The 57,134-nt window shown below is 41.5% G+C and carries 64 protein-coding genes and 1 pseudogene (3 of these 65 running past the window's edge); 33 read left to right on the plus strand and 32 right to left on the minus strand.

All coding sequences use genetic code 11. The features are described from left to right. On the minus strand, window positions 1–62 hold the beginning of the coding sequence (locus NPE20_RS03735) for a Dps family protein (RefSeq protein ID WP_256537259.1). Its footprint begins 415 nt before the window's first position; 62 of the gene's 477 nt are visible here — the first part of the coding sequence; it begins with the start codon at window positions 60–62; the stop codon falls past the left edge of the window. A gap of 671 nt (window positions 63–733) precedes the next feature. Here NPE20_RS03735 and NPE20_RS03740 point away from each other — a divergent pair. The 8 genes from NPE20_RS03740 to NPE20_RS03775 all read left to right on the plus strand — a co-directional run bounded on the left by NPE20_RS03740 (window position 734) and on the right by NPE20_RS03775 (window position 5,114). After that, window positions 734–910 carry a hypothetical protein gene (locus NPE20_RS03740; RefSeq protein WP_256537260.1) on the plus strand — a complete coding sequence of 59 codons (177 nt, stop codon included), beginning with the start codon at window positions 734–736 and terminating at the stop codon, window positions 908–910. A gap of 95 nt (window positions 911–1,005) precedes the next feature. Further along, window positions 1,006–1,287 (plus strand): hypothetical protein, encoded by a 282-nt coding sequence (locus NPE20_RS03745; RefSeq protein ID WP_256537261.1) that lies wholly within the window; start codon window positions 1,006–1,008, stop codon window positions 1,285–1,287. Next, window positions 1,287–1,880: a hypothetical protein gene (locus tag NPE20_RS03750; RefSeq protein WP_256537262.1), complete on the plus strand. Its 594-nt coding sequence runs from the start codon at window positions 1,287–1,289 to the stop codon at window positions 1,878–1,880. Before NPE20_RS03745 ends, NPE20_RS03750 begins: the two co-directional genes overlap by 1 nt. Then, a complete protein-coding gene (locus NPE20_RS03755) occupies window positions 1,864–2,322 on the plus strand; it encodes a PH domain-containing protein (RefSeq protein ID WP_256537263.1) in 459 nt (152 codons plus the stop codon). Before NPE20_RS03750 ends, NPE20_RS03755 begins: the two co-directional genes overlap by 17 nt. 54 nt (window positions 2,323–2,376) lie before the next feature. After that, window positions 2,377–2,607, plus strand: a complete 231-nt coding sequence (locus tag NPE20_RS03760) for a hypothetical protein (RefSeq protein ID WP_256537264.1) — start codon at window positions 2,377–2,379, stop codon at window positions 2,605–2,607. A 155-nt stretch (window positions 2,608–2,762) separates the two neighbouring features. Beyond that, window positions 2,763–3,917, plus strand: a complete 1,155-nt coding sequence (locus NPE20_RS03765) for a TlpA family protein disulfide reductase (RefSeq protein ID WP_256537265.1) — start codon at window positions 2,763–2,765, stop codon at window positions 3,915–3,917. 155 nt (window positions 3,918–4,072) lie between these two features. Then, on the plus strand, window positions 4,073–4,216 hold the full coding sequence (locus NPE20_RS03770; protein WP_256537266.1) for a hypothetical protein: 144 nt from the start codon (window positions 4,073–4,075) through the stop codon (window positions 4,214–4,216). Between the two features lie 100 nt (window positions 4,217–4,316). Further along, window positions 4,317–5,114: a DNA/RNA non-specific endonuclease gene (locus NPE20_RS03775; RefSeq protein WP_256537267.1), complete on the plus strand. Its 798-nt coding sequence runs from the start codon at window positions 4,317–4,319 to the stop codon at window positions 5,112–5,114. A gap of 42 nt (window positions 5,115–5,156) precedes the next feature. Here the strand turns inward: NPE20_RS03775 and NPE20_RS03780 are convergent, their stop codons facing one another. Then, window positions 5,157–5,369, minus strand: a complete 213-nt coding sequence (locus NPE20_RS03780) for a hypothetical protein (RefSeq protein WP_256537268.1) — start codon at window positions 5,367–5,369, stop codon at window positions 5,157–5,159. Between the two features lie 54 nt (window positions 5,370–5,423). Here NPE20_RS03780 and NPE20_RS03785 point away from each other — a divergent pair, with 54 nt between their 5' ends. From NPE20_RS03785 to NPE20_RS03795, 3 genes are read left to right on the plus strand one after another with little or no spacing between them, the layout of a single operon-like run. Continuing rightward, window positions 5,424–5,669 (plus strand): hypothetical protein, encoded by a 246-nt coding sequence (locus NPE20_RS03785; RefSeq protein ID WP_256537269.1) that lies wholly within the window; start codon window positions 5,424–5,426, stop codon window positions 5,667–5,669. A gap of 4 nt (window positions 5,670–5,673) precedes the next feature. Then, a complete protein-coding gene (locus NPE20_RS03790) occupies window positions 5,674–6,540 on the plus strand; it encodes an SOS response-associated peptidase family protein (protein WP_256537270.1) in 867 nt (288 codons plus the stop codon). 26 nt (window positions 6,541–6,566) lie between these two features. Further along, window positions 6,567–6,878 carry a nucleotidyltransferase family protein gene (locus tag NPE20_RS03795; protein WP_256537271.1) on the plus strand — a complete coding sequence of 104 codons (312 nt, stop codon included), beginning with the start codon at window positions 6,567–6,569 and terminating at the stop codon, window positions 6,876–6,878. A gap of 61 nt (window positions 6,879–6,939) precedes the next feature. On the opposite strand, the gene NPE20_RS03800 is transcribed toward NPE20_RS03795, so the two are convergent. Beyond that, the gene (locus NPE20_RS03800) at window positions 6,940–7,551 is read right to left on the minus strand and encodes an alpha-ketoglutarate-dependent dioxygenase AlkB family protein (RefSeq protein WP_256537272.1); all 612 of its coding nucleotides are present in this window, start codon (window positions 7,549–7,551) and stop codon (window positions 6,940–6,942) included. Window positions 7,552–7,636: 85 nt separating this feature from the next. Here NPE20_RS03800 and NPE20_RS03805 point away from each other — a divergent pair, with 85 nt between their 5' ends. Both NPE20_RS03805 and NPE20_RS03810 read left to right on the plus strand, forming a co-directional pair. Continuing rightward, window positions 7,637–8,020, plus strand: coding sequence for a hypothetical protein (locus tag NPE20_RS03805; RefSeq protein WP_256537273.1), 384 nt, complete (start codon window positions 7,637–7,639; stop codon window positions 8,018–8,020). Then, the gene (locus tag NPE20_RS03810) at window positions 8,013–8,333 is read left to right on the plus strand and encodes a hypothetical protein (protein WP_256537274.1); all 321 of its coding nucleotides are present in this window, start codon (window positions 8,013–8,015) and stop codon (window positions 8,331–8,333) included. The genes NPE20_RS03805 and NPE20_RS03810 overlap by 8 nt, the downstream gene beginning before the upstream one ends. Before the next feature lies 1 nt (window position 8,334). On the opposite strand, the gene NPE20_RS03815 is transcribed toward NPE20_RS03810, so the two are convergent. After that, window positions 8,335–11,412, minus strand: a complete 3,078-nt coding sequence (locus tag NPE20_RS03815; RefSeq protein ID WP_256537275.1) for a DNA polymerase III subunit alpha — start codon at window positions 11,410–11,412, stop codon at window positions 8,335–8,337. 8 nt (window positions 11,413–11,420) lie between these two features. Then, entirely contained in the window at window positions 11,421–12,575 is a 1,155-nt protein-coding gene (locus NPE20_RS03820; protein ID WP_256537276.1) for a DNA polymerase Y family protein, read from the minus strand. Between the two features lie 85 nt (window positions 12,576–12,660). Here NPE20_RS03820 and NPE20_RS03825 point away from each other — a divergent pair, with 85 nt between their 5' ends. The 4 genes from NPE20_RS03825 (at window position 12,661) to NPE20_RS03840 (ending at window position 14,874) form a co-directional block, all read left to right on the plus strand. Beyond that, window positions 12,661–12,993, plus strand: coding sequence for a hypothetical protein (locus tag NPE20_RS03825; protein ID WP_256537277.1), 333 nt, complete (start codon window positions 12,661–12,663; stop codon window positions 12,991–12,993). Then, on the plus strand, window positions 12,977–13,456 hold the full coding sequence (locus NPE20_RS03830) for a phospholipase D-like domain-containing protein (protein WP_256537278.1): 480 nt from the start codon (window positions 12,977–12,979) through the stop codon (window positions 13,454–13,456). The genes NPE20_RS03825 and NPE20_RS03830 overlap by 17 nt, the downstream gene beginning before the upstream one ends. 512 nt (window positions 13,457–13,968) lie before the next feature. After that, entirely contained in the window at window positions 13,969–14,331 is a 363-nt protein-coding gene (locus NPE20_RS03835) for a response regulator (protein WP_256537279.1), read from the plus strand. An 18-nt stretch (window positions 14,332–14,349) separates the two neighbouring features. Further along, window positions 14,350–14,874, plus strand: coding sequence for a DUF892 family protein (locus NPE20_RS03840; RefSeq protein WP_256537280.1), 525 nt, complete (start codon window positions 14,350–14,352; stop codon window positions 14,872–14,874). 40 nt (window positions 14,875–14,914) lie between these two features. On the opposite strand, the gene NPE20_RS03845 is transcribed toward NPE20_RS03840, so the two are convergent. The 6 genes from NPE20_RS03845 to NPE20_RS03870 form a co-directional block, all read right to left on the minus strand. Then, window positions 14,915–15,118 carry a hypothetical protein gene (locus NPE20_RS03845; protein ID WP_256537281.1) on the minus strand — a complete coding sequence of 68 codons (204 nt, stop codon included), beginning with the start codon at window positions 15,116–15,118 and terminating at the stop codon, window positions 14,915–14,917. Beyond that, the gene (locus NPE20_RS03850; RefSeq protein WP_256537282.1) at window positions 15,115–15,408 is read right to left on the minus strand and encodes a hypothetical protein; all 294 of its coding nucleotides are present in this window, start codon (window positions 15,406–15,408) and stop codon (window positions 15,115–15,117) included. Before NPE20_RS03850 ends, NPE20_RS03845 begins: the two co-directional genes overlap by 4 nt. Before the next feature lie 62 nt (window positions 15,409–15,470). Then, entirely contained in the window at window positions 15,471–15,908 is a 438-nt protein-coding gene (locus tag NPE20_RS03855; protein ID WP_256537283.1) for an Hsp20/alpha crystallin family protein, read from the minus strand. A gap of 379 nt (window positions 15,909–16,287) precedes the next feature. Then, the gene (locus tag NPE20_RS03860) at window positions 16,288–16,608 is read right to left on the minus strand and encodes a hypothetical protein (protein WP_256537284.1); all 321 of its coding nucleotides are present in this window, start codon (window positions 16,606–16,608) and stop codon (window positions 16,288–16,290) included. 403 nt (window positions 16,609–17,011) lie between these two features. Further along, entirely contained in the window at window positions 17,012–17,179 is a 168-nt protein-coding gene (locus NPE20_RS26925) for a DUF1810 family protein (protein WP_354003218.1), read from the minus strand. After that, window positions 17,139–17,432 (minus strand): DUF1810 family protein, encoded by a 294-nt coding sequence (locus tag NPE20_RS03870; protein ID WP_256537285.1) that lies wholly within the window; start codon window positions 17,430–17,432, stop codon window positions 17,139–17,141. The genes NPE20_RS26925 and NPE20_RS03870 overlap by 41 nt, the downstream gene beginning before the upstream one ends. A 145-nt stretch (window positions 17,433–17,577) precedes the next feature. Here NPE20_RS03870 and NPE20_RS03875 point away from each other — a divergent pair, with 145 nt between their 5' ends. From NPE20_RS03875 to NPE20_RS03895, 5 genes are all read left to right on the plus strand, one after another. Further along, entirely contained in the window at window positions 17,578–17,850 is a 273-nt protein-coding gene (locus tag NPE20_RS03875) for a hypothetical protein (RefSeq protein ID WP_256537286.1), read from the plus strand. Then, a complete protein-coding gene (ku, locus tag NPE20_RS03880; protein ID WP_256537287.1) occupies window positions 17,847–18,617 on the plus strand; it encodes a non-homologous end joining protein Ku in 771 nt (256 codons plus the stop codon). The genes NPE20_RS03875 and ku overlap by 4 nt, the downstream gene beginning before the upstream one ends. Window positions 18,618–18,630: 13 nt before the next feature. Next, entirely contained in the window at window positions 18,631–18,870 is a 240-nt protein-coding gene (locus NPE20_RS03885) for a hypothetical protein (protein ID WP_256537288.1), read from the plus strand. A 21-nt stretch (window positions 18,871–18,891) separates the two neighbouring features. Further along, entirely contained in the window at window positions 18,892–19,686 is a 795-nt protein-coding gene (gene xth / locus NPE20_RS03890) for an exodeoxyribonuclease III (protein WP_256537289.1), read from the plus strand. 61 nt (window positions 19,687–19,747) lie between these two features. After that, the gene (locus tag NPE20_RS03895) at window positions 19,748–20,521 is read left to right on the plus strand and encodes a DNA-formamidopyrimidine glycosylase family protein (protein WP_256537290.1); all 774 of its coding nucleotides are present in this window, start codon (window positions 19,748–19,750) and stop codon (window positions 20,519–20,521) included. Between the two features lie 107 nt (window positions 20,522–20,628). Here the strand turns inward: NPE20_RS03895 and ligD are convergent. Both ligD and NPE20_RS03910 read right to left on the minus strand, forming a co-directional pair. Continuing rightward, window positions 20,629–23,378: pseudogene (gene ligD / locus NPE20_RS03900) on the minus strand (DNA ligase D). A 3-nt stretch (window positions 23,379–23,381) separates the two neighbouring features. Further along, window positions 23,382–23,555: a DUF3606 domain-containing protein gene (locus tag NPE20_RS03910; protein ID WP_256537293.1), complete on the minus strand. Its 174-nt coding sequence runs from the start codon at window positions 23,553–23,555 to the stop codon at window positions 23,382–23,384. 259 nt (window positions 23,556–23,814) lie between these two features. On the opposite strand from NPE20_RS03910, the gene NPE20_RS03915 reads away from it, so the two are divergent. From NPE20_RS03915 to NPE20_RS03925, 3 genes are all read left to right on the plus strand, one after another. Beyond that, window positions 23,815–24,567 (plus strand): hypothetical protein, encoded by a 753-nt coding sequence (locus NPE20_RS03915; RefSeq protein ID WP_256537294.1) that lies wholly within the window; start codon window positions 23,815–23,817, stop codon window positions 24,565–24,567. 33 nt (window positions 24,568–24,600) lie between these two features. Beyond that, window positions 24,601–25,647: a hypothetical protein gene (locus tag NPE20_RS03920; RefSeq protein ID WP_256537295.1), complete on the plus strand. Its 1,047-nt coding sequence runs from the start codon at window positions 24,601–24,603 to the stop codon at window positions 25,645–25,647. A gap of 401 nt (window positions 25,648–26,048) precedes the next feature. Further along, window positions 26,049–27,194 (plus strand): leucine-rich repeat domain-containing protein, encoded by a 1,146-nt coding sequence (locus NPE20_RS03925; RefSeq protein ID WP_256537296.1) that lies wholly within the window; start codon window positions 26,049–26,051, stop codon window positions 27,192–27,194. 41 nt (window positions 27,195–27,235) lie between these two features. Here the strand turns inward: NPE20_RS03925 and NPE20_RS03930 are convergent, their stop codons facing one another. The 7 genes from NPE20_RS03930 to NPE20_RS03960 form a co-directional block, all read right to left on the minus strand. Then, window positions 27,236–28,009 (minus strand): hypothetical protein, encoded by a 774-nt coding sequence (locus tag NPE20_RS03930; protein WP_256537297.1) that lies wholly within the window; start codon window positions 28,007–28,009, stop codon window positions 27,236–27,238. A 1,031-nt stretch (window positions 28,010–29,040) separates the two neighbouring features. Beyond that, on the minus strand, window positions 29,041–29,667 hold the full coding sequence (locus tag NPE20_RS03935) for a hypothetical protein (protein WP_256537298.1): 627 nt from the start codon (window positions 29,665–29,667) through the stop codon (window positions 29,041–29,043). After that, window positions 29,660–29,833 (minus strand): hypothetical protein, encoded by a 174-nt coding sequence (locus tag NPE20_RS03940; protein ID WP_256537299.1) that lies wholly within the window; start codon window positions 29,831–29,833, stop codon window positions 29,660–29,662. The genes NPE20_RS03935 and NPE20_RS03940 overlap by 8 nt, the downstream gene beginning before the upstream one ends. Before the next feature lie 582 nt (window positions 29,834–30,415). Beyond that, a complete protein-coding gene (locus NPE20_RS03945; protein WP_256537300.1) occupies window positions 30,416–31,105 on the minus strand; it encodes a hypothetical protein in 690 nt (229 codons plus the stop codon). A 175-nt stretch (window positions 31,106–31,280) separates the two neighbouring features. Further along, on the minus strand, window positions 31,281–31,751 hold the full coding sequence (locus tag NPE20_RS03950; RefSeq protein ID WP_256537301.1) for a DoxX family protein: 471 nt from the start codon (window positions 31,749–31,751) through the stop codon (window positions 31,281–31,283). A gap of 114 nt (window positions 31,752–31,865) precedes the next feature. After that, a complete protein-coding gene (locus tag NPE20_RS03955; protein ID WP_256537302.1) occupies window positions 31,866–32,333 on the minus strand; it encodes a nucleoside triphosphate pyrophosphohydrolase family protein in 468 nt (155 codons plus the stop codon). A 79-nt stretch (window positions 32,334–32,412) separates the two neighbouring features. Further along, window positions 32,413–32,823 carry a toll/interleukin-1 receptor domain-containing protein gene (locus tag NPE20_RS03960; RefSeq protein WP_256537303.1) on the minus strand — a complete coding sequence of 137 codons (411 nt, stop codon included), beginning with the start codon at window positions 32,821–32,823 and terminating at the stop codon, window positions 32,413–32,415. Window positions 32,824–33,244: 421 nt separating this feature from the next. On the opposite strand from NPE20_RS03960, the gene NPE20_RS03965 reads away from it, so the two are divergent. From NPE20_RS03965 to NPE20_RS03980, 4 genes are all read left to right on the plus strand, one after another. After that, the gene (locus NPE20_RS03965) at window positions 33,245–34,828 is read left to right on the plus strand and encodes an FAD-dependent oxidoreductase (RefSeq protein ID WP_256537304.1); all 1,584 of its coding nucleotides are present in this window, start codon (window positions 33,245–33,247) and stop codon (window positions 34,826–34,828) included. 42 nt (window positions 34,829–34,870) lie between these two features. Beyond that, the gene (locus NPE20_RS03970) at window positions 34,871–36,037 is read left to right on the plus strand and encodes a pyridoxal phosphate-dependent aminotransferase (RefSeq protein WP_256537305.1); all 1,167 of its coding nucleotides are present in this window, start codon (window positions 34,871–34,873) and stop codon (window positions 36,035–36,037) included. A 95-nt stretch (window positions 36,038–36,132) separates the two neighbouring features. Further along, a complete protein-coding gene (locus NPE20_RS03975; RefSeq protein WP_256537306.1) occupies window positions 36,133–37,113 on the plus strand; it encodes a Hint domain-containing protein in 981 nt (326 codons plus the stop codon). Window positions 37,114–37,285: 172 nt separating this feature from the next. After that, window positions 37,286–38,488, plus strand: coding sequence for an MFS transporter (locus NPE20_RS03980; protein ID WP_256537307.1), 1,203 nt, complete (start codon window positions 37,286–37,288; stop codon window positions 38,486–38,488). On the opposite strand, the gene NPE20_RS03985 is transcribed toward NPE20_RS03980, so the two are convergent. The 9 genes from NPE20_RS03985 to NPE20_RS04025 all read right to left on the minus strand — a co-directional run bounded on the left by NPE20_RS03985 (window position 38,485) and on the right by NPE20_RS04025 (window position 53,548). Continuing rightward, window positions 38,485–39,333 carry an HvfC/BufC N-terminal domain-containing protein gene (locus NPE20_RS03985; protein WP_256537308.1) on the minus strand — a complete coding sequence of 283 codons (849 nt, stop codon included), beginning with the start codon at window positions 39,331–39,333 and terminating at the stop codon, window positions 38,485–38,487. The genes NPE20_RS03980 and NPE20_RS03985 overlap by 4 nt on opposite strands. Then, window positions 39,326–40,240, minus strand: coding sequence for an MNIO family bufferin maturase (gene bufB / locus NPE20_RS03990; protein WP_256537309.1), 915 nt, complete (start codon window positions 40,238–40,240; stop codon window positions 39,326–39,328). Before bufB ends, NPE20_RS03985 begins: the two co-directional genes overlap by 8 nt. Before the next feature lie 20 nt (window positions 40,241–40,260). Then, complete coding sequence (locus tag NPE20_RS03995) at window positions 40,261–42,354, minus strand: ferritin-like protein (RefSeq protein WP_256537310.1); 2,094 nt, start codon at window positions 42,352–42,354, stop codon at window positions 40,261–40,263. Window positions 42,355–42,382: 28 nt separating this feature from the next. Continuing rightward, a complete protein-coding gene (locus NPE20_RS04000) occupies window positions 42,383–43,963 on the minus strand; it encodes a Dyp-type peroxidase (RefSeq protein ID WP_256537311.1) in 1,581 nt (526 codons plus the stop codon). A 57-nt stretch (window positions 43,964–44,020) separates the two neighbouring features. Beyond that, a complete protein-coding gene (locus NPE20_RS04005) occupies window positions 44,021–44,689 on the minus strand; it encodes a hypothetical protein (RefSeq protein WP_256537312.1) in 669 nt (222 codons plus the stop codon). 169 nt (window positions 44,690–44,858) lie between these two features. After that, window positions 44,859–45,800, minus strand: a complete 942-nt coding sequence (locus tag NPE20_RS04010; RefSeq protein WP_256537313.1) for a PorP/SprF family type IX secretion system membrane protein — start codon at window positions 45,798–45,800, stop codon at window positions 44,859–44,861. 22 nt (window positions 45,801–45,822) lie between these two features. Continuing rightward, window positions 45,823–51,996: an MBG domain-containing protein gene (locus NPE20_RS04015; protein WP_256537314.1), complete on the minus strand. Its 6,174-nt coding sequence runs from the start codon at window positions 51,994–51,996 to the stop codon at window positions 45,823–45,825. Between the two features lie 47 nt (window positions 51,997–52,043). Continuing rightward, complete coding sequence (locus NPE20_RS04020; RefSeq protein ID WP_256537315.1) at window positions 52,044–52,964, minus strand: methionyl-tRNA formyltransferase; 921 nt, start codon at window positions 52,962–52,964, stop codon at window positions 52,044–52,046. Window positions 52,965–53,005: 41 nt separating this feature from the next. Continuing rightward, on the minus strand, window positions 53,006–53,548 hold the full coding sequence (locus NPE20_RS04025; protein ID WP_256537316.1) for a phage tail protein: 543 nt from the start codon (window positions 53,546–53,548) through the stop codon (window positions 53,006–53,008). Window positions 53,549–53,837: 289 nt separating this feature from the next. On the opposite strand from NPE20_RS04025, the gene NPE20_RS04030 reads away from it, so the two are divergent. Genes NPE20_RS04030 through NPE20_RS04045 form a run of 4 tightly spaced genes read left to right on the plus strand, consistent with a single transcriptional unit; the run spans window position 53,838 to window position 56,502 of the window. Next, entirely contained in the window at window positions 53,838–54,425 is a 588-nt protein-coding gene (locus NPE20_RS04030) for a hypothetical protein (RefSeq protein ID WP_256537317.1), read from the plus strand. A gap of 9 nt (window positions 54,426–54,434) precedes the next feature. Further along, window positions 54,435–55,100, plus strand: a complete 666-nt coding sequence (locus NPE20_RS04035; RefSeq protein WP_256537318.1) for a hypothetical protein — start codon at window positions 54,435–54,437, stop codon at window positions 55,098–55,100. After that, window positions 55,058–55,846, plus strand: coding sequence for a sensor histidine kinase (locus tag NPE20_RS04040; RefSeq protein WP_256537319.1), 789 nt, complete (start codon window positions 55,058–55,060; stop codon window positions 55,844–55,846). The genes NPE20_RS04035 and NPE20_RS04040 overlap by 43 nt, the downstream gene beginning before the upstream one ends. Window positions 55,847–55,848: 2 nt before the next feature. Continuing rightward, window positions 55,849–56,502: a response regulator transcription factor gene (locus NPE20_RS04045; RefSeq protein WP_256537320.1), complete on the plus strand. Its 654-nt coding sequence runs from the start codon at window positions 55,849–55,851 to the stop codon at window positions 56,500–56,502. An 8-nt stretch (window positions 56,503–56,510) separates the two neighbouring features. On the opposite strand, the gene NPE20_RS04050 is transcribed toward NPE20_RS04045, so the two are convergent. After that, window positions 56,511–56,831, minus strand: coding sequence for a hypothetical protein (locus NPE20_RS04050; RefSeq protein ID WP_256537321.1), 321 nt, complete (start codon window positions 56,829–56,831; stop codon window positions 56,511–56,513). Between the two features lie 136 nt (window positions 56,832–56,967). Next, window positions 56,968–57,134, minus strand: the 3' portion of a protein-coding gene (locus NPE20_RS04055) for a hypothetical protein (protein ID WP_256537322.1). Its footprint extends 7 nt past the window's final position; only the last 167 of its 174 coding nucleotides appear in the window; the start codon falls outside the window, past its right edge; it ends in the stop codon at window positions 56,968–56,970. Next, window positions 57,108–57,134, minus strand: partial view of a TolB family protein gene (locus NPE20_RS04060; protein ID WP_256537323.1) — the 3' end only. It continues 798 nt past the right edge of the window; 27 of the gene's 825 nt are visible here — the last part of the coding sequence; its start codon lies off the right edge, out of view; its stop codon occupies window positions 57,108–57,110. Before NPE20_RS04060 ends, NPE20_RS04055 begins: the two co-directional genes overlap by 34 nt.

Below are 57,134 nucleotides of genomic sequence, written 5' to 3' on the forward strand. Positions count from 1 at the left end.
ACATTTAAGATATGGGCGATCGCGGTTAGGTTTTCCGGGGTAATTCCGATTTTAGGTTCCATACGTATTAAATAATTTTTTTAAAATTGCTAGTGCCTCTTTTAGTACTATTTAAGATGAAATGCCCAGCACACAATAGTTTATATAAATCATGCCGATTTTTAATGTATTAATTATCAAGATAATACGATATCCAAGATAATTATACAGTAATGATATGTCGTTTTAAGCTTTTTAATTAGGGATATAACAATAATTATTAATGCTTAAAGCAAGAGACTTACAGCTTTAAAGAAACCTTTGATCGTCCAACGCCATTTAATGAATAGCATACTAATTTTTACATCTACCCGGGATGGTTAGCCTGATTGAAAATTATATCACATAAACGGTATTGAAGGTGAAATTAACAAGGGCCGTTCCTTTGCCCTTATCAGGTTCAGGCTATCGCTACGCTGCATGCCATCACCAGATCAGGCAACGCCGCAAGAACTATTCTCCCGCCTGCCCAATACTTCTGCCGAATCGGAATTACGCTGCGGTTCAATTTCCGATCATCGCTCTCATCCGGGTGAATGGTACTTGCATTCCCCAAGTTATTGGGATTTAAAATTTATATTTTTAGGGTTAGCGCCCTCTGATCAGGTTCATACATATCACGCTGCTTCATTACTTCACCAGATCCCGGGCGATGGGCAAGAGCTTTACTGCTGTATGTCTGCGCACATGCCCGATGAAACATCCGCTATGCTTCAGACTCATCCACACGCTCATCCGCCAGCAAGCACTTGACTTCCTGATCAAATTTCAGGTACGTAAACCCAATGTATTTACCCTATACTTTCCTCTACCCGACCGCAAAACGTTTTTTACCGAACGGACAAAAAGCGCAGCCAAGTTCGTGCCCTAAAGGTTTTTGGGCTGGTCAAAAGACTACAGCATAAACGGCCCGCTCCCCAAAGGGTCCCCTCCATTTATTCCGAGAATTACCGTAAAGGCAGGGAGGTGGAACTGGCAGATAAAACGAAGTTCAGCTTTTCCGGCACCGATGTGAACGGTATCCGCTCCAACCGCCTGGCGCTTGTTGCTTCTATCCTGATCGACGGTGGCTTATCTTATATGCTTTACCAGGGATTGAACGCCGCGTTCGGTGAAAAGCAAGATCCGAAAGAAGCAGAGTTCCAAAGCCCCGGCTATCACAGCGCGAAAGAAGACCTTGAAAACAAGCGACCCGTTTCCGATAACGCGCATATTCAGTTTCAAGGCAAAAGCCGCTCAGTCCGCTAATGCATCCGTTGTTAACCGAGCTTGGAGTTTCAGAAGAACTCCAAGCTTATTTTTATACCGAAGACCTTTGTTTTGAATACGCGAACGATAAGGAATACTTCGGTGAGGGTTTTCATCTTGTGCCTGTTACAGCGGATCTTTGGATGGCCGGTAATTATCCGGCAACTGAACTTATCATTACCGCAAGCGCTATGGAAGCCATTGCCTATCTCGCACTTAACCAGTGGCGGCACCCGGCTAACGCCGTTCTTTCTTTTATCGCTATCGGGAACCTGCCGCATGCGCGGCAGCTGGGCTGGATAAGCTCCTACTGTCAAAAAAGAAAAATAACGCTTGTATTCGGCAATGACCTGCTCGGCAGGCTTGCCGATATCGCGGTCGCCTCGGGTATCCGTGGCAAAGCGGTCCGCTTGTGCTGGCAGGACGGGATGGTAATGCTTTATTTAAATCATACCGCATATCGTTTCGCGCCGGAAAGGCTTAGCCTCAACGCTTTTGAAAAAGCAGCCGGATTCCGTACCGCTATTCGTACCCGTAAACCAACGCACCATCATTCATTTTTAGAACAACTTCAACATGACTCCAGACAATGACATACTGCTCCGGCCGGCGATGAGTTTCGCTATCCTGAAAATACTCCCGCTCGTTATCCTTTCGATCTCTTTCCTGATATTGGCCTGGGCCTTCTCTCCACTTTTCCTGTTCCCTTGTTTCGGGATCCTCGGCATCGCATGGTACCGGCTGCTTTTCATCCGTAGCTGCTCCTACCTGATCACTCCCGCGGAGATCAGGTCAAGCAGGGGTATCTTCTTCAAAAGGACAGACTTCCTCGAAATGTACCGCATAAAAGATTATGTGGTTACCCGCCCCTTGCCGCTGCAGATGCTGCGCCTGATGAATGTTACCCTAAAAAGTACGGATATTGAAAACCCGGTATTGCAACTGGTAGGCATCCCGCTGTCTGACATCATTGACACCATCCGCGAACATGTACAGGAAGCGCGGAAGAACAACCATATTTACGAAATAAATTGATTTTTTGTCTTGGAAAATACTAAACCAATTAGTATATTTAGGTATTGAAATACGATGAAAACGACATTCTTTTTTATAGCCACCTGCTTCATTTCTACCTTCGCCCTGTTCGGTGCGCTTGGCGCTAAAAACCCGTTCCCGCTGTTTGGTGTGGCGTTCGGCATATGGGCGCTGTTTCTTTGGGGCTGTAGCAGGCGTTCAAAAAAGGAAGCTTCCAGACGCTTTCATGAACGGATGTTCAGCGATTACCAACGCTCAAAAACCCGTAGTTCGGTTCGCCGGTAAAATAAAATTTACAAATTAAAGTTCTATTAACACTTACGGGCATCCTGCCCGCATTGTGATAAGGTTTCCTCTAAAAATAAACAGCATCTAATTTACATAGTTAATATAATCTGCAGATAAATTCGTGATTTGCAGATTATAACTATCTTCGATACATGACAAAGAAATTCATTTCGTTTTGTATTACTTGCTTGTTTATAAGCACTCAAACAATAGCTCAAATTAGCATATTAAAAAAAGCCGTTCAAAAGATCAACCAATATCAAAACATCAGTTATTCACAAATTGACCGTCAGAAAAGTCCTTTCAGCGGCGATTGGATAACTTTAAATGTTAAGACATCAGTAAGCAATGCAATCGGTAATACCAAATCGGAACTTTACTATATGCAAGAAGGCAGGGGTTATAATTACATATTTAATGGTTCAACAAGAATTGATTTGGATTTAAATAGGAAGACATATGAGCTAAAAGGAGAACCGGGGGATGAACCTTATAAAACACCGTTTTATTGGGCAAAATTTATACAAACGAAGTTAACTACATCGCCTGAAAAAATTAGACTTATGCCGGATACTATTATCAATCATGAATCATGTTTTCATGTAAAAATAGTGATGATTGATTCGGCTTCAAGTAGGGAAATACATGACTTATGCCTTAATAAGACTAGCTATTTACCTGTCTATGTTAAACAATATTTGCAAGGTAAGTTTGGTAAGGGGGATATGACCAGCGATAACATTGCATTAATGATTAATGAAAGCAGTTATACCAATTACAATCTTAATGCTAGACATTTTGAAAATATTATGGGGTTAAGCATACCGGCTGACTTTCAGCCTGAAAAAAAGGTTTCCATGATTACAGTAGGAAATAGGGCGCCCAATTGGGAGTTGCCAGACTTGCAGGGAAATATTGTATCAAATTCACAGTTAAAAGGAAAAGTTACCCTGATTGATTTTTCATTTAATGCTTGTGCTGCCTGCATGCTTTCTATACCAACATTAAATAAATTGCATGAAAAATACAGAGGAAGCAATGTCAGCATTGTGACTATTAATACTTCAGATCCCAAACCATCGGTCATTGCTTTTGCCAAGAAAAATAAAATTAACTACTCTATATTGTTAAATGGTAGCAAAGTGGCTAAAAGCTTTCAAATATCAGCATATCCAAGTTTTTATCTCATAGACAAGAACGGTATGGTAGCCGCAACATTTGAAGGCTATAGTAACGAACTCGAAAATGAACTAATTGAAAAAATAGACAATCTTAAGCAAGATATTCAGCAACATGAGCCTGAATAGCGACGATTTTCGGATTATGCAATTCAATAAAATCATCTATTGAAGAGATCACTGAAAACTATGGCTTTCCAACAGACGAGGAACGATTTTTCCTGTTTGCCGAAGATGGTAGCTTTGAGAAAGCAAGGGAATTTTTTGACGGCTGGAGCGATGTGTTGAAAGCGGACATTACAGCGCAGCCACCCGAGGATATATTCGACCTGGAACAGGAAGCTTTCCACCCGGCATGGTTCAAAGCATTGACCTACCGGTATTTCCTGGCATCTCAATGGATGGTGGCCCACCTTTCCAAAGTGTAGGGCTTTTCTAATGCCCCGGAAAACCGGATATGGCCAAAGCGGTAATGGTTCTGAAACCCGTTATTAATCCGGCATTTTTGCCTACATTCGTTAGGTCATCATGAAAAAAGTTGCCGCCCTTATCCTTTTCTTCCTGCCTATTTTCCTTTATGGCCAGGCACCGGACGCCGCTTACGTAAAAGCGCTTTACAAAAAATACCCTACCCAAAAATCTGACTTCTGCCCTTCCTGCAAATTATGGGTTAATCCCTATTTCAAATCTATTGCAGATACTCTGCACCACATGCCGCTACTCACTTTTTACATCTATACCAAAGCACACCGGTTGGAGCAGGAAGGCCTTGACCTGCCACGGACCGGTATATATGCGGCATGGCATGCCGCGGACGGACAGCCCGATGAATCGAAGGTTTACAGGGAGGCAAACCGTTTGATCGGAAAACCGAATTCCTCAGAAATGATCGCCAAAGGCCATTGCCAACCCTGGATACTGCTTGCCTGGTCCGCGGATGCGGCCATACTCTCAGACACCTACACTTTTAACGCCGCTATGGAATTTCAGGGGCAGAACATCGGAACAGAATTGGCTACAGAAGACCTGTGCAGAAAACTGACCGGCCACAAAGCGGCAGCCGTAACAGACAGCGTAATGATATGGTGTGGCACGTTCGGGAGCAAACAGGTTTATTCAAATGGCCGGCTCAACATTACCGTCCCCTCTTATTATTACAAGATCATCCGATATTATGACGCTAACGTGGGCGGCATAATTCAAATATGTTATTGGATGCCGAATAACCCTGCTGAAAAACGATCCGTTTTGAAAAAGAGGGAAATTGCCTTTGGCCAACTCGTGCAAAATCTTGAGTTTGACCCGACGCTGATCTTCAGTAATTAGCGCGCTACCGCATCAGGTGGGTCGTTAAGATCGCTATAACCGTTATTTTTTTACCAGCTCTACTTCGCTAACTGTTACGTTTAAAGCCTCCGCTACGATCCTTTGCCGCTCTTTCATATCTGCCTGTGGAGCGCACCTGCACAGTTCCGACCACCTGTTTCTATTTAAACCAAAGGTGATGTAATCCTCACAGATCTCGTTATGGTCAGGATAATCCAACCATGTTGTTATTCGCTTATAATAAACTTTTTGCATTGAAAACAAATTTAGAAATTTGAAGAGAAAGTAAATAATGATAAAATTTCAATAATGAGGGAAATTGAGCCGCCTTTTGAGATCGAATACCACGGAACCACAAAAGTTACGGAAGCGGAGATCAAATCAAGGCGTGTTTTTTATGTGCAATTTACAGACGGACGAAGGGCTTTGACCATGACCATCGGTGAGGACCGGCAGGAGAAAAAGTTCTGGACATCCATACCCGAAGGCCGCCAGCAGGAGGCCGAAGAAGTTGGCAAGCTAATTGCCGACTATATCAGAGCTAAAAGAAAATAAGCATATGTGTTATTACAACGGACAACGCGTCACCAGGGCGGAATATATCATTTTGAAGGGGCTTGAAAAACCGGTAAAGAATTACCCGTTTTTAAACGTCGGCGTACATAACGGGTTCAATTATGCGCCCTGCGCGATAGCAATCCCTTCCGAGGACGGCCGTGATTTCGAGATCGTGCAGGCAGAATGGGGCTACGTGCCCGGCTTTATCAAAACCCGTGAAGAAGCAAATATATTCCGCAGGAAGTACACCACGCTGAACTTCAAAGCAGAAAACCTTTTTACAAAGGACGACGGAAAGCCTTCGATGTGGGCGGGCCCTGCGGTAAACCGCCGATGCCTTGTGCTATCCAGCGGAATTGTTGAATCCCGTCATATGCCGAAATTTGGTAAGCAGGGGCAGGTTTTAAAGGCGACCGAAAAATTCCCTTATTACGTTTGGATGAAAGACAAGGAATACTTTTGGTTTCCCGGACTTTACAATGAATGGCTGGACCCGCAAACCAGTTCTTTTGTAAATACCGTCGCTTTCGGCGTTACGCAAGCTGATGCCGTGATGAATCAAATTCACAACTCCAAAGGGCGTATGCCAACTTTCCTCACAGATGAACTCGCATGGGAATGGATGACGATAAAACCAACAGCCGGGGAATTAACGGACGAAAACAAAATGAGGCTTTCACTGATCGCTCACACCCAAATACCCTCAAAAATGCTTGACTTTTGTACTGTGGACAGCGAAGATTACAGGCTCAATGGTAAGGCCACCCCGCTGGAATACCCTGACCTTGCCCCGCTTGATATGGCGTTATTGGAAGATGAGCAATTGGTTTACAACCACTGGCCGGAAACTGAGTTGGTAAAAGCCTAATACCGAAGTTTGTTTATCTTTATCAGATGATCCGTAACCTCGCTGTATTTCAGTCACCTGAATTCATAGAGCTCTGCAAAGGGCACGAGGTGAAAGAATTATACGTTTTTGGCTCCGTCGCGCGGGGAACCGATACGGACACAAGTGACATCGACCTGTTAGTGGAAATTGACGTGCCTGACCCGATAAATAAAGGAAAATTACTCCTAAGCTCTTATAATCAGCTTCAAATGCATTTTAATAAAAAAGTGGATTTGATCACCGATACCTCGATGAAGAGTCCCCTGTTCAAAAATGAAATTGCCACCTCAAAAAAAATCGTTTGTACACGCGATTAGGCGCATACCGGTGTTGTCTTATCATGGCATTTATTACCCGGAACTTCCTTAAAATCCGGAACTAAATGACCACCCGGAAGGTCAGGTTTACTCTCGGCCTCATCGGTTTTACGGATTTGGCTACACGGTGCTCCCACCCCTCCTGTAACCCTGATTTCATCAACAGGAATGAGCCATGTTCCAGCCTGACCGAATATTTCTCGCTGTGATCGGACTTGCTGCGGATATCGAAACTTCGTACCTGTCCAAAGCTTACCGATGCGATCACCGGCCGCGGGCCCAGGACTGATTCGCGGTCGCTATGCCAGGCTACCGAATCATTGCCGTCACGGTAATAATTCAGCAATACGCTATTGAATTTCACGCCTGCCAGCGGCTCTACCAGACCTTTTATCATAAGCAATTCCGGTGTCCAGGGGTTCGGGTTCGCAACCTTGCCTGACGGTGCTGAGTAATCCGTGCCAAAATCGCCATACCAGGCTGTAAGCCTGGGCGTGATCACCTCCTTATCATAGATCGTCTGCACCTTTTGCTTCCAGGGAATCTCCCGGATAAATCGCTGCAGCAACGCGTCGCTTAACGCCGTATCTATAAAACCTGCACGGTATTCCAGCAATTCTTCCGGCAAGCCTTTGCTCTGCCCGGCCTCTGCAAAAAAACTTAACTGCTCCATAATCAGCCTTCAAAAAAATATTTCACAAAGATAAATAAATACTAATATTTTTAGCATTAGTTTTGTAGACGCAAACAGAAAACTTATGGCCAAATTTCAAATCACACCGGACCCCTATCATAAAGAGCGGAGCTCGATCAGTTCAGCCGCTGATCATTTTACCCTGAGTGTATTCGCGGGGGTAAAAGGAAACCGCCCGCTGCCACCGGTCAATAAGTACACCTATATAGTTATTTTCGGTACGGGACGTCGAGCGGTCAGCCTTGGTTTCGTATTGGGAAACACCGATCTGCCCATGTCAAAAGCGTTATGGGATAAGCAGCTGTTTTTAAGCGCGATCGATTTTTACAAAGAGGAAAACGACCTTCCTGATCTATCGCTGGTGAAAAATGCCGCGACCGGCAATATCATTTTCCAAGCGGAAGACCTGTATGCAGACAGCTTCGAAAGAGAGGATAGTTATGAGTAACGGGGCATGGCAAAAAAAGCCGGACAGTGCCGATTTCACGTCCCATCTTGTGCTTTACAAAGAAGCCGTTGTATCAAAAATGTGGATCTTTCGACAGGATTCCAAAACCTGGTATACACCAGATGAATTCCGCGAGGAGTTCATTCTCAAAAAGTATGATAACATTCATACGATCCTCGGCCATTTTAAAATTATGGATCCGCAGGTCGGTTTAAAGCAGCGGCTTGACCTGATGAAGCGGACAAGCGAAGAGATTGAAAGTTTTACAAAACGGGTTGCAGCCTATTATAGCAAACTGCAAGTAAAACGGTGATCTAAGCAGAAACTTTGAGATACGCTGTTTCGGTATCCTCCGGTTTGATCCAATCCATCTGCAGGCGCAGTTCAGCTAATTCTTCCAGCGCACCGGGGGCTTCCCTGACAAGCTGAATAACCTTTGTCGGTATTTTCTCCTCGCCATCATACTCTGCCATAGATTTGATACCCACCTTTTCCAGGTGATAGACATTCAGCGCGAATGCCCCGAATTCTTCTATCACTACACCTGTCATCCGGTAATACCCTCTCCCGTGTAACGCGTACCGTTTTGCTGATGCCGGAAAATGAACGCTGTCCAGCCAGTTACCTGCCGCATCAATGAACGTCCCGAAAAACATGCTTTCCCCCTTGATGGTACGTACCGGCTTCATCGTAACATAATATCCTAAGACCGTCACCTGTTTCCCCAAATGCGGCCGCAGATCTGCAACAGGAAGGTCGCCCTCCCTCCGTTTTACCAGGTCGAAAGGGTTTCCCATCGGGAAGCCAAGCAATTCCAGCTCATCCATCGCGTCGTCCATTGCATGCTGGCTCAACACCGGCATGCGGTATTCTATCGGAGCGATCGCAAAAAGGCTCTTGCCGGCCGGTTTGTAGTTATTTTTCTTTTGAATAAAATTGGCCTGCCACAAAAGCTCCGCTTTTGTCTTGCCGGTAAACCGTAGCGCCCCGATATTGATCAGCGTATTAAGCTGCTGGATACCGATCTGTGTACGCTCAATAAAATCAGCAAGGTTTTTGTACGCCCCACCGGAATTCCGCTGTTGAAGGATGCATTCCTTATTCTTTTTGTTCAAGCCGTGGATCCGGCGAAGACCGACATATACATCCTTTCCGCTGATAGCAGTAAACTCCTCGCTTGTGTTTACACATGGCAAATGCACGGTAGCCCCTGCCCTTTTTAACTCATGAAAATAAAGTTCGGTCGTGTAAAACCCGCCTTCATTATTGATCACCGCTACCATGAATTCCATGGGATGGTAGGTTTTCAGGTAAAGGCTTTGATAGCTCTCTACTGCAAAGCTTGCCGAATGCGCTTTGCTGAATGAATATCCGCCAAAAGACTGGATCTGCCGCCACACTTCTTCCGTTATTGCGGGCGGTCGTTTCAGAAATCGTGCACCCTCAGCGAATTTCTGCTTGATACGTTCCATTTCTTTCGTACCCCGGTATTTACCGGACATTGCCCTCCTCAGGACATCCGCCTCGGCCATATCCAGCCCGGCGTAATAATGAGCGATCTTGATCACATCCTCCTGGTAGACCATTACCCCGTAGGTTTCTTCCAAATGTTCTTTCATCACCGGGTGCAGGTAAGTGAAGGAATCAGGCTTATGGAACCGCTGTATATATTGTTTCATCATCCCGCTCTGCGATACTCCCGGCCGGATGATCGATGATGCTGCAACTAGTGTGATGTAGTTGTCACAGCGGAGCTTCAGCAGTAACTGGCGCATTGCCGGGGATTCGATGTAAAAGCACCCGATGGTATCCGCCCGCCTGATCTGGTCTGCAACTTTCGGGTCGGCCATGAACATTTCCACCTGGTGTATATCAATATCGATCCCTTTATTCGCTTTCACCAGCTGAATGCAATCCTTGATATGCCCAAGCCCGCGCTGACTTAAAATATCCAATTTATAAAGGCCTACTTTTTCCGCCAAAAACATATCCATCTGCGAGGTGACGAAACCCTTAGGCGGTATTTGCGTGGCGCAATAGTCCCGAATCGGTTCTTCGCTGATTAGCATGCCGCCCGGGTGTATCGAAAGGTGGTTCGGAAAACTGATCAGCCGCTTGCCATACTTCAGGATCAGCCGCTGGATACTGTCTTCTTTGAATTTGGATTCCGGGTTATCAAGCAGGGTATCGATCTCCGGTTTCGGCAACCCGAAAACCTTGCCCAGTTCCCTGACCACCGCATTGTGCTGGAATGTCGTGTACATGCCAAGTAACGCGACATACTCCCGGCCATAACGCGTAAACACATATTCGATTACCTCATCCCGGTCCTTCCAGCTAAAATCAATATCGAAGTCGGGCGGCGACGTACGGAACTTATTCAGGAAACGTTCAAAATAAAGATCCAGTTTGATGGGATCCACATCCGTGATCTTCAGGCAAAAAGCTACAATAGAATTTGCGCCGCTGCCTCTCCCGACGTGATAAAATCCTCTACTTTGCGCGAAACGGATTACATCATGGGTAATCAGAAAATAGGCATTAAACCCAAGGTCGTCAATGACTTTCAATTCCTTGGCAACGCGCCGCTCAGCCTCCGGGTTGTTTTCACCATACCGGTAACGCATCCCCTCCAGGGCAAGTTCCGCCAATTTCTGTTTATCCAAACTCGCGTTCCCGTGAAAGGTCTTTTTATTTTTATCCGTACTGAACTCCATGGAGATACTGCACGCATCCATCACCCTGCGTGTATTGACGGCGATATCAGGATAGAGGGCAAATGCTTTTTCGAGCCTGGTTACGGGTACAAAACGCTCATACGCCGCGCAGGTGTCTTCGGGCTTTAGCTTAGAAAGGACCGTGTTTTTGTCTATGGTTCGCAGCAGGCGGTGCAGGTTAAAGTCCCCTTTCTCGAAAGTCACCGGATGCCGGATAACGTATTTATCAGGAGATTTTTCAGTCCCTCGGCCAAACAGTCTGTTTGCCTCCGTGGGCAGTACCCCTATGAATTCGTCATTACAAAGTTCATCAGCGCGAAATGCGCCAAGGGGATAAATAATAAAACAATGGTTGCCGGGCTCCGGCCGGTTTGGAAAAGGCAGTTTAAATTCGAGGTAGGCAGACAGGAAGTGGTTGATCTCTGAAAGCCCGGTTTTGTTTTTTGCAAGCAGCACATATAGGAACCGCCCCTCTTTATCCCGGACCTCGGTGCCGGCAATCGGCTTCACACCATACTGCTGGCAGTAATCTACAAAATCCCACATGTCGCAGGTGTTGTTGATATTGGTGAGCGCCAGTGACCGCTGGCCCAGAGCGGCGGCATGCGCGACCAGTTCCTCGGCATGATAGGTGCCGTATCTGAAGCTGAAATATGTTTTACAGTTCAGGAACATACCTTTGTTTAAGTTCTTGGTAAGGTGCTCGCCCGGGTTATCAGGCCCGCGCCCAAATTGTTCTTGATATGATCTATAGCCTGATAAAGCCTGATCTTTTCCTTAGTGTCTTCGAAAAGGTTGATCTGGTAAGTACCGGTGATCAGTTTGGTAAACCGTACACCGATGAGCCGAACAAGTAAACGGCGGTCATAGAGCTTGCCAAAAAGCTGATTAGTTATGCTCAGAAGCGCGTCATCTGTGCTGATATGCGGGATGGTCGATTGCCTGAGCGGGGTGTCCCCGTTGGCGTAACGAAGTTTGACCGAAATACATCCAGTCAGGTAACCGTTGTTCCGGAGTCGGAACCCCAGTTCTTCAGTCAACCTCACTAGGCAGGCATGCATTAATTCCATATCAATGGTATCCTGCTCAAATGTATACTCCCTTGTCAGGCTTTTTTCTTCCATCTGCTCGATTACCGGCGTATCATCCACACCATTCGCGCGCCGCGAAATTTCAAGGCCTTCTTTTCCAAACATGTTTTCCATATAGGGCAATGGCATTGCAGCAAGGTCACGTATGTTACGCACCCCCATCTTCCACAGCAATCTTGCTGTTTCGCCGCTGACCATAGGCAGTTCTGTAACCGGCCTGGGTGCCAGAAATCTTTTTTCATAACCATATACCACCTCTGCCTCGCCATTTGGCTTCGCATCATTGGTAGCGATCCTGCTTACCGTTTTATTGGATGCGAGCCCAAACGATACGGGAAGCCCAGTTTCCCTGATCAGTAACTCACGCAATTCCCCGCTGTATTTCATGCACCCGAAATGCTTATCCATACCTGATAGGTCAGCGTAAAATCTCTCCAGGGTAACTTTCTCCAGCTTCGGTACTTTTTCATCAATGATCTCCTTCACCATGTTCGAATATTGGCTGTAACTTTCATAGTCACCCCTTATCAGTACCAGTTGCGGGCAGGCCCGTTTGGCGAGTTTGATCGGCATGGCATTGGCCACCCGGAATTCCCTGGCCTTAGCATTACAGGACATAATGATACCGCGGTCGCCTGTGCCACCAATGGCAACCGGCCAGCCTTCCAGCCGTGAATCACGCATGAGTTCCACGTTTACGGGCAGATCTTCAAGGTCAAAATGTACGATGTGACGGTGTTCGATCATAGCTCTGGATATGGGGTGATAAAATTATGCTAATATTTTTAGTAATTTATGTAATACTTTAAAAATTTATTTCCACATTTGTTTTATGAATTTGTTAACGGCAGAAAGCCTGAAGGTTACAGATGTAAAAAATGGTTCCTCAAGATACCTTTTGGTTACTCCACTGGAGGACGGCCTGAATTATCGAATAACCTCTGACGGACTCGGCGTCACATTTGCTTTCTTTACCGAAATGACCGTCAAAGAAGAAGAACTTGGCAGGATGTTGTTTGATACTTCGGGTAACTGGATCTATGACGGCCGGGGTTTGACAGTTACAGAACAGGAAGACCTGGCTTTCCAGATCCTCAACTACAAAGAAATTAATACAACAAGTAAAACATTAACTATAAGCGGGTTTTATGAACGACATTTATGAAATTGCAGAGCATGATGGTTATGAAATGATCACCTGCCCTAAACGTAAATTACAGATACAGGTAATACACATCGAACGAGTTCCGGAAGACTTGCCGGAAGATGCGCATATTGCTTTTGCAACCGTGTTGCCTGGAGTAAAACCGCTTGGGAACAAATTGAATATGGAAATTTTAACGGCTTTTTGCATTATCGAACCCGAACTGATCGATTTCGAGCCGTATTTCGTGCACCCCGTGCTGATCATGAATGCTATTCATGATTATTTCGGCCGAATTTTTAAATGCGCGTTTGACAAAATCGAATATTCGCCGGCCTATCAGCGCAGCTTCATCGATACGATGTCGTTGGAACCTGAGAAAATGAGTTTTGAATTACGGGGTTATATGAGCCGTCATATTTCTGAAGAACAATTGGATTTCTTCCAATGGAAAGAAAAGCACTTGCAACCGCTATTGAATTAGGCCACGGTGCCAAAAACTTCGGATAGCTGGCATCAGGTAATGAAATCTTTCGTCAGAAGCAGGAGGCGAACGCCAGGTATCCGTTAATGGCTAAGCGATAACCTGCCGACGATTATCAACCGTTATTTACAGACCTTTCTCTTCGTAATATGCCGAAGTCGATTTGATGCGGGATCAAGGTCAGGTCATTAAAAAAGGATCGCATAACGAATGAGATGCCCTCATTCCATTGCTTCCTTTGCAGTTTTGTGGTTTTTTTAGGAGCATATCTTTACTACGATTGTCGTCAAGGCGAACACATCCTGTACCGTAGTCCGAACTCTGGGGACCAACATTGCGCAGAGCGGTTGGTCAGCGAGTTCAAACAATTACCGTATGTTATTAGGTCCAACACTTTTACCGCACATCATCCTTACCGCTATTCGTTTAAAGCGGTTATAAATAAAAATCCAAAATACCCTTCTTTTGAATTATTGGACGGGAATTTGCACTGTATGGTAAAATACAGGAGGATGGCAAGAAGGATATTGGTAATAGATGATGATGAGGACATCCTTGAAATTCTGAATATTATATTTCAGGAGAACGGATATGATATTGTTATGTCCAATACAGGGGATGCCGCGGAGCACATACGAGTGATCCGGCCCGACATCGTCCTACTTGACGTAAGAATCGTAGGCTCGGCAAAAAACGGCTTGGAAATTTGTAAGGAGATAAAATCGCAGCTGGAAACGCGGCATCTGCCGGTAATGCTGGTGTCCGCAGAATCGGACTTATTTGTCATTGCAAATGAATGCGGTGCCAATGCTTACATTTCAAAACCTTTTGATATTTTTGATCTGCTGGCAAAGGTAGAGCAATGCCTCGCGTAACTTGTCAGCTACAGGCCTATGACAAATGAATCAGGAAAGTTGTTCCCTAAACAGATACAGTTAGGGTCCGAAAAATTAAAATCTTTCTTCATCAATCACCTTAACAGGATCTACAGCGCCAAGGCTCACCTGGTCAGCAAATTGCCGTTGTTAAATGACGAAGTTTATTTTAAAGATTTGCAATTTGCTATACAGGAAACCGTTGAGGATGTCGAAAAGCAAATGGCGCGTATGGACGTCATTTATGAATTGCTGGACGCGGTCAAAGCCGATGGCAGTATCAACGGCTTAAGCGGCCTGATAGATGATGCTTTTGACGCCATAGCAGAACAAGCGGATGAAGCGGAGCTACGCGATATGTCTATCATATTTTATCTTCAAAATATTGAAAGTATGGAAATGGCTTCATTTCAGGTATTGCAAATGGCAGCCGTCAAGCTTAAAAATAACCAAATCAAACAGCTGCTCCAAGAAAACTACGATGAAGCCAAAGCAGATCGTACCCTGCTGTTATTTATCGCTGCCAAATATATTATCAAATAACCGGTGGATGATTTTGTATTTTTAAAACGGTGACTAAATATTAAAATTGACCGGCCCAGTCGTCATCACTATTTTTACTTGACAATACCAGTGTAAGCCAAAGCAAGGTTCCGGTGAGGAGCCATTGTTTATGCCCAGTAGGTAATCTATGGCCAGGATTGATCATCCATAATATTACATCCCATAGCAGCAAAAAAGCAAGTGCAGTAAACAGCAGGGACCTGAAAAGTTCAACCTTGCTCATAGCATTTCCTCCAGATTTTTAAGCCGGAATATTTCTCGCGCAATCAATTTGCAGTTGCAGGCCAGTTCCTCCAGGTTACAAGAAATTGTTTTAATCTTCACCGGTATTTCATCAACCGTTTCCATCAGGTCAATGTGCAGCAGGTAATTTTCTTTGATTCTCTCGCTCCCTTTCAGTTGCCTGAATAATTCATATGCAGCATGACGGTCATTACCGAAGAAATACTGACCATAGTCGCAAAAACCCTGCGGTGTTTTCAGGCTAAGTAAGATATAAAATTGCGATTTCATAACACTTAAAATTCTAAGAGCTCCTGCATGCAGGAGCTCTTAGATTAAAAACTATAAAGCCGTTACTTAATCTCGATCTGACGGCGTACTACTTTTGCTTCTTCGCGTTTAGCAATGTCGATGCGCAGGATGCCATCGGTATAGGAAGCTTCGATATTGCCATGGTCAGCGCTTTCAGGCAGAGTGAATGAACGCACAAATGAGCTATAGCTGTATTCACGTTTGCTATAGTTCTTCTGATTATCCTGATGGTCGCCGCTTTGCTCCACCGAAATACTCAGCTGATTGCGTTCCAGGTTCAGTTTGAAATCTTCTTTTTTCAGGCCCGGAGCTGCAAGCTCGACATGGTAATTATTCTCGCTTTCGCTAATGTTTACCGCCGGTACACGGGCTACCATGCGGTCGCTGAAGAAAGTGTCATTTAAGATTGAATCAAAAACATCATTAAAGCCTGGCATTAATGTGTTGTTCGCTTTGTTGTTGAATTTAACTAAGGTCATGGCCTCTTCTCCTTTAAGTTTTACTTTAAAAAATAGTTGAACAAAAAATTAATTAAACTTAAAAGGCTTATTACAAGGACTATGCCAGTCGTTTAACGCTGAAAAATTTGCAGATTTGAATGAAAAATTTTCAGAGCTGTTGTCATTTTTGCAGTGATCGAACTTAGAACGGTTTTATATTTAAGACCTACAAGCACCGTTCCCCTACCCGAAGGTTGCGGCCAGTTACCATATTAAATCAGGAGTGGCAATAATCTGTTTACTGGATGCTAATGTCAGATGTTTTTTAAATAGAGTACCACCAGCGAATAACCATCCTAGAGATGCTCTTGATTAAAGTTATTGATTAAATCACTGTCGGCATCTTTAATAAAAATTATTATTGCCCCTCAACATCATTACTTCTCTCCGATTCATATCCCTGTAAAAAGGCAGCAACCTGAGCCTGCTCTTCGTCATCAAGAAATTCACCAAGATAAACCCAGTCAAATTTATCATCATCACGGTGGGCAAAAGTACCTATTTCCGTTGTATCACCCGGATTGTCTTCTGTCGATGTCCCCGCGGGATCGTCAAATCTTGTCGCTTGAAGTTGGTACACGCTGGATGGAATTTGATTTCCGTCGTTCTCATAGGTAGCAGGATCGATTTCAATATACAATTTCGAACCATCGGTCCTGGTCATTTCAAATGATGTCATTGTGGTCATAGTTCTAAGTATTTGATATTAAAAAGACAACGCAACGGGTTAGTTGTTTCATCCAATATTTTGCAATGGAAATATATTTAAACAGCTATCCTTAAATTGTTAAGGTAGGGCATGATGTGAAGTGTTTGTTCAAGAGCTGAAAAATGGGTAATAAGGTGGCTTTGGTCACCAAAAATACCTCTATTTAGAAATTATGGAGATTATATAGTTTAATGTAATAGCGGTCAGTAAGCCGGTCAGCAAGGTACGTCCCTTGCAAAACAACTTCCGTTTTTTCATGATACCCTAAATTATTAAAATCGTCTGCGGTTAACATAGCCATTTTATTTTTCATGCCAGTTCTGATAATGCTTTACAAAGCTCGTGCCTTTAATTTCAGCTTCCGCTTTATGTTTTATTTAAGTAATGCCAGCGTTTGAGGATCTTTTTCTCCCTTGAAATATTTGAATAGCACCTCGGCGAATATTGTATCAGATGCTGGAACACAGGAAAACAGGGTCATAGACGAGCGCAATTTCATATCATCCGGAGAACCGAAAATATGTGTGGCATTTATGAACATTAAGTTTTATCAGTTGCCGGCTGATCGCAACCAACCTTTCACCTAGTATAGGATGCATAAGGTAAGCTTCCGCTTCTCTAATGTCCTTTATTGCATATTTTTTCGACATTTCCGAAAAACCTAACCCCTCAATTTGCGGGAAAATATACCACATCCAATGACCACTCTTTTTCCCCCTGCTCACTTCGTCGAATGCACTTTGATAGTCTGACTGCTGCGCTTCAATAAACCTGTTTAAATTTCCAATCTGCATAGGTAGTTAACCCATCACCCCGGCAACTTGTTTAGGATACCGGCCGAATATCCGCTCTGCCTATTCCTGTAACATCACCGTTTAATTTCACTGACAATAAAATATTCCGCCGTAACAAAAACGAGGGAATCGGGTTATCCATGTTATGGAAAACTATCCTATAACTGTAAGCAAAGACGATGAGGTTCACCATTTTGAAGTAGGGGAATATCCCCATCATGACGATGACAGGTGTAAGTTCAGGGTTTTTGAAAACGGGGTTTATGTAGCGAGTTTTGAACCCGATGATCACGACTTTCTGCACATTTGCCAGAACCCGGGTAATGTTGGCGAGGAAATTTTGCATTTACTCGCAGATAAAATTGAAACACATCATCCGCACGGTATAAACGATAACGTCAAAAAATTAAAATTATGAGATCAATCTGGAAAGGCTCGATAGGTTTTGGACTGGTAAGTATCCCTATCAAATTATATTCTGCGGTTGAGAAGTCGTCGCTCGATCTTGATATGCTGGATAGCCGGGACCACGCGCATATTAAATTCCAACGTGTTAATGAAAACACAAAAAAGGAAGTTCCTTATGATAAAATTGTCAAAGGTTATAAATACGATGACGATTATGTTATCGTTGAGGATGCCGATTTTGAAGCCGCAGCTCCGGAAAAAAGTAAAGTTATCGAGATTGAAAACTTTGTGGATATTACTTCTGTGAACCCCATGTTCTACGAAACATCGTATTATACAGAGCCGGAAACTAAAAACAATAAGGCGTATGCCCTTCTTTTAGCTGCTCTTAAAAAATCAGGTAAAGCAGGGTTAGCCAGGTTCGTACTTCGCAGCACCGAAAGCATGTGTATTGTTCACCCGGTCGATAGCGCAATAGTTGTGACAAGGATCAGATTTGAACAACAAATCCGTGATCAAAGTGAACTTAAATTGGATGACAAGGTCGAAGTCAGTAAAAAGGAACTGGATATGGGCCTTGCCTTGATTAACCAATATGCGGAACCGCTTGACCTTTCCAAATATAAAGACGAATACCACAACGAATTGCTAAAGTTGATCGAGGCGAAAGCTAAGGGCAAAAGGCCAACTATTAAAAAACTAAAATCCAAAGCAGCTAAAAGCGATGATCTTTACGATCAATTGATGAGCAGTTTGCAGGTGAAAAAAGGGGCTTAATAAATTAAAAATAATGAAAAATCCATTCGAGAAAGAAAATCATAACGGGCTGATTGCAGCTGCAATCATCGGCGGATTTGCAGCGGCAGCTCTCGCTTATCTGTTTTTAACAGAAGAGGGCGAAGAACGGTTCGCAGAAATTAAACATAAGGTAAAAGACCTGGCAAAAGATATAGCATCCGGGATTGTCAGCGATAAAACAGGCATTTCTAAAAAAAACGTAAAATCCGTTGCTGACCATGTTGTAAAATAACGTTGCTGATACCGGCAAAGAATGAAGATAGCTACTTATAATATTAATGGGATAAATGGCCGCATTGATAATCTTGTCAGATGGTTGATGAACTCAAAACCTGACGTCGTATGTCTGCAGGAATTAAAAGCAGAAGACCAAAAATTCCCGGAGAAGGTATTGCTGAAGGCCGGTTATCACGCTATATGGCAGGGACAAAAAAGTTGGAACGGAGTTGCAATTTTATCGCGTTACGGAGAAATTCAGGAAACACGCCGCGGACTCGATGGCGATCCAGAAGACACACATAGCCGCTACATCGAAGCATTTATTAACGGTGTAGTTATTGGTTGTCTGTACCTGCCTAATGGCAACCCCTTTCCTGGGCCTAAATTTGATTACAAATTAAAATGGATCAAACGGCTTACAAAGCATGCGAAAAAGCTGGAAACATTTAATTTGCCGGTAGCCTTAATTGGTGATTATAATATCATGCCAACCGACCTGGATACCTATAAAGCTGAAAAGTACCTTGACAATGCGTTATTCAGACCTGAAGCACGGAAGCTTTTCAGGAATTTATTAAATCAGGGTTGGACTGATGCTATCCGTAAACTTTACCCTCAAAAAAGGATCTACACATTTTGGGACTATTTGAGAAACGCTTACGGCCGTGATGCAGGCCTAAGACTGGACCATTTTCTATTAAACGATAAGCTGGAAGGCAATCTGATCTCTGCCGGTGTTGATAAGGAAGTTAGGGGCTGGGAACATAGCAGCGATCACGCGCCGGTTTGGATCGAGCTATCTAAAAGTTTTCGTGATATCCCTGCTTAACATCACCACTATTCATTTTAAAACAAGATTTACCAAATTTACATTTCACATTAACATACCTATGGCAGAATTACCAGATTTAACCGTATTTGCAAATATCCTGTCAAGGATGTTCAAAAATAAGGTTCTCGAAAAATTAGATGTTACTGTACCAAAAAAGTTAAATGTCAAGGTTCAAGAATTACAATCAGCGTTGGAAGGATGTATTCTTGAAAGTGTGGAGCGAGCAGGAAAAACTTTACAGTTTCATTTTTCAGGAGAAAATGTCCTGGGCCTGCATCTCATGTTGAGAGGTGAGCTTGTTGAACTATCCGAAGATAAAACACCAAAATTCCAGATCATGGCCTTCCATTTTGAAAAAGGGAAAGGATTTGCAGTGATTGATATGCTGAAACAGGCTACCGCTACTTTGCACCCACTGAAAGCCGCTGCGCCGGATGCTCTTGAAATAACTAAAGAAGATTTTACAGCTTTAGTTGCTAAAAAACATACCATCATTAAAACTTTGCTTATGGACCAAAAGTCACTTCGTGGCATTGGTAACTCTTATGCTGATGAAATTCTTTATCATGCGTGTGTTTCGCCTTTCTCAACTGCCAGCGCTATTCCTCAATGGGATGTTGATAAGATCTTTAAAAGCATTGATATTGTCCTGAATACAGCAATTAAAGAAATAGCCCTTGCCAACGGAAATGAACTCGCAGGTGAATTAAAAGACTTCATGAAAATACATAACGCCGCATTAAAGGTTACGTCTAACGGTGATGTGATTAAAAGGGATAAAATCGGTGGAAGAACAACCTATTATACCCAGGCTCAGCAATTGTTTCTATAATCTCAACGCGACCTTAGCGTCAGGTTCATCGGCCGACGCAAGGCTCCCTTATGCTTATCGCATCCGTCCGGCCTATATGAATCGTACAGCCTTTTTAGCTCCATACCTCATCTGAATGTTGCTTGGGCCTTTTTTAGTGTTTTTTCAAGATCTATACCCTCTCCTAACACACCGTGAAAAAGGTCACCGGTCTCTCTCAAACGATCCAGTGAATTATGAATGTTAAAATGTTGAATTGTCAAACCGGGCTTAACTTCATCCCAGCTAAGCGGCATCGAAACAGTTGCACCGGGTTTTGGACGTAGAGAATATGGCCCTGCAATGGTAGCTCCAGGACGGTTTTGTAAAAAGTCTAAATACATTTTTCCTTTTCTCGCTGCTATACTGCGTTCTAAACTTGTATAATCAGGTATTTGCTCATGCACATGCTTAACTATAATGTTAGCGAATATCTGTGATTGCTGATAGGTATATTTTCCAGCCAATGGAATGTAAATATGCATCCCGGTAGAGCCTGAGGTTTTTGGAAAAGAAGGTACACCCATAGCATCTAATATATCTTTCGTGATTCTGGCAGCTTCTACAACCTGGTCATAGGTATGTTTATCCGGATCAAGATCAATCACGCAATAGTCGGGGTTATCGGGTGTTTGTGCACGGCTAAACCACGGATTAATCTCGATGCATCCTAACGAACTCATCCATAAAAGGCTTGCCTCATCTGTGCCTACGAGATATTTAGTGACTTTACCTTCATCTGTAACATGATCAAATGTTTTGGCCCAATCGGGAGCTTTATCCGTAACATTTTTCTGGTAAAAGCTTTGGCCATGGATCCCTCCTGGAAACCGGTTCAGCGACATCGGCCGATCCTTGAGGTAGGGCATCATATATTCACCTACCTTGTAATAATAATTGAGCATCTGCCCTTTTGTAATCTTGTCTTCCGGCCAGTAAAGCTTGGTAACATGATTAAATTTCAAATCATGACCACAAACCTTTTTAGTTTGAGTGTCTTCCTTTGGGTTTAACAATGTTTTCCGCTCCAGGCTTTTAATAGGTTCCAGTTTCAAATCGTCTGTAGCGAGACCTTTAAATTGGGATTTGATTTTTGGTTTGGACTCCTTCGAACCGCTATCCCCAGGAAGTTTATCGATGTGTGCGGATTCAGCGACGATCTCTCCGGTGTCCTCAGGGTTTTCCAATATTACATCTTTTGCCTGTTTATCAATGCGCATGCCTTTAAAAGATGGCTGGCGAAATACGCCGTCACTGGTTACTTCAGCAAAACCAACTTCGCATACCAATACAGGTTTGAGCCAGGTAGGTTTGGCACCCATACGCTTTGGACGGAACCGGGTGGGTTTATCAACGTCAACTTCATATTCAAATGGACTGTTCTTCGTTATAAGTGGTTCAAACTGTGCCATCATTTCTTTTTGCAGTTTGTCCGAAAAACCTGTACCAACCTTACCTACAAACTGAAGTTCACCCTTTGCGTTATAAACTCCTAAAACCAATGCGCTGAATGATTTACCGGCACCTTCATTTTTTGTAAAACCTGCTATAATTACTTCTTGCCGCCGTTTAACTTTTACTTTCAGCCACTCTTTGCTTCTTAGGTCAGACGTATAGACGCTATCTGCTCTTTTTGCTATAATTCCTTCGAGTCCCATCCTTTCTGCGGCAGCAAAAAAATCAATGCCATTAGCATTAAAAACTTTACTCTGACGTATATGGTCATTGTTTGTAGGAAGTATAGATTGTAATATTGCTTGTCGCTGAGTCAAAGGTAAACCCATCAGATTTTTCCCCTCATACCAAAGAATATCAAAAACATAATATACTAAATTTCCGTCTGCTTCACTTCGCCAGTTTTGCATGGCCCCAAAATCAGAGATGCCTTTATCATTTAAGACCAGAAGTTCGCCGTCTAACACGGCGTTAATTTCCCAACCCTTTAACGCATCGTTTATAGGATAGTATTTTTCAAAGGGAAGATTATTCCTCGAAATGAGTTGTGCGTCATCGTTTTTATCAATAATGGCAACTGCGCGATAACCATCCCATTTCACTTCGAAAATCCAGCCTGGCTCATCAAAAGGTTCATCGACCAATGTAGCTTTCATTGGCTTTACGTTAACTGGGATTGGACTTTTTGGAGCAGATTTCAGGATACTTTTGACATCAGGTTCTTCGGTAACTTCAACATTTACTTCCTCCTCAAGCTCTTTATCAGGCAGGACATCTTCTTCATGCCCATGCTGCCAAACTTTCTCACCTGTTTTAGCCATCTGGTCAATGGTTTTGCCAGTCAAAACCGATTTGTCCTTTTTTGTGATGTCTGCGGTCGTCGCAAATTCATCCTTATGTTTGATCAGGAGCCATCCATTCTCCCCCATTCCATGCGTCTTCACCAAAGCAAATTCGCCTTTAAGCTTTTCCCCAAACATTTTTATTTTCACAGAGCCGGACGCCAGTTGCTTTAAAAGATCTTTTCCTGGGCCTTCTTTCCTTTTATTTGTTCTAACGGCTCATAGGTACCCTGATCCCATACAATTACTGTACCCCCGCCGTATACGCCTTTAGGTTTGATGCCCTCGAAATTCCGATAGTCAAACGGATGATCTTCAACCATCATAGCCAAATGCTTGATCTTCGGATCTAAAGTAGGGCCTTTAGGAACCGCCCAGCTTTTTAATACGCCTCCCATTTCTAAACGGAAATCATAATGCAGCCGGGATGCGTCGTGCTTTTGTATCACGAACATCAGGTGATCCTTGTCTTTACTGCTACCTGCTTTTGGCTCGGCAGTCTTTTTAAAATCACGCTTTTTTACGTATTCCTGAAGTCCCATTAATTACTTTTTAAGGTATTGCCTTACAGAATCTACTGATGTGCCGACGGAGTCAACAGCTTCTATCAGCTCTTCTTTCGAAACATTTAGTTCTTTCGTCCAATAACTAACTTCATGATCTTCATGAATGTTAATCCTTTTACTGTCCGGGCTTCCTGTTTTAGTTTTGTCATCCATGGTAGTAGAGTTTAATTTTTAATTGATTTAATTTCACAACAATACCTGCACCTTAAGGTTTTATCATTTCTTACCTAAAGGCTATCATTTTAAATCCTGGTCCTGACGACCCATTCTTTGCTGTTCGTTTTCCATAAAACCTATTTTTTTAATGCTAAGGTAAATCGGCTTACTGCGCAGTCAAGTATTTAAACCACGGTTACCCGTGGCCCTTGACAACGCATCCATCCGCTTTAATCCTGCATAAAAAATAATTTTTATGGAAAACCTTCAATTAACCATTAATTCATTAGATCAAATTACTGCCTACCGTGATGAAAATCATTTGGTGAAGTATGAACCTGGAATATTAAATGAAATGATCAACGCGGTTGAGTCACGAGATGAGGACACCTTACAATGGTTCAACAGCTTTGGTGATTCTTTAAGGGCTGTGATCATGAATGTGTATGCTTACAGAAAAGGTTTAGAGTTTGGTTTTACGGATATTAAATTTGATCAATATGGTTGGTTGATAAGTATGATCTTTGTGACCCACTCCCCTTTTATATTATCAGATATACCTGACCAGCAAGTCATGTTCCTTAAAGTAGATAATGGCAAGGCCGCCCAGGTCATCAGGGACAGAAAAACCTTCGGTGCTAACATTCATAATCTTTTGTCAGATGGCTTTTTTATGGAAGATGGTTTCTGCGGGGCCTTTGCCATCGACAAGATCAATGAAATAATCGCTTACCTAAATATTCAAAAAAAGCATGACCAGCTAGTATTCCTCCAAAGTAACAAAAATCACAAGGTGACGCAAGATGAGGACAACCAACTAAAGGATTACGAAAAAAAATTAATAAAATACACTCCTGCGGAGATTAAGGGCATCATTGAGCTCATTGGGGAAAATGTGATCGCTAACAAGCTTTTGGAAATGTATGATGAACTTTACCAGACAACTCCAAAAGACAGGATATCCAAGGAAATTAAAAGATTACAAGACCTGCTTGCTAAACATAAATAAATGCTACCTATCGATAAAAATGACCCGGTCGTATTGGCCGCTAAAGATTTGCATGTAAAATCTATCTGTTGCAGAATCAGGAAAAAAACATTGAAAATAGCATGCAATGACGGCTCATGTGTGATTTGTACCGCTAGCGTCACCCAAATAAAGATACCGAAGGAAATGCGGCTTGAATTTGAGAAAGCAGACTTCCTGGAGGATTTGATTAGCGCGGAACCAGCAGACCAAAAAGATTTGTGCCTTCGTTTATGGAAAGCAGCATTGAAAGGTTACGATGCTAAATGGCACGAGGATTATAAAAAGGCCAAAAAAAAGAAAAAAGCAGAACTGTCTAAAGACGACAAAGCTATGATCAAAAAGATCGAAAAAAACATATCTCTTTTTGAAAGGATCTTTGATTACAATACATGGTTCCTGAACAAAGCCAATTCACCGCATTACGATGCATACGTGCTTGCGGCAAATCTGGGCAGGTCTAGCTGCACCTATTGTAATCGGCTTTATACGAGTACCATGAAAACAATCGCGGGTAAAAAGGTCATGCGACCGACGTTTGACCATTGGTTCCCGAAATACCGTTACCCAATGCTGGGCTTGTCATTTTACAACTTGATCCCAAGCTGTACGATATGCAACAGTTCGATCAAAGGGTTTAAAGAATTCGACACAGCAACGCATATTCATCCCTATGTTGACGCCGATGTCTTGGAAAGATATCGGTTCAGCTATGATTATCTTGAAGATCTAAAGAACTTTCGGGTCAAAATCAAGTCCGATGTAGCAGATACCAGGATCATGAAAACTTACAAGGACCTAAAAATTGATATTTGTTTTGACGCACATCATGCGGAATTGGCCGATCTGATAAGGGTAAGGGAGGCCTACTCACAAGATTATATCCGTAATATGTTTAATAGCTACCCTGGTGCCAATTTATCTTTTGATGAAATTTACCGGCTTGCGTTTGGTATTTCTTATGAACCTAAGGATTTTTATAAACTTCCATTGAGCAAATTTAAGAACGATATTGTGTCCGAACTCTTGCTTTTAAGTTTTACGACAGAGCTTAAAAAATAATAAATCTTGAAGATGAAACCGTTTGATAACAGTCCCTTTTCATTTTCTAAAGTGATATGATGTTTTCATTACCTAAGAATAAGCGGAATTGGTGAATATTCATTACCTATAAAAAACCCCAAGTGCCTTTCAGCGGCTTGGGGCTGGATCCAATGTGTGAGGTACCTAAGTGTACATAGTCTAACTTTGCCCTCCTCGTCCTTGCAGGGGAAATTCGCCCTTGAATTTCAGGTTGACATCTTGACAACCGACTCCCGTAACGAGTATGACTCCGAATATCCTACCGTTTATTTTACCCTTTTGACGGTTCTGTACCGTCTCGTAGTGCAGATTAAATCAAAATTTGCCTTATCCTCCGTAAGGAATGCTAAGTTAATAATTTATCTTAGTGTTTACTTAAAATGAAAATACCACTTAACGCATCAAAAATTGATCTTTCTAATCAAAATCTCAAAGAGATTCCACAAGAAATTTTCCAATGCACTTATCTTCAAAAACTAAATCTTAGCAATAATCAGATACGTGTTGTACCAAAGGAGATTAGCAAACTTTCGCATTTGAGGAATCTGGATTTATCCGGCAATAATATTCAGGTGCTATATGGAAAGCTATTTGAACTAAAAAAACTGGAGATATTGATTCTTAATCGAAACAAGCTGAAAAATATTCCGGAAATGATTAAGGGCCTTTCTAAGTTGAGGAAATTGGGATTGGCATTCAACGATCTTAAAATACTGCCTCAAAATATCGGCGAGCTTCAAAATTTAGTGTCTATTAATGTATCGAATAACAAACTTACTTCTTATCCCGAACAACTCTTCAATCTTAAAGGGTTGAGGCAATTATGGTTAGGTGCTAATAGATTTCAAACTTTTCCTTTTAACAGAATTGCATCAGAATATCCACATCTTAATTCAGTATATTGCTTTAATAGAATAGCTTCTGACGATGAACATCTTGACAGTGATTATCTATCGCTCCAGAATATTAAAGGGAATTGTTTAAAAGCTTTAAAGATGATAACCAATATCAATCAAAGTAAATTAACGCTGGAAGAAGCTCCAACTTCCAAAGAATACCGTGCTCCTGTTAATAACAAAAAAAATGTTTTCGTTAGCTATAGCCATAAGGATAAGTCCTACATGCAAGAGGTTGTGATTACTTTAAAACAGCTGGAATATTTAGGGATTGAAAATAGGGTTTGGGTTGATACAGATCTACAGCCTGGCGACAAGATGTTTAAAACCATTATGGGTGGCTTAGATAAATCAGGAGTCGCTATTAATATTATTTCCCGTGACTATCTGGCATCAGATTTCATCCAAAAATATGAGCTACCGGCCGTTTTGAAGAAAAATGAGGATGAAGGAATGCTTGTGCTGAACCTTATCGTAAGAAAATGCCTTTATAGTGATAGTCAATTAAAGGATTTTGTCGCTATTAATGATCCCAAAGAGCCTATGCAAGGATTAAGGGATAGCGAACAAGAGTTAATTTATGATCGCCTTGCTCAAAGGTTGAAGAAACACTTTACCGAAATTGCCTGATTTTAAGTAATTTTGATTAAACGATAGTTGCCTGTTCAATATTAACTATGTAATGACAAATGTTCCTGACCAAATTGAATCGGTTCATTTGATTGAATTAATTCAGGATCAATTTTATATTTTTCAGCCTGTATACAAAACACCCGAACAATGGCTGGTAAAAGAGATACAAGGTTATACAGAATGTAAATTCCAAGCAGGCACACAATTAATATAAACATTACGCCGGTGTAAGCTAACCAGTGAAATTCAGGAAGAGTCACTTTGAAAATACTTATGGCAAATATTGCCCTGATACAAAAGATAAAGTACCTCTTCATATTATCTGTGCTCTTTGCGATTTCTTGTTGTAATTCATTTATTTCAGTATGCGGAACACCCTTTACATTTTCCTTATAAGATTTAATCATCTGCTTGGCAGACAAATTATGAACGGAAAGGTATCTGGTCATGAACAATATGAGATCTAGTCCCTCTTTGAACATATTATCATCAAATTCTTCTGACATTAATTTTCGCTTCCATTTGATAAGTTTAATATGAGTGACGACGGAAAAAAGCAGGAATCCAATAAGCTCAGTCACCCCATATAAGGAGGCATAAATGCTCAATGGAATAAAAAATTTACCTTCTATGAAGAAATTGATTATACCTTTATAATTCCCAATATCGAGGAACTCATAATTACCAATCAACCATTTGTACGTGAACGAAGTAATACTGGCGAGGAACAAGAAATTTAGAAACCGCCTGCCTTTATTGTAGAATGGCTTTCCTTCCAAAATATAGTTTGCAATACTTAATAAGTCGTTCATAGTGAAATAGTCGAAATATTTATAAGATTTGGTTGAGTCCCAACCATACTTCGGGGTAAAGTTGAATAGCTAAGGTAATATTTGTTATGAAAGTATTTATGTAAAAAAAAAAAGACAATGCCCTAATTTCAATGCGTGATACCCCTATTGCATATTCAACTTAACTTCACTTTCATTGGTTAGATGAAATGATGGGTATACTCAATATACTCACTAGCTGCAATCTCCTTAATACACTTATCATAGATCGCGGTTGATCCTACTCTTGCTAATTTCATAAAGGCCTTTCTTGAGATATTAAATGATTGTTTAAAATCATTAATACCCAATAAAAAATAAAGCTGTTTGAAAGCTTATATGTGTTCACCCTAACCTATTATCATCCTGGCCTTGCTGAATAAAAGAAACGACGCTTCTTAGCTCGTGGTGTCTCAATACCTGCCCTCCAACAATTGATCCACATCCTATTTTTATAATAGTAGATACTGCCAACCTTCGAAAATTTCAGATTACCGGTAACACGAGACCTTTGAAGTGAATTAGGAGAAATATCAATAACTTTTTTTACCCGCCTGGTCCGCAACCATTCCGATGTAGGTTTTTCCTTTTCGAATCCTCGGTGCTACACCATATCAATAAAAGGTAATCATCAAAGGCGCATTTGCTTTCATTCCATATTGATTATAATAGCATTTTCCGGTGATGAATTCTATCACAATAAGTTACAGGATATTTAAAACTTAACTTTGCTGCTAATCGAGTAACGAATTAGTTTTAAAGTTTGGAAACTTATTGTGCACGAAAGTTTTTGATATGAGAGAGAATATTTAAGCAATTATAGAGAAGCAATTTTCTTTAAATCCTCTATAAAAGAGTTCGAAAACTGCGGTCGGAAGGTCACAAAATTTCAAAAACCGCTTCCAATAGATTTAGAGGCGGTTTTGTTTTTAAAGATGATTTCAACATTGCGCTTCTACGCAATGGAGCCACTTTTTGAGTTCAATCCTCGTTGGCCCCTAATCATCATTGCTCTATTTTAAACCGAACTCAGTTAGCAAACCTGATTTTACAACATTCATATCATTAGCCATTTTCGCATAAATTTCTTCATAATGCTTGCACATTTCGGTGATAGTTTGTGTATAAAGTTGATACAAGTCCCCTTTTGATTCTTCTAAAGCATGCTTAATTTCATCTGTCAGATCCAAAACCCGAAGGTATAACTCTTTTGATTTTAGGTTTGATGCGATCATAAGATCGTTGGTTAATGATACATCAAAGTAAAGACTGATAAGATTATATTTCCAGTTCTCTGCATCAAGTTTTTGCATGTAAGCATTTAGCTTCATGATCTCTTTGTTTAGGAAATTCAGGCTCTTTTCACTTCTCGAATTATTGTAGTTCTTCCAATAGCCAATATTCTTTTTAACAATGGCCATCTTCTCTCCCGTCACGTAGTAAAAGTTCTCGGCTATGTCAACTTGTTTATTTCTGTAAGTTTTTTTAAGCTCCGTATCTGATTTTCTTTTATCACCAACGTAAGAGAATAAGCCAATTAAAGCTTGTGTAAGTAAGGCGCCTATTAACCCCGAATAAGCACTTACCTGAAGTAGGGTGCTGTTATCTTCCATATCATTTAAGTAGATTATTTTAATCATCTAACACCGGCTGGTTAGATAGTTTGTTAAAATCATCCAAAGCAGACTTAAACTTATGGTACCTTTGTTTTTCAAACAATCCAAACTTGTGTTTAATATCTTCAAGCATTTCAACTGCTTCAGCCATAAACAAACGTAGATGTTCAATCTCCTTTAAATTTTCCATTGTAATTAATTTATTTTCAAAATTAAGAAACAGAATTCAATAATGCTAATATTTTTAGTATTAAAATAGGCTTTAATGATAAAAATTTATTAAAAATCACACCCGTGTTACCTGCTAGTTTAAATTTTAACTTGTTCTTTATGAGTATAATATGATAAAAAACATGAGAAGTGTTTTATGCGGTAACCTATAGTTACAAGGATTTAACTTTATAGAAACACAATAGATAAAATGCTTGCTTGTATCCCACCAAAGCCACATTTAAAACTTCTATTCGGTGTTATTGATCAAAACACAACCAATAACATTAATATGAAAAAATGTTAATTGCCTTCCTGGGATTATCAAAAGCGGTTAATGTCGTTTTAAAGCCTATGACGCTGCCAATAACCTTATTGTAAGAAAAGAGATAAACAATGTTCAGTTTTATAAAAACAGCGGACAATATTATCAGGTAAATTATTTAGTACAGGGCCTGCAACATCGCAGTTTACTATAACAGGCTAACCAGGTCTGGGATCCAAACCCGCTGTAATTCATTCCAAAATATACCTTATCCAAAAATTAACTATTGCTTTTTAGCTATTCATCCTTTAGCAAAAACTCGCCTTTTGTTAACCATGATATTCCAAATGCCCATAGAGCGATAGTTTCTAACCAAAAAACAGGTTTATATGGGATCAGTATCTTACCAATAGCTGAAATTTTCAAACTGGCTATAATAGCGATAGAAACAAGCATAATAATACCGCAAGTGCGGTAAACAATATTACGCTTACGCTTTTGATTAGTCATCCTCCCTTTAGCCTTTGTGCGTGTAAACAAAAAAAGTGACATACACGCCAGTATAATAAAAAACAAAGCCGCCGATCCATAATGAACATAGCCTCTTAAGTCATCATTAGCCCTTGAAACCATTTTACATTGGGCACAAACCTGGCAATGATCATAATTTGTTGGGAAGAAAGCAATACCTAAGGCAAATACACAAGCTAAGTTACTGGAGATCCTATCCCAGTTATCAATCCCTTTGTAAGAATATAAGAACAAGGATACACCGCATAATATCCCAACAAGCACGTCACCCATTATGGTATAGTAATAATCGCTTATAGAGGGTTCAAGAATGGTGCAATGGGTAAATATTATTGAGCCCAATACAATTACAATTGGCAAAATGATCCCTAAAACGCCAACAGCCCTTCTAATTTGCAGATAGGACAATTCCAAATCGGAGTTCTTTTTCTCAAGATATTCTGTTAATTGGTTCATGATGATTAAGGTTAGGTGATCACAATAATTTACACCTAAAGATATATACTTATTTAATCATTGTATAGGGCGTTATCACCCTAATTATAAAAACAGGTTACATAAAAAAAGCCTTTCTGCGTACACAGAAAGGCCTAATGCATGAAGCATATATTGCTTAAAATATTCTTCTTATCTATTCTTCGGTACGTTTATGGCGATAAGCATTGCTTTCACGGATCCAGTGATCTGCAGAAAAAGACCCCGAGCCGGCTATCCATATTACTACCAGCATTATAAAAACAATTACTGATAGCCACAGTTCGGTATTAACAAAAGTTAGCCCCTTTGTAATGTTCACAAAAAACATTGCACCTAATACAATAGGCATTTGGATAACTACACTTAAACGGGTAAGTAAGCCGGCAATAATAAGCATGCCGCCTATAACATGCGCAAATGCCACAATATGTATCAGAACAACCGCCAATAAACCCGAAAAATCAAATGTACTGTTATGGAAGATCCAATCTTGCTGAACACTTGTGCTGCTAATAAATATAATACCCTTGGTAAATATGATCATTCCAAGAACTATACGAATTATATCAAGCCATTTAGGGTGATGAAGATCACCCCAATGTTCAATTCTGCGAACCATGTTCATGATGCCCTCCTTTTTAAGAATGTTTATAATTGGTAATGATGAAGTTACAAGAAAAACAATCAAAAATCAAATTAGTTTGCAACAATTAGACCTCAGTTTCTTAAATCAATCTAATTACAAAAGCAACCCCTTTAAATCTGCAGGCGAATAATTAATTGATTTTAATGTTTTGTTATCGGCCGTTCTAAATACTAAGAATTTTGCTTCCTCTTCTTTAAAATAAGACTCGCTATCGTCTTTTTGCTTGTAATGTGCTATAGTTTGGTTAGCTTCTTCTATCGAGTTACAAGCTTTACTCATGTTTGACCGGTGCACCTCATCAAACAAAGCCTTAAACTTATCGCCCAAACCAAACTCTAAAATAGCACCGGCCAATACATATTGAATATCACAAAGCGCATCGGCAATTTCTACCAGGTTGTTATCGGCAATGGCATCCTGCAACTCTTTTACTTCCTCGGCCAAAAGAGATACTCTTAAAGCGCATCTTGCTTTTGATGGAATAGTGGGCTGTTCTAAAACCGGGTGTTTAAATGTTTTATGAAATTCTGCAACTTGATTTAATGGAGAGGCTTCCTGCATATTATAATAGCTAAATTGTTTAATGATGAGCCAAAGCTAATGATTTTCGATATTCTTTAAGAAGTGGCTACCGGCTCTGCTAATTTAGCATTTCATGAAATTGTCTGGTTGGTTTAGGAATTAAAGCGCCCCTAAACTTTTGATAACCCTCTTCAAATGAAAACCGAAAATCTGCGAATATCCGGTCTTTTAACGAAAGTGGTATTTCGCAATCATCAATTAATACGGGTAGGATTATATTATCTTGTATTGATATCTCATTTAATATTGTTGCAGACAATTCAAAACTAACCCATTTTGAATTTATACTCCTCTTTGACAAAACAACAATAAAGTAATCCGTACTATTTATCGCGTTAGTAATTCTGTCACCTTTAGTAACCTCTCTTTCATTTGCTAATGTCATTATTCCATCCTTATTCAATCGGACTAAAAGTTGATTTACGAATTTTTCATCTTGATGACTGTGGCTAATAAAAACTTTGATCATAATTTAGGGGATAAAATATGCTTAAATATTTATTAATTACCTTCTCATATTATTAAAGCCATTAAACAGATGGGCATGTTTATATTTTAACGGTTATTTTATAATTAAGATTATAAAATAAAGATAAACAGTTAGTTGACTATTTTACCGGGTAAAAATACCCTATTTTAAAAACACGTATAATTACTCAATTTAAAATCACCTCCTCTTTACTGCAAGTGTGGTTCGGCTACCTATCTATCATTATTATTATGAACATAATAATGTTGTTAACTACACTGTCACTTTTCTAGCACGCTTTTAATAAAAATGTATATTATTTAGGTAGATATTATCATAATTAAAATATTTACAGGGTTCTTTTAATAAACATTATATTAAATTATCTTTATCAAATAAAGAAGTTTTACCACCATTTTTTGTGAAAACAATTAGCCGAAGAGATTTTTTGGGCAAAGGCGCAATGCTTGCAGGCGGCACATATCCCGCCATGTTAGCTTTAGGATTATTACGCCCCGCCCCCGCACATGCATTTAATTTACATGGTACAGGTAACGGCAAACACATTATTATTTTAGGGGCCGGCTTAGCAGGTATGACGTGTGCCTACGAGCTAACCAAACTCGGCTATCGCTGCACTATTCTTGAAGCCCGCCAAAGGGCAGGCGGCCGCTGCTGGAGCATTCGCAATGGCAGTACCCAAACCGAGATTGATAAACCCACTGTTACCGCCCGTTTTGATGAAGGCCAGTACTTTAACGCGGGCCCGTCGCGGATACCGCATAATCATGAACTTACCCTGCATTATTGCAAAGAACTGGGTGTACCCATACAGGTTTATAACAACATAAACGAAGGTGCCTATTACTTCGCCGAAGGTAAAGGCCCTTTATCAAACAAAAAGATAAAGGTAAGAGAAGTGCATAACGATATCCGCGGTTACATGAGCGAGATGCTCGCAAAAAGCATTGACCATGGCAATTTGGATAATGCCTTAACAAAAGAAGATACCGAGAAGGTTATCGAATACCTGAAAGCCGAGGGCGGGCTTGATGTTGACAAACTATACAAAGCATCGGCGCGCCGTGGATATACCGAGATGTATGGCGCCGGTGACAAACCCGGTAAAATTGGCGACCCGAATAAATTGGCAGACCTGATACATTCCGGCTTAATGGATCCGGACTTTTATAACGTAGCCGAATATACCTACGAACTGCAGATGACCATGTTCCAGGCCGTGGGTGGTATGGATAAAATAGCATCGGCATTAGAGAAAAAAATAGCGCCTTTTTTAAAGATGGGGGCCGAAGTTACCGACATAACCAACCTACCCGAAGGTGTAAAAATTTTGTATACCGATGCCACTGGTAAACATGAGATCAATGCCGATCTGTGTATCTGCACCTTGCCCCTGCCTGTGCTAAGCAATATCAATCATAATTTTTCTGGTGATGTAAGCCGGGCGATAGACTATATCGGTTACATCCCGACAGGAAAAATTGGTCTGCAGTTTAGGCGCCGCTTTTGGGAAGAGGATGAACACATTTACGGAGGCATCACCCATACCAATAACGATCTGACGCAGGTATTTTACCCATCGTATGATTATCTGGGTAAAAAAGGCATCCTGATAGGGTATTATAATTTTAACGAGAAGGCGCAAAAGATAGGTGCTTTAGGTTACGCTGACCGTGAAAAATTCGCTTTGGAAAAAGGCAGGTTGATACATCCGCAATATGACAAAGATTTTGAGAACTCATTCTCGGTTAGCTGGCATAAAACAAAATATAGCCTTGGCGGATGGGCGGTTTATAATACCGATACACGCAAAAACCAGTATCCCGCGCTGTTAAAACCAGATAAGCAGGTTTATTTTGCCGGCGAACATTTAACCTATTTAAACGCGTGGATGGCTGGGGCATTTGAATCGGCACGCAGCACGGTAGCGACTTTGCATGCAAGGGTTAGCGGGCAACGGGCACAATATCCGGTACAACGATGAAAAAACTAAACTAAATATACCCATAACTAAAGTATACCCACAATGGCAAACTCAATTAACCGCAGAAGCTGGATCAGGTCCAGCGCCTTCATAGCCGGGGGACTGGCTTTTTGTTCGGGCACCATCAGCAAGCTATCGGCTATGCCTAAACGTGTATTCAGATCTACACGCGCCTTAACCGATCAGGAAGCTGTGTTAAACGGTCCTTTTGACCTAAAAGCAAGATTGTTAGCAAACGAAAACCCATTCGGCCCGTCGGCTGCGGCTAAAAAAGCGATAGCCGACGTTATTGACAAAAGTTACCAGTACCCCTTCATGCTGCTATCACAACTATCTGGCAAAATTGCCGCTTATGAAGGTGTAGCGCAGAAAAATATTTTGATGGATGCCGGCTCTACCCCATTACTATTAGCTGCCGCGTTAAATTATACCAAAGGCGGTAAAAATGTAATAACCGGCGATCCATCTTACGATGATCTGCCTTCGCGGGCCGAAGAACTGGATGGCAAATGGATAAAGGTACCATTGACCGCCGATTATAAATTAGACCTCGACGCCATGGAAGCCAAGGTGGACGCCAACACCGGACTGGTTTACATTTGTAACCCTAATAACCCAACTGCTACCGTTGTTGATACCGAAAAACTGAAAGCTTTTTGCGAACGTGTATCTAAAAAAGCAACCGTTTTTGTAGATGAAGCCTATATCGATTACCTGCCCGACCCACAGGCGGCATCAATGGTAAGCATGATAAAAGCCGGACATAATGTTATAGTAGCACGTACTTTTTCTAAACTTTACGGTTTTGCCGGCTTGCGATTAGGATATATTATCTCACAGCCGGATACTATTAAGGCATTTGAAAAATACACCACGCAAGCCTGGAGTATATCAGCCACTACATTATCTGCAGCCCTTGCCGGTTACCGCGAAACGGATTTCCTGAATGATACCTTGAAAAAAACCAACGCGTCAAAAGAATACCTATATTCTGTATTAAAGAAAGAAGGTTATGATTATATCCCTTCATCGGCAAACTTTGTAATGTTCCCTTTAAAAATGGACGGTAAAAAGTTTTCTGCAGAGATGTTTAAACGGGGTGTAGGCATCCGCGACTGGAAATTTAACGGCAAAGACTGGTGCCGCGTAAGCATTGGCCGTATGGACGAAATGGAAGCCTTCGCCGCAGCATTTAAAGAATTATCTTAATTACAGAATCAAGAGTTAAGAGCCAAGAATCAGGACTAAATATTCCCGCCTATTCTCTTGACTCTTGATTCTAATATCTTGACTCTATTAAAAATATGCGTAAACTAGCATTAACACTACTATTAGCGGGTTCTGTCTATTTAAGCCAGGCGCAAACCGTAACCCCAAGGCCGCTTACTATGGCGGAGTATACCAAGGCGCAAACTTTCAACATTGCCGACCTTGATAAGGATACCTATGTAAAGTTTGAGAACACTTACGTGTTGGATAGGTATGAAGGCCGTAAACCTTACTTTATTACCGGCAGCGATGGCCTTAAAAAGCGGATCGACCTTTACAAATTAATAGCCAAAGAAGGTATGCAGGAAATTGGCACCATGGTTTTTTATACCAACGAAAAAGGTAAGCAATACAAAGCACTGGTACCCGATTTTACTGCTGATGCCAAAGTTTGGGAGCAGTACTTTCAGGATATTGACAATATCAACAAGGTGGAAACCAACTTCATACTAAAACTCTCTTATATACTATCTAAAGAACTAAGCTTTCAGCAATATAAATTACTGAACGGTGGTAAGGATATGAAGGAAGAGTCGGCTACTTATGGTAACGATATCTGCTTCCCCGGCGATGAAATGGTGACCATGGCCAGCGGAGCTAAAAAGCTGCTGAGAGATGTAAAAAGCGGCGATGAAGTTATTACCGTTGACCCCGCAACCAAAATAACATCGGCAGTAAAGGTTAAAGAGTTAACCACCCACGACGCTAAAAACTATGCTTTAACTAAACTGGTGTTGGTATCGGCACAGGTGAAAGGCCAAAACATAAAGCTAAACAGCAAAGTGTTGCAGGCTACACCAAACCACCCAATGCTTACCAAACAGGGCAACCAAAAAATTGGTGAAATTGCTTTAGGGCAGGATGTATTATGCCTTAACGAGCAAACCGGCAAATATGAGGCCTACACTGTACTCTTAAAAACCGAGCATGCCGGCGGCACCCAAAAAGTTTATAACATAGTAGCCGATGGTGGCAGCACTATCATCATGAATGGCGTTATGGTGATGCAAAAATAAAATTTATCAACTACTGAATTATAAAAAGGGCTTATTTGATAAGCCCTTTTTATGTTTACTTTAACCATTTCTGCCTGTGTTAGTATCTTGATACAAACACGATGTTCAAAAATCGACGAGTGATTTTTTAATGCAATTTGGTACACTTGCCAAATATTCTATCTCTATCTAAATGACCAAACCGGCACATCCTATTTATAATTTACATTTTGCACTGGTTTGCCTAAGCTCGCTATTATTCTCGGCAAGTTTTAATATGCTTATACCCGAGCTGCCCTCTTACTTAAGCAGTCTTGGTGGTGGCGAGCATAAGGGATTAATTATCGCATTATTCACACTTACAGCCGGTATCTCCCGCCCTTTCAGTGGCAGATTAACAGATACACTCGGCCGTGTGCCGGTTATGGCTGTTGGCTCTATAGTTTGTTTCATATGCGGCTTTCTATATCCCATACTGGGTAGCGTTGCGGGTTTTCTGTTCCTAAGATTACTGCATGGCTTTTCAACCGGTTTTAAACCGACGGCAACGGCTGCTTACGTGGCCGATATTGTTCCCCGGGAGCGTTGGGGCGAGGCATTGGGGTTTCACGGTATTTGCTTTAGTACCGGTCTCGCTATTGGCCCAGCCATTGGCAGTACTATCAGGCTTTATTTTTCGCTGAATACCTTATTTTATACTTCATCTTTTTTGGCGCTGATGTCTATCATTATCTTGATGAACATGAAAGAAACGCTGAAGACAAAACAGAAATTCAGCTTATCCATCCTCAAAATATCGCGTAAGGATATTATAGCTGTCGAAGTTTTGCCTGCGGCTATAGTAACACTGTTATCTTACGTAGCCTATGGTGCTATCCTTACGGTGATCCCCGACTGGAGCCAGCATTTGGGCATCGTTAACAAAGGCCTGTTTTTTATGGTATTCACCATCGCATCCCTACTGATAAGGTTTGTAGCAGGTAAGGTATCAGACAAATACGGCCGCATATATGTAATTAATACAGGGCTGGTATTGCTGGTTATAGCGCTTGTAATTATCGGTTACGAAAAAACTGCTATGGGTTTATTAGCCGGTGGCGTTGTTTATGGTGTAGCCACAGGGATCCTCTCCCCCGCCCTAAACGCATGGACGGTAGACATGAGCCATCCCCAATATCGTGGTAAAGCAATGGCTACCATGTATATTTCGTTAGAAGCAGGTATAGGTTTGGGGGCTTTGATCTCGGGTTGGTTTTACCAGGATGTTATTGGCATGGTACCGTATATCTTATATAGCACAGCAGTGATTACCATTCTGGCTATCATCTATATGATGTTCCGTTCTAAAATACCTATGAAGCATCAGGAAGATGTATTGATAGAAGCCGAAGTTTAACTTACAACCTGTATAAACCCACATTTACGAAAATATGCTATCCACAGATAAGCATCGGCCAAAAGATCGGCTGATGAAACATTTTGCTGGTTGCTGAGTGCCGAAATAGCTTCGTATAAATTGGTATGGTTTTTACATTCCTGCAGCAACAGGAACTGCATTTCGGTAATTTCTTCCAATACAATGCGGTAATTTTTCCTGCTGATGGCCATAAAGGTTTTTTGGGGCGATGGCAATTCGTACTCACCTTCCCGGTAAACCGATTCAAAGAATTCCTTCATCGGAAAATTAAGTTCCAACAATTGCAGGCATTCGGGTATACTGATGTTTAGCTTACTAAAAAACATGTCCTGTATGTTTACAGGATTCATATCAGTAATCTCGCCTTCTGTGCCAGGTGCGCGCATTGCAACCTGTCGCGCACGTTCAACCCTGGCTAAAGTGGCGGGAATATCAAAATAGGCATTATCCGTTCCTTCTTCGGATTGTGGTTTTGTCTTCTCCAGAAAATCAGGAAAGGCTTTACCCAAATCATACAAAGTGAACGAGGTGGATGGATGGTACATCAGGTAAGCTTTCGCGAAACTATCGAATAACTCATCACCCATAAACTTCTTACTAATCGCATAATCGGCGTACATACAGTCCAGCAGCCTCAGCATATAGCCTGAACTGTAAACATTTAAACGCGCATATATCGATGCCTTACCTTCGTCAGATACTACATCATCTTCGCTCACATTATACGTATGGTTAGCCAACCCGACCTTCTGTTTCAAAAAGCCGGGCGCCATTACCACTGTCCGCAGCCAATTTTGCAAAAATGCTGTATCCTGTTTAACCATTTGATGCTTGTAATTGAAAATCCACAGGATTGGATACCGCCATATTAGGCGAACGATAAACGCCTTCATCCGGGATATTACCTTTCAACACTTCCCTTGCTTTAAACAGTTCTTCCAATAGTTCGGGATAGTCGGGTATTTTGGCGTCCCACTCCAATAAGGTACTTACGCCATCGGTTAGTTGTTGTGCCTGTTGGTATAGTTTCCATACCGCTGATGGCACGGGCTGCTCATGTGTATCTACCAATAGATCGCCGCAATCTGTAGGGCCGGCAATGTGCATTTGTACAATATGCTCGTGTGGCAGGCTATCAATGTATTTAACAGCATCAAACCCATGGTTATGTGCCGATACAAAAACATTGTTTACGTCAAGCAGTAAGCCACAACCGGTCTCTTTAGCCAGGGCTGATAGAAACTCCCACTCGGGCATGGTTGATGCCTTAAACTGCAAGTAGGTTGATGGGTTTTCTAATATCAGCGGGCGTTTCAGAAAGTCTTGTATCCGCAGCACACGTTCGGCAACGTGGTCAAGGCTTTCTTCAGTCATGGGCATCGGCAGCAGGTCGTGCGTATTGGTATAAGCAACGCCAGTCCAGCATAAATGATCAGAGATCCATTCAGGTTCTATAACTTCGGCGAGGGCTTTTAGCTTTTGCAGATAGATGTAATTAATAGGATCGGTACTGCCAACAGACAATGATACCCCATGCATTACAACTGGCACTTGCTTGCGAACATGCATCAGCACATGGCTTGCAAAGCCAAAGTCATCCATAAAGTTCTCGCTGATTATCTCAAACCAGTCTACCCCTGCGGGGTTTTGAAGCAGGTAGTTAAAATGTTTATTTCGTAAACCCACGCCAAGGCCCAAATTTGGCAGGCCCAGGCGTGGTTTAGTATTCATGCTCATGCAATAATTATTATTTAGGTTGATGGTGGGAAGGCAAGGCGCAAGTCGCTTGGTTTTGGTTTTTCAGGAACCTTTGCTCCGCGTTTCTTTAAAACTTCAGCATATGCATTCCATGCCACATCGTATACCAGGTCGCCTTTTGCATAGTCAACAATTGCAAATGGACTTGGCTGGTATTTAGGAGCCGGGCCAAAATCGTTCAACTGCATCTTATATTCATTTGGCGCAGGAATAGACGGGTACATTTGCGAAGCCGAAATTGGCACCGCGCAACCACCTAACGCACCGCAGGCATTATCAGACGGTGGGCTATATGGCGATACTTTATCGCCTTTGGCCTTAAGAAAGGTATATGAAGTAGCTGCTCCGCACCCGCCGCCACCACCGGTGGACTGTACAAAACCACATCCACCCTCGCCTTTACACTCATTTGAGCCTTTGCAAGTATGAAATAGCTGTACCTGGGCACAGCTTGCCGGATCGTGTTTTATCTGTTCATCAAGGTTAAGCCCCTGGCAGGCATGGTATAAATGCTGGCTGCGATCTAACGGCACTTCTCCCGGAGGGATTACACCCAAAGCTATATTTGGTATTTTACCGAATATAGCCCAGCAGATAGACATCCTATCGCCCGAACCACCCATTGAAGGGTAAGGGAATGCTGTTTTTGGATCTTGGAAAAAATCGTTCAATACCCGCGTAACACCGGCAATAGCGCCGGTTGAGGTGCGACTGAACAAGTCATAATTTTTACCGTCAGTATCGTTCAACTTTAAATTATTAAGGGCCTGCGCAATATCTCCTGATAAAGGCAGGTTTGGATAACGTTTAGGATCATAGCCAACGGTTTCCAGCAATTCTGCACTCCATTTATTGCCATCGGCATGCCACTGGTCCCAAGTGTATATTTCCTTGCTTTTAATAAGCTCTAAAACATAAGCAAATGTTTCGTAATGATCCATACCACCAAAATGACCGCGTGCTTCAGCTTTGACAGAATCAACCTGCTGCCCTGTAGCCGAGTATGAAGGATATTTGTTACGCAATACCGGGCAACTTGGCCTAAACTGATCTTTTACCGCTGTTAAGGTAAGCTGTGTTTTAAGCATCCGGCTCTTGCTTACACGGGCTAATATTTCATTAATTACACCACCGCCTTCACCCTGATCGGTAATGCCATTTATCATGTTCAATACATCCAGCAGTGCTTTCTCGCTTTCGGTATGTTCAATACTGGTTGGCATATGCGGATATTCGTCACTACCTGTTTGTGTTGGATTTAACCTGCCGGGGTTAAAAACCTCTTTCTGCAGGGCGGTTTTTACAGCCTCGTTATTGCCGGACTTTGTTGAAGCAGCTTGGGCTTTTTCCAATCCTTTTTTGAAAACTATATCCCATAAGGTTGTCCCATCGGCGTATTCAATAGAAAGGTAGTTCCACAGCTGCAGGTACATATTACCTATCGAACCAAAATACGGTAATGGCTCGCCTTCTTTCCAATTATTGTAAGGTGCCTTCTCATTGTACTTATCCTTTTTTGATGGGTCGATAATTTTTTCGGCATCGTTCTCGGTTTCTTCTATGGCAAGGAACAGGTTACACTGTTCAACATCCATAGGCCCCAGCTTTACTTTAATTTTGTTATAAGGGGCAATGGTATCGTTAAAATCTAAAATTGCCGGTAATATGGTTGCATCAGGTGCATAGCATTTCCATGCGTAAGTTTTTTCGTCCTGTAACGGTTCGCAGGTAAATTTAGGGTCGTAACCAACCACTTTTGCCAGGTTTGATATGATCTGCAGGTGAAGCATTTCGGCCACAAACACACTAAATACAGCGTTAAAGGCATTCTCGTTAGCAGTTTTTGGATGAGCGGATGCCGCCATGCCCGGCCAGATCCGGCCTTCGTAAAAGTTACTGTCTTTGCTATTTATCTCGTGCATGCCATGCAGCGAATACAGCGAGGTCATGTACAAAGGAATAGTGAACAGCTCCACGTTAACGGCCGACTGCACAACAGCGTGCAGCGCCTTCTCATCAATCTCTTTGTATGATACCGGCCTTTTGGCCAGCCGGTTATCATCGGTAAATAAAAGCGTTGTTTTCATGATAAGGTATTAATAGGGTTTAGAGTTTTTAAGTTGTTGGTATAATGCCTTGCGATAAACATTTTAGCGCGTCTATGCCCGGTAAAAACAAGTACAAGCCGCCATCGGTACGTACAAAACGTTCCAGGCCGTCAATGCTTTTATAAGCAGGCGGTGTAGTTTCGTCATTGAGGTAGTCAAATTCATTATAAGCCTGCATTGTGTTATTTGGTGGCCCAAACAATGGGTCGAAACCACTACTATTGGGGCTGGCATCTGTTGTACGGAAGCCATTGCGTATAACCCAGCTTTGCATAATAAATTGAAATTGAGAAGCCAGATTGGCACAAATAAACAGCCCTACCAGGCCGCGTTGTATATCCTTATCTTTATCCTTAACCTCGTCATAATCGGGGCCGTATGCACCAGCCCGGCGCATGATCCTCCTGCTTTCGGCATAGTTTAGCGTGCCGTCCGGGTTGTTTTGGTTACCTGTAACCATATTATCATCACGAGGGTTAGTACGCCGTATATGCGACGCGTAAGGGCATAAAACTCCCAATGCATCGTTTTTCATTTCCCCTTGCTGGTTAGCGGTTCGGCTTAAGTAGTTAAAATTAGTGTAATCAAAATCCTTCAAATTAGGATTGGGCCCTGTGGGCGATACCACCAATGGTGTGCCATCAAACCAACGGCCGCACATTTTGGCGGCAACCAGTTCGGGCTCTACGCCTGGTGTTTTATTGATGAAGGTATTAAAAGCCTTTACATCCTGGTATAATAATCGAAAGGCGGCAAAGCTACCGTTAAGTATCAACGGATGCGCCCTATAATTAGGTACCGTGGTTTTACCGTCGTTATATTTTTTGGTGATCACAAAGTGATAAGGGGGCACAATAGGCCGGTCATCAACGGTGCTTACACCCAGCAGCATACGTTGTGATTTGTTATTCCATGGCACTTTGCTAAGGCGGGGCTGCGAAAAACTATCCTTATATCCAAAGTGGATATAGTTATGCCCGGTTAATAGCGGGTTAGAATCTTTCATAAACGCTAAAGCTAAGGCAGGTACGTTATTGTTGACCGGTATAAGGCTCAATAGTGTATCGTAATACGCTTCGCGTTCTTCCTCACTTTTGGTATAGATGCTTATTTGTACATGCAAGTCAGAGCCGTCTGCTTTAGGGTCGGCAGGTAATTCCCACCCTCCCGATCTTTTCCACCACTTTGCAGGGGCACTATCATCGATATCACCTACCGCAGCGGCATTAACAGCCGCACCGCCGTCATACAAACCAAACAACGGGAAACTGGCCGATTTAACAGTAGAGTAATCCGTAGGACCTATTAGCATTTTAAGGCCAAAGCTTGTAATGCCAATATTGAGGCAATAGGATGGCTTTACACCGTTAGGCCATGGTGCTGCAGAAGTTATGGTTAACGGCGAACCGCTATCAGGCAATAGTTTATTCAAAAACTCGCGCGCGCCGGATATATTATTACTATCAATAGTAAAAACCAGGTAACGTATATAATCAAAATTATAACCGCGCAGTATCAGGCCTTGTATATCATCCAATTGAAGTTTGGGCGCGTTCGGATCTGCAATATCATTCAGGTATTTACTCATTGTACTTTAATTTAAATAAGTTAAATATCCCCGCTTGCGCGGGGATCAGAATGATAATTAGCAGGGAGTTGGCGGCGTTGATTGCTCATAAGCTATATCAGCCGGCGGGAATGGCCATAATGTTGGCGCATCGGGATAATTCTGTAATACTTTACCCACGGTTAAGCCCGGGAATGTTACACCGAGTACGTATTTATAATTGGTGTCTTTAGGCGTTTTTGCAGATGCAGGGATGGTTGGGTCGGCAAAGTTGTAGCGCATCAGCAAACAGTTAAATGCATCCGGATTTTCGGCTACACCACCATTTTCGCTAATAGAAATCGCAGATGTAGGATCAGATGCAGGGAATATATCGGTTTCGTCCATAGCATCTACAATTTGGTTTAAACCCCATGCAATAACCGGGTTTGTTACAAACGAGCTGATGTATGGTGCGAAATCTGCATCGTATAACGATTGCACAACAAGCATATCTTTACCCGGCATGGTTTGAAAGCTGGTTACAGGTAATTTAGGTTGAGGGGTTGTACCATCAAGCAAGTGGTAAAACATAAAGAAATGCACACCTGTTGCCGCACGCGGGTCACTGATATTTTTAATTTCGGTTTGGATACTTGTAAGCGCTTTGCTTACCACTTCTTTTGGTGTTTTCTTTTTAAGAGGCATAAAAAGAAATAACATGTGCTGTTGTTCGGCAGCAGGAATGCTGGTAATAGGTGAGGCCATTGTGATTTTGGTTAAGGTTGTATTTACCTACTCTATTAAAGGCTTTTCGGTATCCGCCATTGTGTGATCATTAATCAATCAAAGCCCGCGTTCCCACTTATCCTATCTCAATATTACAATCCTAATTTGTAACAATAGATATCGCTCCTTCCTTACCTGTACGCAAGCTTTATAGCAACTTCCGTTCGCTGGTTTTACCAAATCGGTAGCTTAAGCTAACTTCATGAGTAGCTGTATTTATACCGCCCAGGTTATTCGATGCCACACCGAACTGGTAACTGTAACCAACCCTAAATGTATCGGTGGTTATGGAGATTATACCAGACGTCCTTTTATCAGTACGATAACCTACGCCAACGCCCAGTTGTTCTTTTAAATAAATGGTACCGGTTACATCTGCCAGTAAGGGTGATCCATTTACGTACGATACTAATGTTGTAGGCTTAAACTTAATATCCTCGGCTAAATCTGCCAGGTAGCCCCCTGTGAAATAATAATGGCTTTTTAGGTAATTAGCCTGCTGTACTGATGCTGTTCCTAAACTACGGATAGTAAGCTCTGGTACAGATATCCCCAGGTAATATTTATCACTAAAAAACATAACACCAAAGCCAATATTAGGGCTGGTTTCCCTTATATCATCTTTAAACTCCGGGTCGTAGTAATCAAGGGTTGAATAATTGCCCACATAGTTACGTACACCCGCGTTTATAGATACCGACAAATAGTCTTTTTCGGTAAGCTGAATACTTTTTGCAAAAAAGGCATTTACCTCAATTTGTCGCTCAACTGCAATCTGGTCATTCAAAACATACAAACCGGCAGCGCCGCCAATTGATTCTAATGGCAAACTTCCGCTTAACAGTAAACTGCTTGGCGCACCATCTATCCCTACAAAACGTTTACGGCCCACTACGTTTAACGAACCTGCCTTATCCAATAAAGAGTATGCGGGGTTTATTGGGGTTAAATTATCGCCATACTGGCTATAACTATATATCTGTTGCTGAGCCATAAGCTTGCTGCCGGTTATCATCAGCAGCAAGCTTAGTATAAGTACAAATTGTTTTTTGTTAGGTATTAATTTAATATCCTTTGTCTCTTGCTTCACTATTCCTTTTTCAATTATTGTTTTAGTACTTCAATATGATGTACCCTGTTTTACGTTTTTCTTTTCCGGCTTTGTACTCAAGCGAGTAAAAATAGGTGCCAGGTTTTAATAAAGCACCATTTTTGTTAGAGTGACCATCAAATAAGTTCGAGCTGTTTTTACCGTAGTCTCTCGTCTCGAATACCAGGGCACCATTAGCGTTCATAATTGATAATTTATTACCGTTGTAAGCTGAGATACCTTCAATAGACAGGAAGTCGTTTGAACCATCACCATTTGGCGATACCCCCTGATGTACTACTACACCATCGTTATCTGTTGGATCCATTGGGTTAACCGCTTTATTTGCAAATAATAGTTTGCTATCTGCTCTGTCAACCATAAAGGTAGCCGGCCTGGTAGCTATTATGGTATAGGTCCTGGTCGTTACACCATTCTGTGCCGTTACCACAATATTAGCCATGGTGGTGCCTACACTTAATGGTATCGGGTTTGAAATTACACCACTTAATGCAGGCGTACCATTAATGGTCATGGTAGCATTTGCTTCCTTAAGCGTTGGTGTTAGTTTTATGCTTGCTGTACCCGGGCTTACAGATGTAGTGTACGTTACCTGACTTGATGTATTTTGCTGAATTGCCAATACAGAGCCCGGAGATATACTTATATGCGTTAGGCTGGCAATGTTGGAACCTGCGCGCGTTACGGCTATTGTGTACGTTTTAGTAGTTACTCCATCCTCTGCTGTTGCTACAACGTTAATATCATTGATGCCCACGTTTAATGGTATAGGATCTGAAGCTACACCGCTTAAAACCGGTGAACCATTAACAGTTATACTACCATTTGCCCCTTTAAGAGTTGGTGTTAGTCTTATGCTTGCTGTAGCGTTACTTACAGAAGTGGTATATGCTACAAAGTTGTATGTGCTTTGCTGGATGGTAAGTACCGAACTTGGAGACACACTTATATATGACAAGCCTGCAAGACTGGAACCTGCACGACTAACTGCTATTTTATAAGTTTTAGTGGTTACATTATCTTCTGCTGTCACTACAATTTCTATCATTGTGGTACCGACGCCCAGTGATATAGGAGCCGAAGCAACACCGCTTAATATCGGTGAACCATTAATAGTTATAGTACCATTTGTTTCTTTAAGTGTTGGTGTTAAGGTTATGCTTGTTGTACCCGTACCTACAGAAGTTGTGTACTCTACCAGTGTAGGTGTATTTTGCTGGATTGTAAGTATGGAGCTTGGAGATATATCTATAGATGACAGGCCGGCAATGGTAGAACCTGCACGGTTTACTGTTACCGTATAGGCCCTGGTGGCTACGCCATCCTCGGCAGTTGCTACAAGGTTAATTGTAGTGGCTCCCGCATTCAATGCTATCGGATTTGAAGCAACACCACTTAATGCTGGTGAACCATTGATAGTTATGGTACCATTTGCTTCTTTAAGTGTTGGTGTTAAGGTTATGCTTGTAGTTGCCGGGCTTACAGAAGTTGTGTATTCTACCAATGTTGGTGTATTTTGCTGCACAACCAATATTGAGCCTGGGGTTATGCTTAAAAATGACAGGCCAGCTATAGTAGAACCGGTACGATTTACCGCCACTCTATAAGTTTTAGTAGTTACACCATTTTGTGCGGTTACAATTATATTAACCATAGTGACACCCACATTTAATGCTATCGGATTTGAAGGAACACCGCTTAATGCTGCCGTACCATTAATGGTCATGGTGGCATTGGCTTCTTTAAGTGTTGGCGTTAAGGTTATACTTGTTGTGCCTGAACTTACCGAAGTTGTGTATTCTACCAGCGTAGGTGTGTTTTGCTGGATTGCTAATATCGAGTTTGGAGATACTGTTATAAATGCCAGATTGGCGTTGTTTGACGCGGCACGAGTTACTTTTACTACATACGTTTCAGAAATTGATCTGTCTTGTGCAAATACTTCTATATTAAATGTGTTTTCGCCAACAATTAATGAACGCGGCGGCGTAGAACCGGTTTCTACCGGATTTCCATTGATCTTTATAAAACCATACATACTGGTGGTTACCGGGCTTAAAGCTATAGATTCAACAGTATTGGGTACAGAAACCGTATAGCTATGTCCTGCTGTAGTAAATGCAGGGCTTAATGTGCCTTCGCTTACGGTAAGGGCCGATAGCGTTGATATTGTTTCATAAGCGCGGGATACGGTAAGCGTATAATTTTTTGTGGTGGCGCCATCCTGTGCTGTTACTGTTATCGGTATTGGATTTTCGCCAGGGTAAACAGGTACTGCAACTGATGTACCCGATGTAGCATTCATATAATTTACAGTTACGGTAGCAGTGGCATCCACAACAGTTGGCGTTAGCGTAATACTGGCCTGGCTGTTTGATACTAACATAGTATAATCAAGCGTGCTGGCATCAAATACAGGGCCTATCGCACCTTCATCAACAGTTAAGCTTGCCAAATTGGCGTTTGTTGATGCCGGGTTAACTGTTAATATGCCATTAACAAAGCTAAAATCGTAATTAATGCTTGTGGCATTGTTTACAATAATGGGATAATCTCCGGCAAGTGAACTATTATCCGCAAGGGTGCTTATGTTAACCGGTGTTGAAAATACCGATTCATCTTCACTGTTCTTAAAGCCCGTAATGACATAGGTAAGTGCGGGGTTAACCTGGCCAGCCACTTTTGTTTTATTATCAGCAGTAATAGTTAGTGGTGCCCTATCTATCTCTAAATAAGAAGGCTGAAAAGTTACAGTGTAATTGGGGTTGTTTATTGCTATAGTGCCTTGATTTGTAGCATGCACTCCAGCAGTCTCTCCTGCATCGCGTACCAGTGAACCGGTTATAGCATCACCGCTTAACAACGAACCAGCGGTAATATGATAAGTAAAATCTGGGTCAGTGTCACCATATGTTTTATGAAGCACGTCTGCTGCTATAGTAACCTGCCTTGCTGCAATAGTAAAATCAGCGCCTGCAAAATTTAAACTATAATTACTGTTTAACGTAAGTGATCCCTGATTTATAACATAGATACCAGTACTTTCTCCCGCCCCCCTTGCTGGCGCCCCACTAAAGGTATCGCTACCTATTAACGCATCGGCAGTATAAGTTAACGTCGGATCTGCATCACCATAGATTTTGGTTTGAGCATTTGCTGTTACGTTAACAGTTTTGATACCGATAGTTAAGTTTGCTCCGGTAAAGTTTAAAGTATAATTACTGTTTAGTGCTAACGAGCCCTGTTTAATAGCATATATACCAACGGTTTCACCTGCATCTCGTGTTAACGAGCCCGTAAAACTATCGCCCGAGATTAACGCATCGGCAGTATAAGTGAAGGTAGGATCGGCATCACCATAAGTTTTGGTTTGCGCACTTGCTGTTACATTAACGGTTTTTGTACCGATTGTTAAGTCAGATCCGGTAAAGTTTAAGGTATAGTTGCTGTTTAATGCTAACGAACCCTGGCTGATTACATGTGAACCAACGGTTTCACCCGCATCACGGATTAACGAACCCGTAAAACTATCGCCCGAGATTAACGCATCGGCAGTATAAGTGAAGGTAGGATCGGCATCACCATAGGTTTTGGTTTGCGCATTTGCTGTTACAGTAATTGTTTTTGTACCTATAGTTAAGTTTGCACCTGTAAAGCTTAAAGTATAGTTGCTGCTTAAAGCAAGTGTCCCCTGGCTTATTGCATAGGTACCAAAGTTTTCGCCTGTAGTGCGGGTTAATGCGCCGCTAAATGCATCGCCACTTATTAACGCTGCACTGGTGTCATAGGTTAGCGTTGGATCAGCATCGCCATAGGTTTTAGTTTGTGCGTTAGCAGTAACAGTAATAGGTTTAGCGGTAATAGCAAAGGTAACCGGCTCTATAGTGATATCATAGTTATTAGTTACGTTAGTACTGTTTGCGATATTAACTACAATTTTCCCACCCAAATTCACGGCATATGTACCCACACTCTCACCGGCAATACGGCCAAATTGGCCACTTGTACCATCCCCGGATGCTATCGAACCGGCAGTTAACGAAAACGCGTTTCTGAAAGGTTCTGTATCACCGTAAACCTTGGTAAGACTTACCGGTTTCATGGTAATTGGCCTTTTAGTAATAGTTAAGTTAGCACCAACAAATGTTAGGTTGTAATTGGCACTTAAAGCTAATGTACCTTGTGTAATAGCATAATCGCCTATATTGTTACCGACAGCGGTCCTGGTTAAGGCACCGGTGAAGGTATCACCAGATACAAGTGCACCACTGGTTACCGAATAAGTGAAAACAGGGTCGGCATTTCCATAAATTTTAGTTTGTGCATTGGCAGTAGCCGTTATAGCAGCCTTGCTTACGCTTAAAGCTTGTACAACATTACTTGCCGGTGAGGTATTCACATCCCCTGCTTGTGAAGCTGTGATATTAGCCGTACCTGCACCTACAATATGGATATTACCGCTTACAATAGTTGCAACGGCGGTATTATCACTACTGTAGCTAACCACAAGGCCGCTGCTTGCTGTTGCCCCTGGTGAAAAATCAGCATTGCCATAGGTTTTGGCGGGCAACGTGTTAAATGTAATATTTTGCGGATTTGTTGCCCTGGTTACAGTGACAGTATATGTTTTTGTAGTAGAACCATCTTGCGCAGTTACTATAGTAGTAATAACATTACTACCAACGTTTAAACTGATACTACCAGAGGCTGAACCTGAATTTACCACTACACCATTTACTTTAATGCTTGCATTTGCATTGTTTTTGGTTGGTGTAACCGTAATAGTTGAATTAGCATTTGCTACCGAAGCAGTATAGGTAATTGTGCCTGCAGAAAACGACGGGGTTAATGTACCTGCGCTTAATGATAGACCCGAAAGGTTTGCATCATTTGAAAGTGTTGCGAATGTAGTTACCGAACCATAAGCTGTTCCTGCACCGCTGATTGCGTAAGATCGTACATAGTATGTTGTTGAGGAACTAAGACCGGATATACTTGCTGAGAATACACCTGTACCGGTTCCATTTGCCGCCTGTGTAACTCCACTCCCTCCTATTATAGGTGAAGTATTGCTGCTGCTATATACAACTCCACGGGCCGTTACGCTTGCGTCGCTCCGGGTTACAGTACCGCCTAATGTAGCCGATGCTGATGATATACTGGCAGCAGAAGCTGTTGTAATGGTTGGCAACGCAGGCACATTCATAGATGTTACTACCCTTGTAGAAGCATATGAGCTTAACGAAATCACACTTACGACATTCCCAGAACTAAGATCAACAGTTTTTATAGCTTTATTAGCGGTTGCACCTTCATAAACAAATGCGCGGTTGTTACCTATATCTAACGCAAACAATACAGGCGAACCTGTCAGAGCACTTTTTATAACTGTTGTATTTGTGCCGTCGGGTTTAACTTTGGTTAAAGCATCTGTAACAGCAACATTAAGGGCAATATCATCTGAGGTTAGATAATATAAAAAATCTGTGTTGGCATCATAAGCTATTTCTTTGACTGTACCAGCATTTACAGTTGCAGACTGGGTTGTTGTACCAGAACTTAGGCTAACTGTTTTAATACCGCGTGCGGCAGGTAATGATTCGTACACAAATACCCGGTTATTAGCAGGATCAAGGGCCAGGTATAATGGAGAAGGTGTAAACGCGGATGCAATTACCGTTTGGCCGGTACCATCAGGTTTAACACGTACAAGTGCATCTGTAGCGGTTGTACTAAGCGCCGATCCATCGGTAGTAAGGTAATAAATGTAATCGTTTACCGCATCGTACTTTAAGGCATTTACATTACTGATACCCGCCAATACCCCAAAACTTGTAATAACTGCACCTGTGGTGGCATTTAAAACCTTAATTGACCTATTTGCTGCAATAGCTTCATATACAAAGATCCGGTTATTAGCCAAATCTAACGCCGAATAGGTGGGCGACACTGCAATACTACCTACTATTGTTGTATTTGAAGATCCATCGTAGTTAGCGCGCAATAACGCGTCGTCGGCATCAGCAGCACTAATACTGCCTGCGGTTGTGACGTAATACACTTGCGCCTGGCTTTGCCCGCTTATGCTTATAAGCACCAAAACAAACAAAGCTGCTAAAACGGATCTGATATCCTTCGCCAGCAGGTTTTTCAATGTGGGTAAAAGTTTTTTCATGATAAGGTATTAAGTATAGGTTAGGTTATATTTTACCGGCAATGCCGTTATAGATTACTAATGAATGCCTGCCCTGTTTTTAAACCATAAAAACCTGCATGCCGGGCCGGGATACAAGTATTGTTTATGTTGAAAAAGTTAATGTTTAGTGCTTCGTTATTTATGCAGGCCACATTGAACTTGTTATTTGCTATATTGATTGTGCCGGGTATGCTATTCGCTTTTTCCAAAGCTATTTCGGCATCTAATATTTTTAATTCGTACCCGTTTATTAAAGTGCTTACACCGTTATTCCACGATGTGCACGCTTTTATCAGGTCAAGTATTTCTTTCGCTTCCATGTTTTCCCAGTTCACCATTACATCGGCCAGCTGGGGCCTTTTGTAATATTGGGCCTGGGTTTCGTCTTGCGCTTTTGCATTTAATGGCTGCTTCCTGCTCAGCTTATCAAGTATCTCAAACACTCCCTTAACCTGCAGCTCGCTAAACGCTTGGTTTATATAGTTATATGTATGATATACTTCGTTCTTAATGCTCTGCTCCCAGATAACCGCACCGCTATCCAGTTTATTACTTAATTGGTGTATGGCTAAGCCTAATTGTGCTTCTCCGTTTTTTAACTGCCAAAAAACCGGCGATGGCCCCCTGTATTGCGGTAGTTTACCAAAGTGTATGTTATATATTCCTTTTGGCACACCACTTAATTCTTCAACAACAACTTTATGGTTATAACCGGTAAAAAATATCACATCCGGTTCGTGCAGTTGCTGCCAGTTGTAAAGCTCATTCTTATCATCTTCTGCATAGAATTGTATATTATTCGCTCTGCAAAAGCTGGCTAAATCATTAATACTGATATCAGTATGGGCAGATTTACCAAAGTATAACATAACCCCTGCCTTGTTACTGCTTAGGTATGAAAGCAGGGGTATGCATATTTTTGAATTTGATACTATACCAATTTTCATCGGTACCTATCAAAAATCATTAGAATTTTGATCATTGACTATTACGGTCTTGATGGGTATATACCCTGCCAGGCTATAATAAAGTTTATGCCTAAAACAGGCTGTACGATGTTTAACGGCTGGCTTCCACCCGCTGGCGTAAGTGCTGCTGGGTTTAATGTTGAACCTGCCGTAGCAGTAGCCGAATAAAATGGATAAGGTTCGCCAGTTTCAGCATTGGCATTAAAACCTAAAAATCCATTTGTTGCAAAGCCCTGGCTTGGGGCTACCGAGTTAACATTAACAGTGTGCGTGTGTGCAGGCATTTGCAGTGTTGTTATATTAGCATTTTCTACACCGGCAGTTTGCCCAACTTCGTAACGTGACACATTGATTCCTTGTCCGTTGCCTGAGTGTACCGGCGCACGACCTCTAAGATCGGGTACTTTAAAGGTTTGCACACCATCGCCGCCGTAATTTGTTCCTAACAATGAGAACAATGCTGCGTACTGTGAAATAGGAAGGGTTGAGCCATCACAAAAAAACCAGCCATTTGGCGCAAAAGTGCCTGCGAAAATTCTAACTTCTCCAAGAATTGGATCCATAATAGTGATAAGGTTTAGGGTTAAAAGTTTTTGTTAAATATTTAGTAAATATATATCAATTTAGGTTGTATGCAATAAAAAATTAATTATAACGTTAAGAGACACCTTCATAGAATAATATTCTTTCCTCCCTTAAAATTCACTTAACAAAACTCAATTAAATTTTACAAATAGTATAGGGTGAAAACAGCTTTTTTTAATGCTTGTTTAAGTGAAAAAAAGGCAAAGCATTAATTTGCTTATCTGTATATAAATAGTGACTTTCGGTAAACTTAAATCCGAAACAATTATGTCACTCAAAAGATCCCTATTCTGCGTTGCTATTGCCGCATTAACATTTAGCGCCTGCCAAAACCAACATGCCGACCTAACTACCGCTGCCCCAGGCTTTAATTACGATAGCTTAAGTTATAAAATGGCTAAAGCCTATGTAAAAAACTACGAAAAACATGCCGGAACTGTAGATTCCAGCTATGAGGAAAAAGGAGCAAATAAAATAAAAAAGAGGCCGAACACACGTTGTGTATGGTTCAGTGCCGATAGGTTACAGGCCCTGCTTACCAAAATTAAAAGTGAAGATGGTGATGGTGTCCGCTTTTACCTGGCAAGCTATGATAGCATTTATCCTAAATCAATTGGTGGCCTTACTCCTCCACGCCCTTATTGGGGATATAACACCTTAGTAATGGTATCTACTAAAGACAGTACAAACCAGGTTAACCAAAAATTTCACCGCGATTATTATACGAGCCAAACAGGCACAAATGCAAACAAACCAATGCTGGGCTTTATAGTAGGCGGTACACCAGAAAATCGCGGAGAGCTTTGCCCGCCGCCAAGAGATTGTGGTGCTACAGGCGCAACTCTTCTTCCCTAATAAACAACTATGATATTTATTACCGTTAACACAGTATCAGAGTTATTATGCCTCCTGGCCGCAATTGTTTTCTTAAACAAAGAGAAAACCACGGCCTGGAGGCTGTTTATTCCGTTTTTACTGTTAACCTGTATTGTTGAAGTAGCAGGTATATACATACGCGAGTTTGTACATACTTCAAACTATGCACTATATAATGTATATGTATTGTTTGAATGTGGCTTTACCAGCTATTTCTTTTTTTACCTGTATAAAGCCTATCACTATAAACCAATATGGCTGTTTACCTGGCTTGGCCTGTTTGCTGTTATGTATATTATAGATTTACTGCACCATAACTTTGGCCAGTTTGTATCAACTACAGCATCGGTAATGTCGGTAGTATTTGTATTAGCAAGCCTGTATTTTTACTACCTTAAACTAAAGGATGAGCATTTTGAACCGTTGATATTTTCGGCCCCGTTTTGGTGGGTTAGCGGCACATTATTCTTTTATTTTGGAAGCACCGCGTGTAATAATTTTTTAGATTACCTGTCCGAATATGAAAGAATCACCTTTAGCCGGTCTATCAGGTATATAATTTATAATATTTTAGATATTGTCATGTACATTTTCTGGTCATACGCTTTCATATGCAGATATCGTCAAAGGAAGTCATCTCCCTCATTGGGTTAACATCCATTATATTCTTAATTGCGCCTTTGTTCCTTATTCTGTATGTATTATCATATAACCGCAGAAAAAAGAAACACCAGGAGGAAACTGTTATGATGCAACAGAATTTTGAAAACGAGCTGCTTAAAACCCAGATGGAGGTACAAGAACAAACCTTAAAAACGGTTGCTTACGATTTGCACGATAATATTGGCCAGTTGCTTAGCCTTACCACCATCACCTTAAGTTCTATCAACATAAACGACAACCAAAACACCGCAGAAAAAATAGCTTTAGTGGAAGCCCTTACCTTAAGATCTATAAAAGAGGTAAAGGCATTATCACGCCTGCTGCATGGTGAAGAAATAGTAAGCCGGGGATTAAAAGCCGCTATTGAATTTGAACTGGAGTGGTTAAAGCGACTGGACAGGTTTAAAGTGAACTTTGAGCATAATAATGTTTTTTTCACTGGTGATAACGCTAAAGAAACCATACTCTTTAGACTGTTTCAGGAGATAATCAATAACATTATTCAGCATGCTAAAGCAACCGAAATACTTATTAGGTTAGAAGTAATTGAAGATAATTTCAGGCTAACTATACGCGATAATGGAGTTGGTTTTGATGTAGATGAGATATTAAAGCGAAAAGCAGGCATGGGCCTGCATAACATTGTAAAAAGAAGCATCATGATAAATGGCTCAGCTTCTATAATTTCTATCCCTTTAAATGGGGCAACAATAACTATAAACGTACCGTACAAATAACAATGCAAACCGATAAAGTAAATATTGCCATAGTAGATGATCATACGCTCTTCCGCCAGGGACTTGCACATTTGCTAACCGAATCTAACGAGATAAATGTTTTGTTTGATGCTGATAACGGTGCCGATATGATCAAAAAGCTACCTGCCTATCCCCTTCCCGATGTTATACTGATGGATATAACTATGCCAATTATGAACGGCTACGAAACTACCAAATGGCTAAAAGCAAATCATCCGGAAATAAATGTTCTGGCTTTAAGTATGTTTGAAGAAGATAAGCCCATTATTGGCATGCTAAAAAGCGGTGCCGGCGGCTACATGCTAAAACAATCAAAAGCCGCCGACCTGGTTAGCGCTATTAAAGGTATATCTGCTCAATCCTTTTACATCAACGAACTGGTATCGGGCAAGTTATTGCGTAATATTCAAAACAATCAGCCAGTAAAAAATGCTCCAATAGGTTTAAGCCCTAACGAGTTAAAATTTTTGGAGTTGTGCTGCTCTGACTTTACCTATAAGCAAATTGCTGATATGATGAACCTTAGCCCACATACCATTGATAACTACCGGGAGGCTCTGTTCCAGAAGTTTGAGGTAAAATCAAGAACAGGCCTGGTTATATCCGCCCTAAAGAACGAACTTATAAAAATTTAATAGTGCAATTATAACGCAGCTGTTTTTGCTGTAGTTTTTTTCACAACTGGTTCTGCAGTAGTTTTTGTTTTGGCCGGGGCGACTTTTGGTGCTTCCAGGGCTTTTGGCTGGTCATCAACTTTAACTAAAGTCGCTGTATCTATCTTAATGTCTTTAGCAAACTTCTTGGCCAGCTTCTTTGCTTCTTTTTGTATTTGCTTGTCTAATTTTTTAGAGCCTACAGCAAATTTGGCTGTAATATCTTTTAGTTGTGCAACCAGGCTTAACTGTATTGCTTTTTGTGTGGTTTTCTTTGCTTCTTTAACAAGCGGTTTAAGTTTATTTTTCATGTATTTATGTAGTGATATTTGCAAAAGTATGCCATTGCAATGTTAATCCAATATTATCATTATGTTAAGCTCGCACAAACGGCTTAACATTGTATGTTGCAACAAGTTTTACCCTAACGTTTTTGTTCGGCGTGGGCTAATAATCAGATAAGTTAAATTTAACCCAATAGATATCGTCCTGCCCGTTGCCGGCCTCACTTAACAGGTTATTCAACTCTGCATAGGTAACGGCCTTTTCATTATGCCATTCTTCGCGTAAGCGATTGCTGGTAAATATTAAATATTTTTTATCGGGGTAACGTA

This window comes from Mucilaginibacter aquariorum (assembly GCF_024498135.1).
Taxonomy (GTDB): Bacteria; Bacteroidota; Bacteroidia; order Sphingobacteriales; family Sphingobacteriaceae; genus Mucilaginibacter; species Mucilaginibacter aquariorum.

Bases quoted from the DNA above. Each gene is read 5' to 3' on its own strand.
- NPE20_RS03740 (WP_256537260.1), top strand. From the start codon at position 734: ATGAAACATCCGCTATGCTTCAGACTCATCCACACGCTCATCCGCCAG.
- NPE20_RS26925 (WP_354003218.1), bottom strand. From the start codon at position 17,179: ATGTTCATAAATGCCACACATATTTTCGGTTCTCCGGATGATATGAAA.
- NPE20_RS03845 (WP_256537281.1), bottom strand. From the start codon at position 15,118: ATGAGCAAGGTTGAACTTTTCAGGTCCCTGCTGTTTACTGCACTTGCT.
- NPE20_RS04030 (WP_256537317.1), top strand. From the start codon at position 53,838: ATGTCACTCAAAAGATCCCTATTCTGCGTTGCTATTGCCGCATTAACA.
- NPE20_RS03970 (WP_256537305.1), top strand. From the start codon at position 34,871: ATGGCAAACTCAATTAACCGCAGAAGCTGGATCAGGTCCAGCGCCTTC.
- NPE20_RS04025 (WP_256537316.1), bottom strand. From the start codon at position 53,548: ATGGATCCAATTCTTGGAGAAGTTAGAATTTTCGCAGGCACTTTTGCG.
- NPE20_RS03980 (WP_256537307.1), top strand. From the start codon at position 37,286: ATGACCAAACCGGCACATCCTATTTATAATTTACATTTTGCACTGGTT.
- NPE20_RS03870 (WP_256537285.1), bottom strand. From the start codon at position 17,432: ATGCAGATTGGAAATTTAAACAGGTTTATTGAAGCGCAGCAGTCAGAC.
- NPE20_RS03815 (WP_256537275.1), bottom strand. From the start codon at position 11,412: ATGTTCCTGAACTGTAAAACATATTTCAGCTTCAGATACGGCACCTAT.
- NPE20_RS03825 (WP_256537277.1), top strand. From the start codon at position 12,661: ATGAATTTGTTAACGGCAGAAAGCCTGAAGGTTACAGATGTAAAAAAT.
- NPE20_RS03975 (WP_256537306.1), top strand. From the start codon at position 36,133: ATGCGTAAACTAGCATTAACACTACTATTAGCGGGTTCTGTCTATTTA.
- NPE20_RS04020 (WP_256537315.1), bottom strand. From the start codon at position 52,964: ATGAAAATTGGTATAGTATCAAATTCAAAAATATGCATACCCCTGCTT.
- NPE20_RS04000 (WP_256537311.1), bottom strand. From the start codon at position 43,963: ATGAGTAAATACCTGAATGATATTGCAGATCCGAACGCGCCCAAACTT.
- NPE20_RS03820 (WP_256537276.1), bottom strand. From the start codon at position 12,575: ATGATCGAACACCGTCACATCGTACATTTTGACCTTGAAGATCTGCCC.
- NPE20_RS03830 (WP_256537278.1), top strand. From the start codon at position 12,977: ATGAACGACATTTATGAAATTGCAGAGCATGATGGTTATGAAATGATC.
- NPE20_RS03945 (WP_256537300.1), bottom strand. From the start codon at position 31,105: ATGAACCAATTAACAGAATATCTTGAGAAAAAGAACTCCGATTTGGAA.
- NPE20_RS03875 (WP_256537286.1), top strand. From the start codon at position 17,578: ATGGAAAACTATCCTATAACTGTAAGCAAAGACGATGAGGTTCACCAT.
- NPE20_RS03960 (WP_256537303.1), bottom strand. From the start codon at position 32,823: ATGATCAAAGTTTTTATTAGCCACAGTCATCAAGATGAAAAATTCGTA.
- NPE20_RS03925 (WP_256537296.1), top strand. From the start codon at position 26,049: ATGAAAATACCACTTAACGCATCAAAAATTGATCTTTCTAATCAAAAT.
- NPE20_RS04050 (WP_256537321.1), bottom strand. From the start codon at position 56,831: ATGAAAAATAAACTTAAACCGCTTGTTAAAGAAGCAAAGAAAACCACA.
- NPE20_RS03795 (WP_256537271.1), top strand. From the start codon at position 6,567: ATGATCCGTAACCTCGCTGTATTTCAGTCACCTGAATTCATAGAGCTC.
- NPE20_RS03810 (WP_256537274.1), top strand. From the start codon at position 8,013: ATGAGTAACGGGGCATGGCAAAAAAAGCCGGACAGTGCCGATTTCACG.
- NPE20_RS03950 (WP_256537301.1), bottom strand. From the start codon at position 31,751: ATGAACATGGTTCGCAGAATTGAACATTGGGGTGATCTTCATCACCCT.
- NPE20_RS03750 (WP_256537262.1), top strand. From the start codon at position 1,287: ATGCATCCGTTGTTAACCGAGCTTGGAGTTTCAGAAGAACTCCAAGCT.
- NPE20_RS03895 (WP_256537290.1), top strand. From the start codon at position 19,748: ATGGCAGAATTACCAGATTTAACCGTATTTGCAAATATCCTGTCAAGG.
- NPE20_RS03940 (WP_256537299.1), bottom strand. From the start codon at position 29,833: ATGGAAAATTTAAAGGAGATTGAACATCTACGTTTGTTTATGGCTGAA.
- NPE20_RS04045 (WP_256537320.1), top strand. From the start codon at position 55,849: ATGCAAACCGATAAAGTAAATATTGCCATAGTAGATGATCATACGCTC.
- NPE20_RS03780 (WP_256537268.1), bottom strand. From the start codon at position 5,369: ATGCAAAAAGTTTATTATAAGCGAATAACAACATGGTTGGATTATCCT.
- bufB (WP_256537309.1), bottom strand. From the start codon at position 40,240: ATGAATACTAAACCACGCCTGGGCCTGCCAAATTTGGGCCTTGGCGTG.
- NPE20_RS03800 (WP_256537272.1), bottom strand. From the start codon at position 7,551: ATGGAGCAGTTAAGTTTTTTTGCAGAGGCCGGGCAGAGCAAAGGCTTG.
- NPE20_RS03915 (WP_256537294.1), top strand. From the start codon at position 23,815: ATGGAAAACCTTCAATTAACCATTAATTCATTAGATCAAATTACTGCC.
- NPE20_RS03995 (WP_256537310.1), bottom strand. From the start codon at position 42,354: ATGAAAACAACGCTTTTATTTACCGATGATAACCGGCTGGCCAAAAGG.
- NPE20_RS03955 (WP_256537302.1), bottom strand. From the start codon at position 32,333: ATGCAGGAAGCCTCTCCATTAAATCAAGTTGCAGAATTTCATAAAACA.
- NPE20_RS03790 (WP_256537270.1), top strand. From the start codon at position 5,674: ATGTGTTATTACAACGGACAACGCGTCACCAGGGCGGAATATATCATT.
- ku (WP_256537287.1), top strand. From the start codon at position 17,847: ATGAGATCAATCTGGAAAGGCTCGATAGGTTTTGGACTGGTAAGTATC.
- NPE20_RS03855 (WP_256537283.1), bottom strand. From the start codon at position 15,908: ATGACCTTAGTTAAATTCAACAACAAAGCGAACAACACATTAATGCCA.
- xth (WP_256537289.1), top strand. From the start codon at position 18,892: ATGAAGATAGCTACTTATAATATTAATGGGATAAATGGCCGCATTGAT.
- NPE20_RS03910 (WP_256537293.1), bottom strand. From the start codon at position 23,555: ATGGATGACAAAACTAAAACAGGAAGCCCGGACAGTAAAAGGATTAAC.
- NPE20_RS03760 (WP_256537264.1), top strand. From the start codon at position 2,377: ATGAAAACGACATTCTTTTTTATAGCCACCTGCTTCATTTCTACCTTC.
- NPE20_RS04015 (WP_256537314.1), bottom strand. From the start codon at position 51,996: ATGAAAAAACTTTTACCCACATTGAAAAACCTGCTGGCGAAGGATATC.
- NPE20_RS03860 (WP_256537284.1), bottom strand. From the start codon at position 16,608: ATGACATCATTTGAAATGACCAGGACCGATGGTTCGAAATTGTATATT.
- NPE20_RS03840 (WP_256537280.1), top strand. From the start codon at position 14,350: ATGACAAATGAATCAGGAAAGTTGTTCCCTAAACAGATACAGTTAGGG.
- NPE20_RS03785 (WP_256537269.1), top strand. From the start codon at position 5,424: ATGAGGGAAATTGAGCCGCCTTTTGAGATCGAATACCACGGAACCACA.
- NPE20_RS04005 (WP_256537312.1), bottom strand. From the start codon at position 44,689: ATGGCCTCACCTATTACCAGCATTCCTGCTGCCGAACAACAGCACATG.
- NPE20_RS04040 (WP_256537319.1), top strand. From the start codon at position 55,058: ATGCAGATATCGTCAAAGGAAGTCATCTCCCTCATTGGGTTAACATCC.
- NPE20_RS03835 (WP_256537279.1), top strand. From the start codon at position 13,969: ATGGCAAGAAGGATATTGGTAATAGATGATGATGAGGACATCCTTGAA.
- NPE20_RS03755 (WP_256537263.1), top strand. From the start codon at position 1,864: ATGACTCCAGACAATGACATACTGCTCCGGCCGGCGATGAGTTTCGCT.
- NPE20_RS03850 (WP_256537282.1), bottom strand. From the start codon at position 15,408: ATGAAATCGCAATTTTATATCTTACTTAGCCTGAAAACACCGCAGGGT.
- NPE20_RS04035 (WP_256537318.1), top strand. From the start codon at position 54,435: ATGATATTTATTACCGTTAACACAGTATCAGAGTTATTATGCCTCCTG.
- NPE20_RS03775 (WP_256537267.1), top strand. From the start codon at position 4,317: ATGAAAAAAGTTGCCGCCCTTATCCTTTTCTTCCTGCCTATTTTCCTT.
- NPE20_RS03935 (WP_256537298.1), bottom strand. From the start codon at position 29,667: ATGATTAAAATAATCTACTTAAATGATATGGAAGATAACAGCACCCTA.
- NPE20_RS03930 (WP_256537297.1), bottom strand. From the start codon at position 28,009: ATGAACGACTTATTAAGTATTGCAAACTATATTTTGGAAGGAAAGCCA.
- NPE20_RS03765 (WP_256537265.1), top strand. From the start codon at position 2,763: ATGACAAAGAAATTCATTTCGTTTTGTATTACTTGCTTGTTTATAAGC.
- NPE20_RS03885 (WP_256537288.1), top strand. From the start codon at position 18,631: ATGAAAAATCCATTCGAGAAAGAAAATCATAACGGGCTGATTGCAGCT.
- NPE20_RS03805 (WP_256537273.1), top strand. From the start codon at position 7,637: ATGGCCAAATTTCAAATCACACCGGACCCCTATCATAAAGAGCGGAGC.
- NPE20_RS03985 (WP_256537308.1), bottom strand. From the start codon at position 39,333: ATGGTTAAACAGGATACAGCATTTTTGCAAAATTGGCTGCGGACAGTG.